The sequence below is a fragment of the Streptomyces sp. NPDC001315 genome, assembly GCF_042896175.1.
Lineage (GTDB): Bacteria > Actinomycetota > Actinomycetes > Streptomycetales > Streptomycetaceae > Streptomyces.
In genome coordinates this window covers 115,344-171,313 of the sequence record NZ_JBIAWZ010000014.1, presented here as the reverse complement: position 1 = coordinate 171,313, position 55,970 = coordinate 115,344, and the positions used below count along the sequence as shown (strand labels likewise).

The window sequence follows — 55,970 nt, the reverse complement described above, 5'->3', positions numbered from 1 at the left end:
GGACTTCTCCCGGCCCAGCGGCTGCATGGTGATTCCGCCGCCGGTCTCGGTGAGGCCGTAGCCGTCGTGCACGTAGATGCCGATGCCCTCGTAGAAGAGGGAGAGTTCACGGTTGAGCGGCGAGCCGCCCGAGGTCGCGCGGACCACCCGGCCGCCCAGTGCGGCGCGCAGCCTGCGATACACCGTCCGCTCGTACAGGGCGTGTTGCAGGCGCAGGTCGAAACCGGGACCCGAACCCCGGCCCAGCCGCTGACGCTCGATGGCCGTCGCGAAGTCCCGTGCCGTCTCCGCGGCCCGCTCGAACAGCGGTCCCCGGCCCGCCTGTTGGGCCGTGCGCAGGAAGTTCTTGTACAGCTTCTCGAAGACCGACGGAACGGCGTAGAAGTACGTGGGCCGAAACGAGAGCAGCGCCGACGACAGGGAGGCCTCGCTCAGGTCCGGTTCATGGCCCATCAGCAGGCCACCGCGCAGACACAGGCCCTGGATCATGAGGCCGTACACATGGGAGAACGGCAGGAAGGCGAGAATGGCCGGCTGCTCCCCGGGGGGTGCCGCCGTGTGGCCCCAGCCCTCGAGCAGCGTGTCGCAGGGGCTTGCCAGAGCGCGGTGGCTCAGCGCGCAGCCCATCGGGCGCCCCGATGTGCCGGAGGTGTAGGCGACGACCGCCGTGGAGTCCGGCAGGACGATGCGGCGCAGCGAGTCCACCGTGGTGAGCGGGATGAACTCGCCCCGTTCCACCAGTTGTTCCAGCGCCCCCGCGTCCAGTTGCCAGACGTGCCGCAGGACCGGCAGTCCCGCACACACCGAGCCCACCGTCATGAGGCTCTGCTCGTCCTCGACCACGACGCCCACGCAGCCCGAGTCGCGCAGCATCCACTCGACCTGGTCGCGTGAGGAGGAGGGATGGATCGGCACCACCTCGGCGCCCACCGCCCACAGCGCGTGGCTGAGAACCGTCCACTCGTAACGGGTCCGCGCCATGATCGCCACCCGGTCGCCCGGCGAGATCCCGGACGCGATCAGCCCCTTGGCCAGATCGACCACCGCGTCCCGGACCTCGACGGCGGTCACCTCCTCCCAGGCGGCGGAGGCGCCCCGGCGGCGTGCGAGCAGCGGCAGGGCCGGGTTGCGAGCCGCCGTCTCGAAGACGCTGTCGGCGAGCCCGCCGGTCAGGGGTGAGGTCGCCGAGGGAGCGAGGGCGAAGTCGCGCATGAGCTGCTCCTGGGTTGTACGGGGAGTGACTCCGCCTATGAGAACTGTTATCGACGGTGGTCGAATCTAGCCCAGGAGAGACCGAATAGTGCCGAGAACGGAGAAGTAATCGAGCCGTGATCATGTCCATGGGGCGGCCGCGACGGCAGCGCCTCATTCCTGGGTGAGCCGTACGCACTCCACGACGACCTCCCGGAGGTTCCCGGTCCGTTCCATCAGCGCGCGCTGCACCCGCGCCCCGTTGCCCCGCCCCAGCAACTCGGCACAGGCCGCCCGCGCCCGGTCGAGGTCCCCGCTGTCGGCGAGAGCCTGCGCCACATGCTCCAGCAGCACCCGTACGACCCCCTCGGCGGGCTTGCGCCGCATGGTCCTGGGGTCGAGCAGCTCGCCCGTCAGACCGGAGCGCGCCGCCTGCCAGGCGGCCAGCCGGAGCAGGCTCACTCCGTGCTCCATGGGCTCCCGCCCCGCCCGCCACTCGCGGGCGGCGGTCTCCACGAGCCCCCGGGCGAGGGTGGCGACCAGGGCGGCGGTGTCCGCGTGCAGGCAGACGTCCGCGACCCGGATCTCCACCGTCGGGTACCGCTGGGACAGGCGGGCGTCGAAGTAGACCATCGCCCGGTCGAGGATGACGCCGGTGGCCACCATGTCGGCGACGCATCTGTGGTACCGCTCGGCGGAGCCGAAGACCTCGGTCGGCCCGGCCGACGGCCAGCGCCCCCACACCCGGCTGCGGTAGCTGCTGTAACTGGTGTCCCCGCCCTGCCAGAAGGGCGAGTTGGCACTCAGCGCCGTCAGCACCGACAGCCAGGGCCGGACGCGGTCGATGACGGCGACGCCCTCGTCGTCGGAGTCCACGGACACGTGGACGTGACAGCCGCAGACGAGCTGCTCCCGGGTGGAGATGCCGTACTGCTCCGCCATCCACTGGTAGCGGCGGCCCATGCCGACGCAAGGGCTGACCGGCAGCGGTGACGTGGCCAGCGCGGCGACCGCGCAGCCGATCTCCCCGGCGTGCCTTGCCGCCTCCGCGCGGCAGCGGACGATCTCCGCGTGGAGGTCCGCCATGTCCGACTGCGGATGGGTGGCGAACTCCAGCATCTGGTCGTGCAGTTCCTTCTCGAAGACGTCCTCGCCCACGCCGTGCCGCAAGGCGTGGGCGAGGACGGCGGCGGACAGCGCCTGCGGTTCGCCGCTCTCCGGGGCGACCAGGAGGAGCTCCTCCTCCACTCCGACGGTGCGCACGGTGGGCGGCCCTCCTGTGGGTCCTGCTGCGGCTACGACGCACCTCGAGTACCCCGGTGATCTTCAGTCCAAAGGCGTCAGCCACACCGTCGCGAGCGGCGGGAGCGTCAGCGTGATCCGGCCGTCCAGCTGTTTGACCGGCTCGGAGAGGGTGACGTCGCCGCCGCCGTAGCGCCCGGCGTCGGTGTTGAGCGTCTCCCGCCAGGCGGCGACGGTCTCCGGGACCCCTAGGACGTAGTCGTGCCGGACGACGGGGGAGAAGTTGGACACGGCCAGCAACGGGCTGCCGTCCGCGGCGAACCGCAGGAACGCGAAGACGTTGTCGTCGGCGGCGTCCCCCACGACCCACTGGAAGCCGGAGGGCTGCGTGTCGCGTTGCCAGAGGGCGGGGGTGCGGTGGTAGACGGTGTTGAGGTCGCGGACGAGGTCGCGTACGCCGCGGTGATCGGCCTCCGCAGCGTAGTCGGGATCGAGGAGCCACCACTCGGGGCCGTGGGCCGCGGACCATTCGGCACCCTGGGCGAACTCCTGGCCCATGAAGAGGAGTTGCTTGCCGGGGTGGGCCCACATGAAGCCGAGGTAGGCGCGGTGGTCGGCGCGCCGCTGCCACCAGTCGCCCGGCATCTTCGACACCAGTGAGCGTTTGCCGTGCACGACCTCGTCGTGGGAGATGGGCAGGACGTAGTTCTCGCTGTAGGCGTACACCATCGAGAAGGTCATCTCGTTGTGGTGGTACTTGCGGTGCACCGGTTCGTGGCCGATGTACTCCAGCGAGTCGTGCATCCAGCCCATGTTCCACTTCAGCCCGAAACCCAGACCGCCGCTGTCGGTGGGCCGGGTCACCCCGTCCCAGGCCGTGGACTCCTCCGCGATCGTCACGACACCCGGCACCCGCCGGTACACCGTCGCGTTCATCTCCTGGAGGAACGCCTTCGCGGCCAGGTCCTCCCGGCCACCGAAGACGTTGGGCTCCCACTGACCGGAGTCCCGGGAGTAGTCGAGGTAGAGCATCGAGGCGACCGCGTCCACCCGCAGCCCGTCGATGTGGAACTCCTCGCACCAGTACACGGCGTTGGCGACCAGGAAGTTGCGCACCTCGACGCGCCCGTAGTCGAACTCGTAGGTCCCCCAGTCCGGATGCTCCGCGCGCCGCCAGTCCCCGGGTTCGTAGAGCGGGTCCCCGTCGAACCGCGCCAGCGCCCAGTCGTCCTTCGGGAAGTGCGCGGGGACCCAGTCCATGATCACGCCGATGCCGGCCCGGTGCAGTGCGTCGATGAGGAACTTGAAGTCGTCGGGCGTGCCCAGGCGGGCCGTGGGCGCGTAGAAGCCGGTGACCTGGTAGCCCCACGAGCCGCCGAAGGGGTGCTCGGCGACCGGCATCAGCTCGACGTGGGTGAAGCCGAGATCCCTGACGTACGCGGGGAGCTCCGCGGCGAGTTGGCGATACGTCAGCCCTGGTCGCCAGGAGGGGAGATGGACCTCGTACACGGAGAACGGCGCCTCGTGCACCGGCGTGTCCCCGCGGTGCGCCAGCCACTGCTCGTCGCCCCACTCGTAGTGCGAGGCCGTCACGATCGACGCAGTGTCGGGCGGCAGCTCCGCGCGGCGCGCCATCGGGTCGGCCTTGAGGAAGCGGTCGCCGTACCGGGAGGTGATCTCGAACTTGTACCGTGCGCCCTCCCCGATGCCCGGCAGGAACAGCTCCCACACCCCGGACGCGCCGAGGGAGCGCATCGGGAACTGGGTGCCGTCCCAGAAGGTGAAGTCCCCGGCGATCCGCACCCCCCGGGCGTTCGGCGCCCACACGGTGAAGCGGGTGCCGGTCACACCCTGGTGTGTCATCGGCTCGGCGCCGAGCGCCTTCCACAGCTGCTCGTGCCGGCCCTCACGGATGAGGTGCAGGTCGAGCTCCCCCAGCGCCGGCAGGAAGCGGTACGGGTCGTGGACCTCGTACTCCGCGTCCTCGTACGCCACCAGCAGCGAGTACTCGGGGATCGCGTCGAACGGCAGTACGGCGGAAAAGAGGCCGTCGCCCTCCGAGACGAGCGGTTTGCGCGCTGTGCCGGCCACGACGCTCACCGAGCGGGCGAACGGACGCAGCGCCCGGAAGACGACACCGCCCGCGACGGGGTGGGCGCCGAGCAGGGCGTGCGGGTCGTGATGCGCGCCCGACAGCAGGCGCCGGCGCTCGTCCGGATCCAGGGCGACGGTCGTCGGCGGGACGGGTCCGGCCGACTCGGGGGGCGAGGTGTCTCGCAGTGCCACGGTGTCAGGCTCCTCTCACGGCGAGACGCTCGATCGCCGCCATTGGTACGGGCATCCAGTCCGGGCGGTGCCGGGCCTCGTACAGGACTTCGTAGACGGCCCTGTCCGTTTCATACGCGCGCAGCAGGGCGTGCTTCTTGCGCGGGTCCCAGCCCGCCCGGTCGGCGTAGCCCGCACAGAAGGCCTCCCGGCAGCGCAGGGCCCACTCCGGACGCCAGGGGCGGCGCTGACGGGCGGCATAGTCGAAGGAGCGCAGCATGCCCGCGATGTCCCGCACCGGGGAGTGCGCGCTGCGCCGCTCGGCCAGTGGACGGGACGGTTCGCCCTCGAAGTCGATGACGAACCACTCGCGCCCGGCGTGCAGCACCTGCCCGAGGTGCAGGTCGCCGTGGATGCGCTGGGCGGGCGGCCCGGGATCGCAGGCGGCGAGCGCGCCGAACGCCGTCCGCAGCCCGGCCACGAACGGCCGCAGAGCCGGGACATGATGCGCGGCGGAGTCCAGGCGCTCGGTCATCGCGGCCGCCGTCCGTTCGTTCTCGGCGTGGGCGCCGGGCGGGAAGGCGGAGGCCAGTGCCAGGTGCACCTCCGCCATCGCCCGTCCCAGCTCGTGCGACTCCGCCGTGAAGTCGTCACCGGTGGCGAGGGCGCGCAGGGCGAGGGTCCAGCCGTCGGACGCGTCGGGCAGGAACGGCTGCAGCACGCCGAGTGTCGCCTCCTGCGGGTGGTTCGTGCGGAACCATGCCACGGGGGCGGGCACGCGGCGGCAGCCCTGCCCGGCCAGCGCGACCGGCACCTCCAGGTCGGGGTTGATCCCGGGCTGGATGCGCCGGAACAGCTTCAGGATGAACGCGTCGCCGTACACCACGGACGAGTTGGACTGCTCGGCGTCCAGCAGCCGCGGCGACAGTCCGGCGGGCACCGGCACGGACGAGTCGGACTCGAACCGCAGCGGGCCCAGCGTGCCGGGGTGCCGCAGCCGCTCCAACAGCAAGTGCGTCGAGCGGGGGTCCTGCAGGGCGTCGTAGACCGCCAGGCCGGCCAGCGGGCCGAAGTCCGCCCGCCCGATGAGCGCCCGGCCGAGGCGGGGCGACAGGTGCTGCTGGATGCCCAGCAGCAGCTGATAGCAGTCGCCGGCCGGGGCGGCGCCGCCCGGGGAGGGGACCCCGCTCTGGCCGGTGTGCACGAGCAGATGCAGACAGCCCGGAAACAGCTCGGTCATGGACAGCAGACGGAGGTCCGTGAGCGGCCGGTCCTTGCCGGCGAACCAACGCTGCCGCGGCAGCCACTCCCGCAGCAGTCCGCCGAGCGACGCCATCGGCTGGGTGCCGCCGGCACTGCTCGGGTGGAGATATGCGGTCTTCGGCATGGTGACGCGTCCTTTCCTCGGCGCACGCTCACAGTCGTCGGCCGGTGCGGGGTGCGACTCGGGCGAGCCGGAACCAGTAGAAGCCGTGTCCTGTGAGAGTGAGCAGGTAGGGCAGTTCGCCGATGGCCGGGAAGCGCACCCCGCCGAAGAGTTCGACCGGATGCCTCCCGTTGAATTCCCGCAGATCGAGTTCCGTCGGCTGTGCGAAGCGGGAGAAGTTGTGTACGCACAGGACGAGGTCGTCCTCGTATTCGCGCAGGAAGGCGAGGACGGCGGGGTTGGAAGACTGGAGTTCCGTGTAGGAGCCGAGTCCGAAGGCGGGGTTCTGCTTGCGGATCTCGATCATGCGGCGGGTCCAGTGCAGCAGGGACGACGGCGAGGACATGGAGGCCTCGACGTTGGTGACCTGGTAGCCGTAGACCGGGTCCATGATGGTCGGCAGGTACAGGCGTCCGGGGTCCGAGGACGAAAAGCCCGCGTTGCGGTCGGGGGTCCACTGCATCGGGGTGCGGACGGCGTCGCGGTCGCCGAGCCAGATGTTGTCGCCCATGCCGATCTCGTCGCCGTAGTAGAGGATCGGCGAGCCGGGCAGGGAGAGCAGCAGGGCGGTGAAGAGTTCGATCTGGTTGCGGTCGTTGTCCAGCAGCGGGGCGAGGCGGCGGCGGATGCCGATGTTGGCGCGCATGCGCGGGTCCTTGGCGTACTCCGCGTACATGTAGTCGCGTTCTTCGTCGGTGACCATTTCGAGGGTGAGCTCGTCGTGGTTGCGCAGGAAGATGCCCCACTGGCAGCCGGACGGAATCGCCGGCGTCTTGGCCAGGATTTCCGAGACGGGGTGGCGCGATTCGCGGCGCACGGCCATGAAGATGCGTGGCATGACCGGGAAGTGGAACGCCATGTGGCACTCGTCGCCGCCGGCGGCGTAGTCGCCGAAGTAGTCGACGACGTCCTCGGGCCACTGGTTGGCCTCGGCGAGGATCACCGTGTCCGGATACATCGCGTCGATCTCGCGTCGGACGCGTCTGAGGAACTCGTGCGTCGCCGGGAGGTTCTCGCAGTTGGTGCCGTCCTTGGCGTACAGGTAGGGCACGGCGTCGAGGCGGAAGCCGTCGATGCCCAGGTCGAGCCAGAAGCGGAGGGCGGCCAGGATCTCCTCCTGTACGGCCGGGTTCTCGTAGTTGAGGTCCGGCTGATGGGAGAAGAAGCGGTGGAAGAAGTACTGGTTGCGGACCGGGTCGAAGGTCCAGTTCGACACCTCGGTGTCGACGAAGATGATGCGGGCGTCCTGGTACTGCTTGTCGTCGTCGGCCCACATGTAGTAGTCGCCGTAGGGGCCGTCGGGGTCCTTCCGCGACTCCTGGAACCACGGATGCTGGTCGCTGGTGTGGTTCATGACGAAGTCGATGATGACGCGCATGCCGTGCTGGTGGGCGGCGTCGACGAACTCCACGAAGTCGGCGAGGTCGCCGAACTCGGGCAGGACGGCGGTGTAGTCGGAGACGTCGTAACCGCCGTCACGCAGGGGGGACTTGAAGAACGGCGGGAGCCATAGGCAGTCGACGCCCAGCCATTGCAGATAGTCGAGTTTGGCGGTCAGGCCTTTCAGGTCGCCGATGCCGTCGCCGTTGCTGTCCTGGAAGGAACGGACGAGGACCTCGTAGAAGACGGCGCGTTTGAACCAATCCGGGTCCCGGTCCTTGGCGGGAGTGTCCTCGAACGTGTCCGGAACGGGCTCGTTGACAGTCATCACGCGGTAGCCCCTCCGGTCTGCGGGGACGATCGCCGGACGTGCAGCACATGGGCCGGTGCACGGCCGGGCTCCAGGCGCACGTAGTTGGTCCTGCCCCACTGGTAGGTCTCGCCCGTGAGCTCGTCGTGCACGGACATGGATGCGTGCCGCCCCAGGCCGAGTTGCGGCATGTCCAACGAGACCGTGGCCTCCTGGGCGTGGTGAGGATCGAGGTTGACGACCACGACCACCGTGTCGGCGCCCTCGCGTTTGCTGTACGCGATGAGCGCGTCGTTGTCGGTGTCGTGGAAGCGGATGTTCCTGAGCCGCTGGAGCGCGGGATGGCGCCGTCGGATGTCGTTGAGTCGGGTGACGAGGGGGGCGATGGTGCGGCCCTCGCGGGCGGCGGCTTCCCAGTCGCGGGAGCGGATCTGGTACTTCTCCGAGTCGAGGTACTCCTCGCTGCCCGGGCGCAGCGGGGTGTTCTCGCACAGCTCGTAGCCGCTGTAGATGCCCCAGGTGGGGGAGAGCGTCGCGGCCAGGACCGCGCGGATCTCGAAGGCGGGGCGGCCGCCGTGCTGGAGGTAGGCGTGCAGGATGTCGGGGGTGTTGGCGAAGAAGTTGGGCCGCATGTAGGCGGCCGACTCCCCGGACAGTTCGGTGAGGTACTCGGTGAGCTCCTGCTTGGTGTTGCGCCAGGTGAAGTAGGTGTAGGACTGCTGGAAGCCGATCTGGGCCAGGGTGCGCATCATCGCGGGGCGGGTGAACGCCTCGGCCAGGAAGATCACGTCGGGGTCGGTGCGGCCGACGTCCGCGATGACCCGCTCCCAGAAGACGACCGGCTTGGTGTGCGGGTTGTCCACGCGGAAGATCCGCACACCGTGGTCCATCCAGTACCGCAGGATGCGTACGGTCTCTGCGACGAGGCCGTCCATGTCCGCGTCGAACGCGATGGGGTAGATGTCCTGGTACTTCTTCGGCGGGTTCTCCGCGTGAGCGATCGTGCCGTCGGGGCGGTGGTGGAACCACTCCGGGTGCTTCTCCACCCACGGGTGGTCCGGCGAGCACTGCAGGGCGAAGTCCAGCGCCACCTCCAGGCCCACCGCCGTGGCCTGGGCGACGAACCAGTCGAAGTCCTCGATCGTGCCGAGGTCGGGGTGGACCGCGTCGTGTCCGCCCTCCGGGGAGCCGATCGCCCAGGGCACCCCGACGTCCCCGGGTCCGGCGGACAGGGTGTTGTTGGCGCCCTTGCGGAAGGTGGTGCCGATGGGGTGGACCGGCGGCAGGTAGAGCACGTCGAAGCCCATGTCCGCGATGGCGGGCAGCCGGCGCGCCGCGGTGCGCAGGGTGCCGTGCGGCCGTGCCGGTGTGCCTTCCGAGCGGGGGAAGAACTCGTACCAGGCGCCGTACAGGGCCCGCTCCCGCTCCACCAGCAGCGGCAACGGCTGCGAGGCGGTGAGCAGTTCCCGCAGCGGATACCGGGCCAGGACCTCGTCCACCTCCGGCGTCAACGCCCCCGCCAGCCGCGCGGCGACCGGCAGGGAGTCGTCGAGCAGCCTCTTCGCGGCCTCCCGGACCAGGGTGCGCCCGGGCCCCTTCGGCACCCGGGCGGCCGCCCGCTCGTACAGCTGGCCGCCCTCCTCCAGCACCAGGCCCGTGTCGATGCCGGCCGGGATCTTGATCTCGGCGTGCCGCCGCCAGGTGGTGACCGGGTCGGACCACGCCTCGACCGTGTAGGTCCAGCGCCCCATCGCGTCCGGCGTCACCTCGGCGCCCCACAGGTCGGTGCCCGGGGCGAGTTCGCGCATCGGCGTCCAGGGGCCCCGGCGGCCGTCCGGTCCCTTCAGTACGACATTGGCGGCGACCGCGTCCTGGCCCTCGCGGAACACGATGGCGGTGACCTGGAACGTCTCTCCCACGACCGCCTTCGCCGGGCGATTGCCGCACTCCACTCGAGGGCGGACCTCCCGCACCGGGACACGGCCGATGGCCCTGGTGGACTTCATGTGTTGACCTCCGCCGTGCTGGTCGACGGGCCCTGATGACCCGGCTGTCGGGATGTCCAAACTGCACCGGGGGAGGGCTACCGCTCCGCCGGGGAATGCCGGTGCGCGTGCGCTCCGTTGCGCGCCGGGCTCTTCGGCCGGCCGCGTCCGTTCCGCTCCCAGAGGTAGGTCCCCGCGCTGTTGCGCAGATAGCGCTCGGCGGCCTCGGCGGCCTCCCGCGCGCAGCGCTTGCCCATCAGCACGCACAGGGTGTATCCGGAATCCTCGAAGGTGGCCCGTACCGCGCGGTCGCCCGGGGAAGCGAGCATGGCGCGCTCCCAGCACCGGTAGCGCCTCAAGTGCCGGGCGACTTCGGCTTTCGCGGGTAGCAGCATGGCGCTGTTCACCTTCCGGGATTTCGAGAGGTGCGTCGCCCGGGAGATCGGGCACGCAGAGGCACGTATCGGGCGCGGCTCTCGAGGCTTTCACTTATGGTGCACGCGCGATGACCCAGCGTCCTGTTGGATCTTGGTTGTGGTGCGCTCGTGTTGCACGAATGGCGTAGCAAGGCCACTGTGGATGTGACTCAGGAGCGATCAGCGTTCACGCTTCGTGGTCAGCCCTCGACCCGCGGGGTCGAGAAGGAGCGAGAACTTCGCCGGTGAGGAGCCAACGACGATGAAGACCGCAGTGCCCTGTTACTACCACCTCGACGTGGAAGTCAGCCCCGAACGGTTGGATCAGGTCAGGCGCATCCTGGCCGCCCACCTCAGGCTCTGGGACCTCGAAACGCTTGTGGAGCCCGTCTGCCGCGGTACCGAACTGCTGCTGAAGGCCATCGACGAACACGCGACGGACAAGAACACGTCGATCGAGATGTGGTGGAACCGCCAGCACCTGATCACCGCCATCGCGGAGCACGACTGCCATCTGCGCCCGGACCAGGATCTGCGCGGCTGCCTCGAGCACATCGCCGCGATGAGCGACGGCTGGGGCTGCTGCGCCACGGACACCGGCGCCAAGGTCATCTGGTTCTCGCAGCGCGCCCGGGCCGGCGAACGCGTTCCGCTGGTGCCCACCGTGCCGGAGCCGAGCCTGCGCGAGGTGCTGCAGGTGCCCCGCGAGATGCAGGTCACGGCCCTGGCCGGACCGGCGAGCGCGGCGGACGGCGTCCTGGAGGACGCCCGGTGACCGCAAGGCCCCGCCGGAAGGCAAAGGCAGGGGTGCCCGCCTGGAGCGGGCACCCCTACCCGTTGGGCGCCTCCCACGACGGCAAGGGCACCAACTTCGCGCTGTTCAGCGAGGTCGCCGAACGCGTCGAACTGGTCCTCGTGGACGACGACGGCAGCCACCGACAGATCCCGCTGACCGAGGTCGACGGCTTCGTCTGGCACGGATACCTGCCCGGCGTCGGCCCGGGGCAGCGCTACGGCTACCGGGTGCACGGGCCGTGGCACCCGGGCGCCGGTCACCGCTGCAATCCCGCGAAGCTGCTGCTGGACCCGTACGCCAGGGCGATGGACGGGCAGATCGACGATCACCCCTCGCTCTACGAACGCGCCCCGGACGGCCCCGACCCGGCCGACAGCGCCGGGCACACCATGCTCGGTGTGGTGACCGATCCGGGCTTCGACTGGGGCGACGACCGCCCACCCCGCCGGTCGTACGCCGACACCGTGATCTACGAGGCCCACGTACGGGGCCTGTCCCGCGCCCACCCCGACGTCCCGCCCGAACTGCGCGGCACCTACGCCGGACTGGCGCACCCCGCGGTCGTCGAGCACCTGGTCTCGCTGGGTGTGACCGCGGTCGAACTGATGCCCGTCCACCAGTACGTGCAGGACGGTGTGCTGCAGGGCCGCGGGCTGTCCAACTACTGGGGCTACAACACGATCGGCTTCTTCGCCCCGCACAACGCCTACGCCGCCCACGGCACCCGGGGACAGCAGGTCGGCGAGTTCAAGTCGATGGTGAAGGCGCTGCACACGGCCGGACTCGAGGTCATCCTCGACGTGGTCTACAACCACACCGCCGAAGGCAACGAGAAGGGCCCCACGCTCTCCTTCCGGGGCATCGACAACGCCTCCTACTACCGGCTGGTCGACGGCGACTGGCGGCACTACTACGACACCACCGGCACCGGCAACAGTCTGCTGATGCGGCACCCCTACGTACTCCAGCTGATCATGGACTCGCTGCGGTACTGGGTGACCGAGATGCACGTCGACGGGTTCCGCTTCGATCTGGCGGCGACGCTGGCGAGGCAGTTCCACGAGGTGGACCGGCTGTCGGCGTTCTTCGACCTGATCCAGCAGGATCCGGTGATCAGCCGGGTCAAGCTGATCGCCGAGCCGTGGGACGTCGGTGAGGGCGGCTACCAGGTGGGCAACTTCCCTCCGCTGTGGTCGGAGTGGAACGGCAAGTACCGAGACGCCGTACGGGACTTCTGGCGCGCGGAGGAGCACACGCTCGGCGAGTTCGCCTCCCGGCTGACCGGCTCCTCGGACCTGTACGCGCACAGCCGGCGCCGCCCGCGCGCCAGCGTCAACTTCGTGACCGCGCACGACGGGTTCACGCTGCGCGACCTCGTCTCGTACAACGACAAGCACAACGAGGCCAACGGCGAGGGCAACCGGGACGGCGAGAGCGACAACCGGTCCTGGAACTGCGGAACCGAGGGCGAGACCGGCGACCCGGCCGTACTGGAACTGAGAGCCCGCCAACAGCGCAACTTCCTCGCCACGCTGCTGCTGTCGCAGGGCATTCCGATGCTCTGCCACGGCGACGAACTGGGCCGCACCCAACGCGGCAACAACAACGCCTACTGTCAGGACAACGAGGTCTCCTGGATCGACTGGCGACTGACCGAGGAGCAGCGTCGGCTGCTGGACTTCACGCGGTACGCCATCGGGCTGCGCTCCGCCCACCCCGTACTGCGCCGTCGACGCTTCTTCCGTGGCGAGACGGTCACGCACGCGGACCAGCCGCTGCCCGACCTCGTGTGGCTGCTGCCGGACGCGCGCGAGATGACCGACCGGGACTGGCAGCGCTCCGACGCGCACTCCGTCGGCGTCTTCCTCAACGGCGACGCCATCGCCGAACCCGACCCGCAGGGCCGGCCCGTCGTCGACGACTCCTTCCTGCTGCTGCTCAACAGCTACTGGGAGCCGGTCGGCTTCCGGCTGCCCGGCCCCGCCTACGGCGAGCGCTGGACGACGCTGATCGACACCTCGGAGCCGCAGGGCGCCCCGGACGAGACGGAGCACAAGGCGGGCACCGGCATGACCGTAGAGGCGCGCAGCCTGGTGCTCCTCACCCGGCCGGCCCGCCGGTCCGGGTGAGGGGGGTTCAGCGCGCGCGGCGCGGGGTCACCGTGAACTGGGCGCCGTCGGGGTCGCGCAGCACCACCTCGTCGGTGCTTCTGCGCAGGACGCTGCCGCCGTGCCGCTCCGCGGCCCGTGCGCAGGCCGTCACGTCCGCGACCGCGAAGTGCACCTGCCAGTGCGGCCGGATGGTGGGGTCGGGAGCCGACTCCAGCGCCCCGGACACGATACGGGCCACGACGTCCCCCCGGCTGCGCAGTACGACCTCGCCCCCTTCGTAGTGGACCTCGCAGCAGCCGACGCGGTCGGACGCCCATTCCAGGACCTCGCCGTAGAAGATCGCCGAGTCGAACGCGTCGCGCGTGTGCAGGCGGATGAAGGCGGGTGCTGCCCGCCGCCACGTCTCCCAGTCGGTGAAGAGCTTCCCTTCCCAGATCCCGAAGGTGGCGCCGTCCCGGTCGGCCAGCAGTGCCGCCCGCCCGGGCGGGAGGGAGATCGGCCCCACCGCCGACGTTCCGCCGCGCTCCCGGACCCGCGCCACTGCCTCGTCCGCGCTGCGCACGGCGAAGTACGGCGTCCACGCCACCGCCATCTGCCACATGGTGGCGACAGCGGCGATCCCGGCGACCGGGGCTCCGTCCGCCAGCGCGATCCGAAAGCGGTCGCCGAGCTTGGCCGTGCGCCACTCCCAGCCCAGCACCGCGGCGTAGAACTTCTCCGTGGTCTCCAGATCGCGGCTTGTCAGGCTCACCCAGCAGGGCGCGCCGAAGACGGAATCCGTCGAGACGACGTCCGTCGTGGAGGTGGTGGGGGTCGTGTCGTGATTCATGGGACTCGCGTTCCGATCTCGTCGGCCGGAGGGGGCCACCGGTCCCCCACCCCAGTGTCCGGCCGGAACCGCCCCGGGCGCCTGCCGAGTACCCCCGGTGGCGGAGGGTCGCACGCGTGCCACGATGGAAGCGTGGCACGACTACCGGACGAGCCGACGGACGAGACGGACCGCATCTTCAAGCTCCAGGAGGAGATCGACCAGCTCAAGGAGGCTGTCGCCTCCCATGCCGTCGTGGACCAGGCGATCGGCATGGTCGTCGCACTGGGACGGGTGACACCGGACCAGGGGTGGTTGGTGCTGAAGGAGGTCTCCCAGCACACGAACATCAAACTGCGCAGTGTCGCGGAGATGATCCTGTTCTGGGGGCGCAGCGGGGAGATGCCCCCGGAAGTCCGTGCGGAGCTGGAGGGCGCCCTGGACCGCCACGGCCCCACACAGATTCCGGGCGCACCACCGGCCGGGTGACGCACCCGTGCGTCACCCGGCCGGTGGTGCGCCCGGACGGTCGGCATGTTCAGTCGGGCTCCTGTTCCGCCTCTGCCTCCCTCTCGGCCTCGGCCAGGATCTCCTCGCGCAGCTGGGCGAAGCAGCCGCTGAGCAGCCGCGAGACGTGCATCTGGGAGATGCCGAGCTGCTCCGCGATGGTGCTCTGGGTCATGCCTCCGAAGAAGCGCAGGTACAGGATCGTGCGTTCGCGCTCCGGCAGCGCCTGCAGGCAGGGGGTCACGGACACCCGGTCCACCACGGTGTCGTAGCCCGGGTCCGGGCCGCCGATCGCGTCCGCGAGGACGTAACCGTCGGTGCCGGGCATCTCCGCCTCCAGCGACAGCGCGGTGAAGCAGTCCAGGGCCTCCATGCCGGTGCGCACCTCGTCCTCGCTGAGCTGGGCGTGCTCGGCGATCTCGGCCACGGTGGGAGGGCGTCCCGGGGTGGTCTGCGCCAGCTCCTTCGCGGCCTTCCGCACGTGGTTGCGCAGATCCTGGACGCGGCGGGGAACGTGCAGCGTCCACATGTGGTCGCGGAAGTGGCGTTTGATCTCGCCGGTGATGGTCGGCACGGCGTACGCCTCGAAGGCCCGGCCCCGGGCCGGGTCGTAGTGGTCGACGGCCTTGACGAGTCCCAGGGCCGCCACCTGGTAGAGGTCCTCGAGGGTCTCGCCCCGGCCACGGAACCGGACAGCGATCCGCTCGGCCATGGGCAGCCAGAGCCGGACCAGCTCGTCCCGCAGTGCTTTGCGCTCGGGGCTCGTCGGCAGTCGCACAAGCCGTTCGAAGGATTCGGTGGTGTCAGGGGCGTCGTCGTGCGGATGCTGTTTCGTTCTGATGGCGGTACGCATCTGCGCGCCTCCCTCAGCGGGTGCTGGGTGGACAGACACCGTGGGAGACGCGCGCTCGGGCCGTGCGGAGGGAAGCCGGGACCGGCGAGCGGATTCCCGCGGACGTGCCTCCTGTCCGAAGCACTGAAATTTCGATTCCCCGGCTCGGCGTCCCCAAAACAATTACTTGAATGATTGCCGGAGCGACACGTTATGAATTCGAGGGAATTCGTGAAGTGAAATTCCTGTGGGGCTCTGCAGGCGGTCCTCAGGACCGGCCTGGGGGTCGCCCTGGGGCGGCCTCCGCTCTTGACCGTCCCTTGGTGTCGGGTACCTCTGACACAGAGGTAATCTCGGGGTGTGGAGCAGGAGACCTTTCCCCAGGAGCTGGCAGACGCGCTGGTCGGGGTGCAGCGGCTGATGCGGCGCCGGCTGCGCGCCGGGCTGACCGTGCCGCGGATGCGCGGCGCCGAGGTGGAACTGCTGCGCCTGGTCGAGACACGGCCCGGCATCGGCGTCTCGGACGCCGCCAAGGAGCTGTACCTGGCGGGCAATTCCGTGTCGACCCTGGTCAACCAGTTGGTCCGGGACGGCTACTTGATCCGCGAGACCGACCCCGCCGACCGGCGGGCCGCCCGACTGCTGCTGACCGAGGCCGCCGAGGCCCGGCTGCGTGCCTGGCAGGAACGGCGCGCCGACCTCGTACGGCGGCATGTGTCCCGGCTCGACGAGACGGACCGGGAGGCGCTGCGCGCGGCCGTCCCGGCCCTGCGCAAGCTGGCCGTCACCCTGCGCAAGGAGGCCGAGGAGTCATGACCCAGGACGCTGCCGCCGAACCGGTCGAGGCCGTCACCTGCACACGGCTCGCCTACGCCTTCGGCGCGACGAACGCCGTCGACGGCCTCGACCTCTCGGTCGGGGAAGGCGAGATCTTCGGACTGCTCGGCCCGAACGGCGCCGGCAAGACCACCGCGATCCGCTGCATCACCACGCTCCTGCCGGTCCCGGCCGGCATGGTCCGCGTCTTCGGCCACGACGCGGCCAGGGAACAGATGGCCGTACGGCGTCTGCTGGGCTACGTACCGCAGCAGCTGTCCGCCGACGCCGGACTCACCGGCCGGGAGAACGTCGCCCTGTTCGCCCGCGTCTTCGACGTGCCGCGCCGCGAACGCGCCGAACGCGTCGGCCAGGCCCTGGCCGCGGTGGACCTCGAGGACGCCGCCGACCGCCTGGCGGGCACCTACTCCGGCGGCATGGTCCGCCGCCTCGAACTCGCCCAGGCGCTGGTCAGCGCGCCCCGCCTGCTGATTCTGGACGAGCCGACGATCGGCCTCGACCCGATCGCCCGTACCGGAGTCTGGGACCACATCAACGCCGTACGCGCGGCCACCGGCATGACGGTCCTGGTGACCACGCACTACATGGACGAGGCCGACCAGTACTGCGATCGGGTCGGTCTGATGCACCACGGCCGCATCCGGGCCCTTGGCACTCCGGCCGAACTCCGCCAGGGACTCGGCGAACGCCGCCGCGCCGAGGGCGCGGCGGCCACGGACACGCTGCCGACGCTGGAAGACGTCTTCCGTGATGTCGCCGGCAGCGGCCTCGACGACCAGTCAGGAGACTTCCGCGATGTCCGAAGCACCCGCCGCACCGCGCACCGCGTCGGCTGACCGAGTCCCGCGGAAGGACATCGGCCTGCTGCTCCGGCCGCCCCGGCCCCGCGCGGGCTGGCGGCTGCTGCCCGCCCGCGTGGGAGCGATGTGCGCGGTCGAACTGCAGAAGCTGCGCCACGACCGCACGGAGCTGTACACCCGCGCGGTCCAGCCCGCGCTCTGGCTGCTGATCTTCGGTCAGACCTTCACCCGTATCAAGGCGATACCCACCGAAGGCATCCCCTACATCGACTACCTCGCGCCCGGCATCATCGCCCAGTCCGCGATGTTCATCGCCATCTTCTACGGCATCCAGATCATCTGGGAGCGCGACGCCGGCATCCTCAACAAGCTGCTCGTCACGCCCACTCCACGCTCGGCCCTCATCACCGGCAAGGCGTTCGCGGCCGGCGTGAAGTCGCTGATCCAGGCGATCGTGGTCGTCGTCATCGCCGCGATCCTCGGCGTCGCACTGACCTGGAACCCGCTGAAGCTGCTCGGCGTCGCCGCGGCCGTGATCCTCGGATCGGCCTTCTTCTCCTGCCTGTCGATGACCATCGCCGGCATCGTGCTCAGCCGCGACCGGCTCATGGGCTTCGGCCAGGCGATCACGATGCCGCTGTTCTTCGGCTCCAACGCCCTCTACCCGGTGTCCGTCATGCCGGGCTGGCTCCAGGCCGTCAGCAAGGTCAACCCCCTGAGCTACCAGGTCGACGCCCTGCGCGGCCTCCTCCTCGGCACGCACGCGCACCTCGCGGCCGACTTCGGTGTGCTCCTTGTGGCCGCCGCGCTCGGCATCGCCGCCGCCTCCTCGCTGCTGGGCCGACTGGCCCGCTGACCTCACCCTCGGGAACGTGATGTGCGGCACGCCGCGCGCATGCAACCGCACGGTCCGGAAGCGGATTCTTCCTGCGCACGGCTTGATCAACGATCAAATGCGGCGAATTCCCTGGCCATAGCGCATTCTGCTCATTTGACAGTGCAGTGAGCGCACGGATAGGAAGCAGCCTCAGAGGTCGAGAGGTAGGACTGTGTACGAGCCGAACGTGGTCGGGGACTGGCAGGAGTACGACGAGCATGCCGGTCTGCGTGTCCGCGTCCACGGACTGGAGCCGGCCGAGCCCCCGCGCGGCCGTGACGACGCCGCCGAGGGGATGACGTACTTCCGCCTCCGTGTGACCGTCGAGAACCGGGGCGAGCGGCATTTCGGCATCCACCTCGAGGACGGCCAGATCGACGTGCGCATCGGTCCCGACGGCGAGAGCGCGTTCATCGACTGGCGCAACACGCAGTTCATCGAGGGCTTCGACGTCTACCCGCTGCGCCGGGCCACCGCCGTGCTGTACGCCGCCGGCCCCGAGCCCTCCCTCGGTCAGGTCGACGTGCAGATCCAGCTGCGGGTCGACGAGGAGTGGGCCGACCGCAGGCTGTGGACCGGCGGACTCGGCCTGCACGAGGGGACCGCCGGCGCCCCCGCCGGTGCGGCACGGGACAGCCTGGCCCGCCAGGTGAGCAACTTCCTGCGGGACCAGGCCGAAGAGGGCACCGCCTGACGCGGTCGCGTCCGACGCGGTCCCGCCTCAGTGCGGGATGCCGTCGATGATCTCGCGGGCGCCCTGCCGGAGCAGCGCGACGGCGACCGACGTGCCCAGGGTGGCCGGGTCGAGCCGCCCCGCCCACTCGTGGGCGTTCAGCCGGGTCTTACCGTCCGGAGTGAACACGCAGGCCCGCAGGGACAGTTCGCCGCTGCGGTCCACGTGCGCGAACCCGGAGATCGGGCTGTTGCAGTGCCCCTGGAGCACATGGAGGAACATGCGTTCCGCGGTGGCCTCCCGATGGGTGGCGGGGTCGCCGAGCCCGCTGACGGCGTCGATGAGCGCGGTGTCGCCCTCACGGCACTGCAGGGCGAGGATGCCCGCACCGATCGGCGGCATCATCGTCTCCGGCGACAGCACCTCGCTGATCACGTCCTGTCGGCCGATGCGCTCCAGACCCGACACCGCCAGCAGCAGCGCGTCCGCCTCACCGGCCGCCAGCTTCTCCAGCCGCCGGTTGGCGTTGCCGCGGAACGGCACGCACTCCAGGTGCGGGTGGGTGGCCGCCAGCTGGGCGACGCGGCGCACCGAGGACGTGCCGACACGGGTACCCGCGGGGAGTTCGTCGAGGGTGAGCCCGCCGGGGTGGACGAGGGCGTCGCGGATGTCGTCCCGCTTCAGGAACGCGGCGAACACCGTGCCCGCGGGGAGCGGCCGGTCCGCCGGGACGTCCTTGACGCAGTGCACCGCGAGATCGGCCTCCTCGGCGAGCAGCGCCGCGTCGACCTCCTTGGTGAACGCGCCCTTGCCCTCGACCTTGGACAAGTCACCCATCCACTTGTCGCCGGTCGTCTTCACGGGTACGACCTCGGTGCGCACACCGGGGTGGAGCACCGCCAACTCGGCGCGTACCCGCTCCACTTGGGCGAGCGCCATGGGCGAGTCGCGGGAGACGATGCGGATCAGTTCGGGGACCGGCATGCGGACACGATAGCCCCTCGGAGGCGTCCCTCAGGCGCATACCCTGCTCAATGGGGCACCGGCAGGCTGTAGCGGATCTTCTCGATCGAGCCCCCCGAGGCGGTCGTAGAAGCGGATCGCTCTCCGGACAGCCGACGGCTGCTCCTCGTGAAGATCCATTCGCACATCATGGGGTGCCGGTGCGCGGGCGTCCATGGCCGGGGCCGGCCTCGGGCAGGGGGGTATCGCGGGGACCGGCTTCGGGCAGAGGTGTGGCGGCGGGTGCGGGCCAGGTCAGTACCGCGAGCGCGGTCACCGTGAGGAGCCCGCCCGCCAGGAACGCCCCGCGCGCCCCGGCCGCGGGCAGCAGGGCACCGCCCAGCAACGCACCCACGGCCACGCCCACGTTGAAGGCCGCCGAGTTCGCCGCGAGGGCCGACTCGGTGCGTCCCGGCGCCACCCGCAGGATCTGGCTCTGCGTCGCCATGAAAACCGGCCCGACGGACGCCCCCAGCAGCATGAGCAGTGCGACGACGGCCACCTCGCTGCGTGCGCCCGCGTACAGGCCGAGCAGGGCCGCCGCCTGGGCTGCCACCGGCACGGTCAGCGTGCCGCGCGGGAAGCGGTCCAGCAGCGGCCCGGTCACGGTGACGCCGGCCAGCCCCGCCGCCCCGAACGCCATCAGCACGGCGCTCACCGAGCCCGCGGCGAACCCGGTCACGTCCTCGAGGAAGACGGCGACGTACGTGAACCCGGCGAAGGCCCCGGTCACCGACAGCGCGGTGGTGGCGAGGACGACGGTGAACCGGCGCCGGTCGGGCGCGGCGCCGTACGCCGAGTGGCTCTCCTGCGGACGGGACGTCGGCAGCAGCACGGCGATCACCACGAGGGAGACCACGGCGAGCGCCCCGAGCACCGCGAACGGCACCCGCCAGCCGCCGTGCGCGCCCAGCCAGGTCCCGGCCGGCACCCCGAGGACCGTGGCCAGCGACCCGCCCACGGACAGCAGGCCGATGATCCGCCCCCGGCGCTCCGGCGGGAACAGCCCGACGGCGACCGGCCCCATCACCGCCCAGAACAGCGCCTGCGCGAGCGCGGTCGCCAGCCGGGAGGCCAGCAGCAGCCCGTACGAGACGCCGCCCAGCGCCGAGACCCAGCTGGCCACGGAGAGGAGCCCCAACAGCCCGGCGAGGAGATACCGGCGGGGCACGGACCGGGTGACGTGCGCGACGGGCAGCGACACCACGGCCACGGTCAACCCGTACCCGGTGACCAGTACGCCCACCGCCGCGAGCGGTACCCGCAGGTCGGCCGCCATCAGGGAGAGCAGGCCGACGGGGAGGTTCTCGGTGGTGTTGAAGGTGAACGCCGCCAGCATCAGGGCCGCGACGACGGCGGCCCTGTGCCACGCGGGCGGACGTAGGCTGCCCATGGATGTGCCTTTCCGGAGCGGAGGTCGGCGACCGGGGGCCAGCGTGTCGGGCAGCGGACGGCGCGCTCTACTCTTTCGGCCGGGGACGAATCGCTCACGGAGGCCGCCTTGCCGCTGACCCTGCACCTGGGCACCGACGACCTGACGCGCTGCCGGTTCGCGATCTCCCCGCTGTGCCAGACCCACGAGGCGCTGCGGCTGCTGCGTCGGCCCGCCCGGCACGGCTACCACCGGGCCTGGCTGCGCCGGATGCGGCGGACCGTGGCAGGGCTCGACCTGGCGCCGCTGTGGCTGTTCATCCCGCGCGCCGGCGGCTACACCCCCGACTTCCTCGGCGCGCCTCCCGAGGAGCCGTATCCCTCCTTCGAGGACGAAGTGGCCCGGATGCGGGCCACGGACCCCGCCCTCGCCCACGCGGAGATGGCCCGCTCGCTCGCCTGCGTCCCGGGGCTCGCCGACTCCCCGCAGGGGCGCGCCGCCCTCGACGACCCCGCCGGGACCGTACGGCGGCTCGCCGATCTCACCGAACGGGCCTGGCACGCCCTCCTCGCTCCGGACTGGCCGCGCCATCGGGCCGTCCTGGAGGCCGACATCGCCCACCGCTCCCGGCAGACCGCGGACGGCGGACTGGACGCGCTGCTCACGGGACTGCACCCCGGTATCGACTGGGCCGGTGACACCCTCACCCTGCGGATGTACGGCGATCTCGCGGAGGCGCAGGGAGCCGACGGCCGGGGCGTACTGCTCATGCCGAGCGTGTTCGTCTGGCCGGACGTGGTCAGCGGTTTCGCCCGCCCCTGGCAGCCGACCGTGATCTATCCCGCCCGCGGTATGGGCCGGTTGCGTGCCGCGCCGGTCCCGCCTCCGTCGGACGCGCTCGCCCGCCTGCTGGGCGTCGGGCGGGCCGCCGTTCTGGCCGGGCTGACCGCCCCCTCCTCGACCACGGAGCTGGCCCGCCGGCACGCGCTGGCGCCGTCGTCGGTGTCCGCCCACCTCTCGGTCCTGCGCGAGGCGGGGCTCGTCGAGTCACGGCGCCAGGGTTACTACGTGCTCTACCGGCGGACCGGGCTGGGAGACGCGCTGGTGGACCGCGGCTGAGGTGCTCGGTCAGCTTCTGCGGTCCGTGTTCCCGCCGCACCCGGTGCCGCGACGAAACCCCGCCGTGAGACTCCGGCCCGCCCCGCCCTGTGCCGACCGCCGCCACGTCATGGCCTCCCGTCCTCCCGTGCGCCGTGCTCCTGCGCTCCCGGGGACGCGGTGGCTCCGGGAGCCTGGAGTGCGAGCGGGGCGGCGATCGGTGGCGTGCGGTCAGGCGTGGGGGTCGGGCGTGGCGTCAGGCGTTGGGGTCGAACGCGATTCCGGACGGCTTCGCCGAGGAGAGATGCGCGGCGAAGTTGCTGTCCTTCAGGCCGAAGTTGGCGCTGCCGAAGTCGTAGGCGCTCAGCTTGTCGCGCAGGCCCGCAGGGTAGCCGTTCCAGCCGACGAGCGGCGGGTACTGCCAGGTGCCCTTGTGGTTCTCCGGCGGCTCGTCGTTGGTGTTGGCCAGCCGGAAGCAGTGCGTGCTGATGCCGTCCTTGTGATAGACGATCTTCGCGTGAGTGCCGTCGAAGCGGACGGTGGACGCGGCGTGCACGGTGAAGGAGCCATGGTTGGAGGTCGAGACGTACTGGACCTGGTTGTTCTGCACCCACACGACGACGTGCTCCCAGTCGTGCCGGTGGCCGCCGAGGCTGCTCCCGGCCACCGCCTGGTCCTTCTCGAAGTACAGGCCGTACATGTAGGCGCACCAGCCGTTGTTGCACTTGTAGCGCGAGTAGCTGTTGGTGTTGTCGAGGTCCGAGGCGTCCCGGCACTGGCCGTTGAGGGCGCCGGTCGGGTTGAGGCCGCCGTTGACCGTTCCGTCGGGGCCGATGGCCGGCGTCGGGTAGCAGCCGTCCGTGTCGTAGTCGAAGGCGGGCTGGTACGTCAGCTCCGCGGCCTCGGCGTTGGCGGGCAGCGCCTGGGGCGGTGCGGCGAAGGCGGCGGTGGGGAAGGCGACGACGAGGGCGGCGGCCCCGGCGAGGCCGGTGAACCATCTCCTGCGGTGTGCCTTGAACTTCAGTGACGACACTGCGTCCTCCTCTTGGTCCGGGCGCAGCCCAACGGCTGTGGGGGGATGGGGAGTTCAGCTTCCCCGGTTTCCACTTCCGGGCCAAGGGGTCGCGTGCGTACCGGCGGTGAAGCGCAGCCCAACATTCGGACCATGACGGTGTGTCAGGGGAGGTCGTCCGGCAGGTCGGCCGCCGACTCCTCGGGCGCGAGGTCCGGGCGCAGCCGCAGCCAGGACGGCTGGCGCAGCATCCCGGAACGGGTGCGGGTGCTGTAGCGGACCTCGCCGACCAGCCGGGGGAGCACCCAGTGCGCGCCCGCGACCGGAGGCACGGTGTCGAAGGGGCATCGGTCCGTCGCCGCGGCCCGCAGCAGTGCGGTGAGCTCGGTCCGCTCGGCCTCGCTCCAGCCGGTGCCCACGCTGCCGACATAGCGCAGGCGTCCCGCGGTGCGCTGTCCGACCAGGACGGCGCCGGGCAGGCCGGACAGCCGCCCCTTGCCGGGGACCCAGCCGCCGACGATCACGTCCTCGCTGCGCATGTTGCGGATCTTGATCCAGGCCCGGGAGCGCACCCCGGGCTCGTAGACGGAGTCCAGCCGCTTGCAGACGAGGCCCTCGAGGCCGTGCTCGCGGGTGGCCCGCAGCGCCTGCTCGCCGTGGCCGACGAGGGCGGCCGGTGTCGACCAGTACGGTCCGTGCAGGCCGAGTCCCTCCAGCTGCGTGCGCCGGCGGTGGTAGGGCTGCGTCAGCAGGGAGCGCGTGCCGAGGTGCATGACGTCGAACAGGACGAGATGGGCGGGGACTTCGGCGGCTCGGCGGGCGGCCCTGCGGGGCGCGTGGGCCAAGCCCATGCGCGACTGGAGCAACTGGAAGTCGGCGCGCCCGTGTTCGTCCAGCGCCAGGACCTCTCCGTCCAGTACCGCGGGCGTGCCGCCGAGCGCACCGCCCAGCGCCCGCAGTTCGGGGTAGGCGGCGGTGATGTCCTCCCCGGACCGGGCCCGCAGCAGCACGCTGTCCTCCCCGGCGAGATAGGCGACCACCCGCTGGCCGTCCTGCTTGGTCTCGTACGCCCAGCGCGCGTCCTGTGCGGCGGGCGGCAGGGTGCCGGGGGTGGCGAGCATGGGGGCGATCAGTGGCAGGGTCACGGGTGAGGTGTCGACGGGCCCGCGTCCCGTCACGCGTGCCGCCCGCCGGTTTCGCCTGAACGGCGCCGTCCGGTGGCCGGTCTCAGCGGTCGCGGGGTGGTGGCGGGGGCGCCTGGACGAGGCCCGACTGGTAGGCGATCACGACGAGTTGGGCCCGGTCGCGGGCGCCGAGCTTCGTCATGGCGCGGTGAACGTGGGTGCGCACCGTCAGCGGGCTGAGGAACAGCCGCTCGGCGATCTCATCGTTGGACCGGCCCTCCGCCGCCTGCGCCATCACCTCGCGTTCGCGGGCCGTGAGGGCGGCGAGGTCCTCGGGCGCGGCCAGTGGGGCACCCTGCGCGGGGGTGGCCAGGAAGCGGGAGACCAGGACGCGGGTGGCGAGCGGGGAGAGCAGGGACTCACCGGCGGCCACCGTCCGGATGCCCGCGAGCAGCGCGTCGGCGGTGACGTCCTTGCCGAGGAAGCCGCTCGCGCCCGCCCGAAGGGCCTGCGCGACGTACTCGTCGACCTCGAACGTGGTGAGGATCAGCACGCGGGTGCCGCTCAGGTCGGGGTCGGCGCAGATCGTGGTCGTGGCGGCGAGTCCGTCGGTGCCCGGCATGCGGATGTCCATCAGGACGACGTCGGGATGGTGGACGCGGGCCAGGGTGACGGCCTCGGCGCCGTCGGTGGCCTCGCCGACCACCTCCAGGTCGTCGCAGGAGTCGATCAGGATGCGGAAGGTGGCCCGCAGCAGGGCCTGGTCGTCGGCGAGCAGCACGCGGATGGTCATGGGGTCGGTTCAGTCCGTTTCTTGCGTGGGTCGGGCGTCGCGGTCCGGGGGCGGGTGGTCGGACCACCCGTGTCGCGGGACACGCGCGGCCCTCCCGGGGGAGGGGAGTGCCGACCACCTTGATCATGGACCCCGCCTGTCCCGGAAGCCGGTCACCACGGCTTACGCCGGGCCGGTCCCCATGGACGCTACCTCCTCAGTTTTCCGTGAGCCGGCTGCTCATGTCGTCGTGCCGCTGCCGACAGCCGGGCGTACTGAGAACGCAGTGGACGGGCGGTGGTGTGTCCTGCCCCGGTGGGACTGGAACGGGCCTGCGGTGTGCTGGGGCCGGGCTCGCGTCACCATGCGCACGGCAACTCCACGTCGATCTCCGTCGGTCCGCCCACCGGACTCGACACACGCACCGTCCCGTCGAGCGCCGCGGCCTGCCGGGGGTGACCAGGGGCCCCGCCCGCACCGTCGGCACCGGTTCGGCCCTGCTGCCGGAGAGAACGGGCGCGGCAAATTACTTGAGTTACGCAACAATATGGTAAAGTGGCTCGTATGACCACGTCACCGCTCCCCGCCCTTCCCTCCGCCTCCCCGGAAGTCGTCGAGATCGAGCGGGCGCTCACGCGCATCACGTATCTCAGTACCCGGGCCCGGCAGCACGACCGGCTCATGGGGCAGGCCGGGGTGCCGCTGGACCGGGCCGCCGTGGCGCTGCTGCGGCAGGTCGCCGACTCCGACCCGCTCCGCCCGGGGGAACTGGCCCAGCGGCTCGGGGTGGAGGCCTCGCACGTCACCCGCACGGTGCAGCAGCTGCAGAAGGTCGGCTACGTCACTCGCGTGCCGGACCCCGACGACGGCCGGGCGCAGCGCATCCAGCTCACCGACGCCGGCCGCCTGGCCGTCGGCCGGGTCCGGGACGCCGGCGCCCGTGGGATGCAGCTGGCGCTCGCCGACTGGTCGCCGGAGGAGCTGCGCCAGCTCGCCACGCTCTTCCACCGCATGGTCGACGACTTCCTCTCGTACGCCGTCGACGACGACACCGAGCACCAGGCCACCACCTCGGCCGGCAGCGCCTGACACCGGACGGCGCTCTCGCCGGTCACTGTGTCCAGGCCGCGCCGTCCAGATGCGCGTTGATACGGGCGACGGTCTCGGCGTTGTCCTCGAACAGGTGGGCCCGTAGGCCCGCCGCGCGCGCGGCCTCGACGTTCGGCGGGAAGTCGTCGACGAAGAGACAGTCGCCGGCCCGCACCTCCAGACGTGCGCACGCGATCGCGAAGGCCCGTGGATCGGGCTTGCACACGCCGATCTCGTGGGAGTAGATGATCTCGTCGACGAGTGTGTCGAACCCGTACCGATCCGCTTCGAGCCGGCGAGCGCCCACGAAGCTGTTGCTGAGGATTCCCAGCCGGCACCGGGGCCGCAACTCCGCCACGAAGTCGATGAGCTCCGTGTTCGGCGTCCCCAGGTACGCTCCCCACAACTCCGCCATGAAGGAGTGCACCTCGTCCGGGCCGAGGCCCAGCCGGGCGGCGACCTGCGCGTGCACCTCGGCCTCGTCGACCGCTCCGACGGCTCCCGCCGCCCAGACATCGGCGAGCCGCCCGTCCGCGGTACCGGGCGCCAGCCCCAGCCGCTCGTCCCAGTGGCGCAGCCACCCCGTCTGCGGGGTGATCTCCAGGACTCCTCCGATGTCGAGAATCACGCAGCGTGTGTCCATACGGGCTCCCTCGTTCGCTCGGCCCTGTCCGCACCCACCGTCGGGCCTCCCCCATGGGCAAGGTCAACTGGCCCGGCAGGCAAGGCGCTCCGGTGGAGCACCCGGCGCACCCCACCGTCTCTACCGTCGAGTAATATCGCGCGGCAGGTCGTCAGAGGAGGAACCGTGTCACGGTCCGAACGCTCGCCCCTGCTGCTCGCCGGTCTGCTGGCCGCCGCGGGCACCGCCCACTTCGCCAGACCACGTCAGTTCGATGCCACCGTGCCGCGTGCGCTGCCCGGCTCGCCCCGGACCTGGACATACGCGAGTGGAGTCGCCGAACTGGCCCTCGCGGCAGGCCTGGCGGTGCCGCGGACCCGGCGGGCGGCAGCCCTGGCCGCCGCGGCGTTCTTCGTCGGCGTGTTCCCCGCCAACGTGAAGATGGCCGTGGACTGGCGCCACCGTCCCGCCCCGCAGAAGGCCGCCGCCATCGGCCGGCTGCCCCTTCAGGTGCCCCTCGTGCTGTGGGCCCGCAGCGTCGCCCAGAGTGCGGAGGGCCGGTCGTGAGCGCGCAGATCGAGGTAGGAACCCGGGTCGAGGACTTCACGCTCCCGGACGAGACCGGCACCGTACGCAGTCTGTCCGAGCTGCTTGCCGACGGCCCCGTCGTTCTTTTCTTCTACCCGGCCGCCCTGACCGCCGGCTGCACCGCGGAGGCCTGCCACTTCCGTGACCTGGCGGCCGAGTTCGCCGAAGCGGGCGGGCGTCCGGTGGGGATCAGCGGCGACTCCGTCGACCGGCAGCAGGAGTTCGCCGGCCGCCACACGCTCGGCATGCCCCTGCTGTCCGACGCCGACGGGACGGTCCGGGAGCGGTTCGGGGTGAAGCGGGGGTTCTCACTGGCTCCCACCAAACGGGTCACCTTCGTCATCGCACAGGACCGCACCGTCCTGGAGGTCGTGCGCAGCGAGCTGCGGATGAACACACACGCCGACCGGGCCCTTGCCGCGTTGCGCGCGCATCGGGGGTAGACCGTCCCGGGCGCCGCACGGCGCTCGGCGGCCAGGACGGGTCCACGCGCTTGATGCGGTGCGACAATCGGATCATCCTGGACGATATGGAGCATGTCACCGCTGTGGTGGTGGTCGATGCCCGGGGTGTCGTGACCGGCTGGAGCGAAGGTGCCCGCTTGCTGACGGGCTACGCCGCCGACGAGGTCGTGGGCCGTCAGGCACGCGACCTGCTCGCCGAGGACGTCCGGGCCGACTCCTCGGCCACGCTGACCGGTGCCGCCGTACTGCGCCACCGCGACGGCTCCAGCGTCCCCCTCCACCTCAAGGCCTGCCCCGTGCTGGGCCCGGACGGCACCCCCGGCGGACATGTGGTGACCGCCGAGCGGCCCGGCGGGCCGGAGCCCGGTCTGGCGGGACAGGCGTTCCAGCAGGCGTCCATGTCGATGTCGGTCTTCGACACCCGGCAGTGCTACCTCCGCCTCAACGACGTGGCCTGCCAGGTGATGGGAGTACCCGAGGAGGTCCTGCTCGGCCGGTACTTCCCGGACACCGTGGAGGACGCCGAGCACAGCCGGGGCTTCCTGGCCAATCTGCGCCAGGTCGCCGAGACGGGCAGGCCGGTCAGCTACGAGAGCTGCACGGCCGCGTCCGCCCCGAACCGGGAGCACGCCTGGAGCATCGAGATGTGGCCCGTACGGGACTCCGCCGGAGAACTGACCGGGGTCGCCCTAGCGGCACTCGACAGCACCGAGCAGTACTGGGCCCGGCGGCGGCTGGCGCAGCTGAACGAGGCGGCGGCCGCCCTCGGCACCACCCTGGACGCCGTGCGCACCACCGAGGAACTGGTGGAACTCCTGGTGCCGAAGCACGCCGACTTCGCCAGCGTGGACCTGCTCGACTGGGTCCTCGGGGCGGGTGAACCGCCCAGGGTGCCGGACGGCGAGACCGTGCTGCGCCGGGTCGCTCACCGCTCCGTCACCGAGGGCACACCGGAGGCGGCCGTACACGTCGGCGAGACGGACCTCTACCCGCCGTTCTGCCCGCCCGCGCGGGCGCTGCGGGAGGGGCGGGCGGTCCTCAGCCAGGCGGGCGAGCCGGACTTCGTCCGGTGGGTCGCCGAGTGCAACGCCCGCGCCCCCGAGGGCCGCCCCTTCCGCAGGGGTGTCCACTCGATGCTCGCGGTGCCGTTGCGGGCCCGCGGCACCACCCTGGGGGTCGCGGTGGCCGTCCGCATCGCACACCCCGACGACTACGCGGCCGACGACGCGGTGTTCGCCGAGCAGCTGGCCGGCCGCGCCGCCGTCTGCATCGACAACGCCCGTCGCTTCGCCCGCGAGCGCACGACCGCACTCGCCCTGCAGCACAGCCTGCTGCCCCGCAGACTGCCCGGGCAGTCCGCGGTCGACGTGGCCCACCGCTACCTGCCCAGCGGGTCGCTCGCCGGCGTCGGTGGCGACTGGTTCGACGTGATCCCGCTGTCCGGCAGCCGGGTGGCCCTGGTCGTCGGCGACGTCGTGGGACACGGCATCCCGTCCTCGGCGACCATGGGGCGTCTGTGCATGGCCGTGCGCACCCTCGCCGACGTGGACCTGGCGCCGGACGAACTCCTCACCCATCTCGACGACCTGGTCACCCACCTCGCGATGGACGACGCCGGCGACGAGGTCGCGGAGCTCGGCGCGACCTGTCTGTACGCCGTCTACGATCCCATCGCGCGCCGCCTGGCGCTGGCCTCCGCAGGCCATCCAGCCCCGGCGGTCGTCCTGCCCGACGGCACCGCACAGCTCATCGAGACGTCCCCCGGACCCCCGCTCGGGGTGGGCGGTCTGCCCTTCGAGGCGACCGAAGCGGAGCTGCCCGAGGGGGCGGTCGTCGCCCTCTACACGGACGGTCTGATCGAGCACCGAGACCGCGACATCGACCGCGCCACCGCCGAACTGTGCCGCGCGCTGACCGCGCGTACCGACACCCTCGACGCACTGTGCGACACCGTGATCAAGGCCGTGCTGCCGGAGGAGCCGAGCGACGACGTGGCCCTGTTGCTGGCCCGCACCCGCGCGCTGGGCGCGGACCGGGTCGCCACCTGGGACGTCCTCCCGGACCCCGCACACGTCGCCGTCACCCGGCAGGCCGCCACCGAGCAACTGGCCGCGTGGGGCCTGGAGGAGACGGCCTTCGTCACCGAACTCGTCGTCAGCGAACTGGTCACCAACGCCATCCGGTACGGCGAACCGCCCATCCAGCTCCGGCTGATCCGTGACCGCGCCCTCATCTGCGAGGTCTCCGACGGGAGTTCCACCTCCCCGCACCTGCGCCGTGCCCACGCCTTCGACGAGGGCGGGCGCGGTCTGCTGCTCGTCGCGCAGCTCACCCAGCGCTGGGGCAGTCGGCAGACCTCCAGGGGCAAGACGATCTGGGCCGAACAGTCGCTGCCGCCTGAGTGATCACTGGAACGGGCAACCCGGGTTCGGCGCGTCCTCGGAGAAAGGCGAGCCGTGCGGCAGCACGTAGAGCACGTCGAGGACGAGCGGGGTGTCGCCCAGGTTGCGGCCGAGATGGACGTCGTCCGGCCCGCCCGGCTCATGAAGAGAGCTGCCCGCGTGGTACACGCCGTCCGAAGCGCAACCGGAGCCGAAGTGGCTCAGCGTGCCCTGCCGCACGTAGGCGTACACAGGGCCGTCGTGGTAGTGCCAGCCCGTGCTCTGCCCGGGCGGCACCGTTATCTCCCGCAGGACGTAGTCGGTGTCGCCCACCGTGGTCTGGCTGATCACCCGGCCGCTCACCCCGGGGCCGGAGGGAGTGGCGTGGGCGGTGCCGCAGGCGAGGACGGTGGCGGCGGCCACCGCCCCGGTCATGGCGGTGCGGAGCAGGGTGCGCATACGGAAGGCCTCCTGGTGTGCGCGGGCGGGCGACGGCATGTCGCTGCGAACTTAGAGGCATAGCAGGGGTGTTCGGGCCGTATTCCGGAGATCCACCGCGTCAGGCGGCCGCCGCACGCTCGCGCACGACGTCATGCGGCTTCTTGTCGGCGCGTGGTCCCGGGAACCGCGGATGGCGCTGCATGTCCTCGCGCGTCACTCGGTGAAGGCGATCCGCGCCGCCGGCTTCGGCTCCGTCCCGCGCGCTCCGGCCCGAACCGGTCCGTCGAAGGGCCACCGGGGTACCCGCAGTGGGTCGAGGCGCCCGCGCGGTTCGAGGAGCGTACAGCGGGCGAAGCCGGTGCCGTCCTCGCCCGCGTACTTCGGCCTGCCGTCCTGGTGGCAGCCGACGAACAGCTCCCGGAACCCGACCCGGCTGCCACGCGGTTCGGTGAAGCCGCCGCCGGCGAACTCCCGCTCCGGCCGGCGCGGCTGGTACGGACCGTCGGCCCGCTCGGCGATCGGCACCTCCCGGCCGCGGGCGCCTCGCGCACTGCCGGCAGCCATACGCCGTCCGGCTTCCGCTCGAAGGTGCACCCGCCCGGGAAGGTCCCGCCGGTCGTTCAGCGTGGCGAGCACAGGCCGCGCCGCGAGCTCCACTTCCGAGCGCGCGGGCGCAGCAGCGGCCGCTGGTCGGCGGGCAGCGTGTCCGGGAGCCCGGCCGTCGCCGCTCACTCCTCCCCGGTGTCGGCGGCGACCTGGGCGAGCGTACGGCCGGTGCGGACGGAACGGGCCCTGCGCGGGTCGGGGGTGCCGGTCCCGTGGGCCCGCCCGCCACCGGCCTTCACCAGCAGCCAGGCGTCGTCCTCGTCGTTCTTTCCCCGGATGCGGGTCAGGGCGTACTCGCCGCGCAGCTTCGCCCCGTGCAACCGGAACCGCGCGTGCCCGCGCTCCAGTGACTCGGCGAAGTCGACCGGCCGACCGTCCCGGTCGTGGCTCAGCGGCTCGTACGTGCCGTGATCCCAGACGATCACTGTGCCCCCGCCGTACTCACCCTTCGGGATCACGCCCTCGAAGTCCTCGTACTCCAGCGGATGGTCCTCGGTGGGAATCGCGAGCCGCTTGTCCCGCGGATCCGCCGAGGGTCCCTTCGGCACCGACCAGGACTTCAGTACGTCCCCGACCTGCAACCGGAAGTCGAAGTGCATCCTGCGGGCGTCGTGGATCTGCACGACGAACCGGGGTTTTCCGCCGCCAGTGGCCCGGCGGCCCTCGGGTTCTCCGGTCCGGTGGAAGTCCCGCTTGCCGCGGTAGTCCCGCAGCCGGTCGTCCGCACCCACCTACGACTCCTTTCCGCCCACGTGGATCACAGACCCATCAGGTTCGGGTCCCCCCCCCCGTCGGCACGCCCGACGCGGGGCGCCCGGTCAGAACTCCTCGTGGACCTCCGGATCCCCGCCCAGGCGCCGGTGCGGGCGGTCGGCGAGGGCCGCCATCTGGGCCGCGCCGAGGGCGAAGCCGAAGATGTCGAGGTTCTCGCGCTGGCGTTCGAGGTCGGCCGACTTAGGGATGGGGATCGCGCCGAGCTGGGTGTGCCAGCGCAGGACGACCTGGGCCGGGGTCACACCGAGCGCCTCGGCGACGGTGACGACGACGGGGTCGTCCAGCAGCTGGGAGCCGCGGCCCAGGGGGCTCCAGCTCTCGGTGCGGATGCCCTTGCTCTCGTGGAAGGCGCGCAGCTCGTCCTGCGGGAACAACGGGTGCAGCTCGATCTGGTTGACGGCGGGGAGGACCCCGGTCTCCTTCTCCAGGCGCTCGATGTGCTCGGCCGTGAAGTTGGAGACGCCGATCGACCGGACCAGGCCCTCCTCGCGAAGCTTGATCATGGCTCGCCACGAGTCGACGTACGTGCCGACGCGGGGAAGCGGCCAGTGGATGAGGTACAGATCCACGTACTCCAGGCCGAGGCGGCCGCGGGACTCCTCGAAGGAGGCGAGCGTCTTCTCGTAGCCGTGATGCCGGCCGGGGAGTTTCGTCGTGACGACGATCTCCTCCCGGGGGACCCCACTCGCGGCCACACCGCGGCCGACCCCGGTCTCGTTGCGGTAGTTCGTGGCCGTGTCGACGAGTCGGTAGCCCAGCTCCAGGGCCGTGCCCACGGCCCGTTGCGCGTGCTGGTCGTCCATCGGCCAGGTGCCCAGACCCAGGGCGGGGACGGTCGTACCGTCGTTGAGCGTGTGCGTCGGAATGCTGATCACCGTCGGCCCTTTCCTCGACCATGTTCTGCATCCAGCGTCACGGATGGGGTGAGGAAAGATCAACCGGTCAGGTGGGGGATGAGGGCAGCGGACGGCATGGGCAGCGCCGAAGGCAGTCGGACGGGCGCGGTTCCACACAGGAGTACGGGCACTCCGGGCGGATTTCCGCACGCGAAGCAGACCAGGCACTGTCGCCACGCCCGGCATTCGCTGTCACGCTCTGATACGTAGGTGATGTTGCCGACCTGCGGAGTGCGCATGACGACGGACAGCCGTACGACGGACGAGGCGATGCGGGCCGCCGGCGTGGAGGTGAAACCGGTCGCCGGGTACATCGGAGCCGAGATCGAGGGCGTCGACCTGGCCGGTGGCCTCGACGACGCCCAGGTGGCCGCGATCCGGGCGGCGGTGCTGCGCTGGAAGGTGGTGTTCTTCCGGGGGCAGCGGCTCGATCACGCCGGGCACGTGGCGTTCGCCCGCCGGTTCGGGGAGCCGGTCGTGCTGGGCAAGCGGGGGAGCGCGTCACCTCCCGGCTTCCCCGAGATCGAGACGACCGCCGACCGGCTGGAACTGGGCGGGCGGTTCGGGATGGAGCACGACGAGTGGCTCCAGCGGCGCCGGCACACCCTGCTGCGCGGCTGGCACTGCGACCACGGCGCTCGCATCGATCCGCCGGCCGCGACGATCCTGTGCGCCGAGACCGTACCGCCCTACGGCGGCGACACCACCTGGTCGAACCTGGCGGCCGCGTACGCCGGACTGTCCGCACCGGTACGCGCGTTCGTGGACGGACTGCGGGCCGAACACCGGCTCGGCGTCGGCTACCAGCCGCGCCCGGGAGACGACGCCTACGTCCGTCATCTGCTGGACCACCAGGTCGCCTCCGTGCACCCGCTGGTCCGCGTCCACCCGGAGACGGGGGAGCGGGTGCTGTACGTCAACGGCTACTACCTCGAGCAGATCACCGATGTGTCCCGGGCGGAGAGCCGGGCGCTCCTGGACATGCTGCTGGGGCAGGCCGTCCGGCCCGAGTACACCGTCCGCTTCCGTTGGGAGCCGGGCAGCGTCGCCTTCTGGGACAACCGGGCCACCATCCATCTGGCGCCCAGCGACAACGCCCACCTCGGCTTCCCTCGGACCATGCACCGGGTGATGCTCGCCGGTGACGTACCGGTCGGCGTGGACGGCAGGCCCTCGCAGCCGGTGGCCGGGACCGAGGTGGGGCGCTGGTGACTCAGGCGGCGGGTCGGCCCAGCGCAGGGCCCAGCTTCGTCGCGATGTCGGTGAGGATCTGCACGTAGTCCTCGTGCTCGAAGGTGAACGGCAGCGCGAACGCCACCTCGTCGACCTCGCGGAACGCGGCGTGCGTGTGCAGGCGTTCGGCGATCTCGTCGGACGTGCCGACCAGGTCCGGCGCGAACATCAGGCGCGCCGGGCCCTGGGGTGCGGCGGTGCGCGGGGTGCGCTCGGCCGCGAACTTCTCGTACTTCGCGCGCTGTTCGGGCGTGGCGGAGTCGGTCGGGATGACCACCAGCCCCTGGGAGACGCGGGCGTCCTCGCCATCGGGGTGGGCGGCGCGGAAGGCGCGGATGTGGGACAGCTGGATCTCGGCGAAGTCCCTCGACTCGTCCGGGCCCTCGGCCTTGACCACGCTGCTGGTGAGGAGGTTCATGCCGTGCTCGCCGGCCCACCGCGCCGAGCGCCCGCTGCCGCCGCCGTACCACAGGCGGCGGCCCAGCCCCGGGGAGTGTGGTTGGACCCGGTCGGAGAACACCTCAAAGCCCTCCACCCCGCTGAAGCCGGTGACCGGCTTGCCGCGCACGCAGTCCAGCAGCCGCTCCACCCGCTCGTAGCCGAAGTCCTCGGCGTCCGCGGTGTCCGGGTACAGAGCGTTCTTGACCTGGTCGTAGTGCATGGGTGGACCGACGCTGACCCCCGGGTTGAGACGGCCCCCGGACAGGATGTCGACGGTCGCCAGGTCCTCCGCCAGGCGCAGCGGGTTCTCCCAGCCCAGCGGGATCACCGCGGTGCCGAGTTCGATGCGGCTGGTGCGCTGCGAGGCCGCCGCCAGGACGGCGACGGGGGAGGAGATGCCGTACTGGAGATGGCGGTGACGTACCCACGCGCTGTCGAAGCCGAGCCGCTCGCCCAGCTCGATGATCTCCAGCGTGGACTCGTGGCCGCGACGCGGATCGGCCTCGTCGAACAGTCCGATGGTCAGGAAGCCCAGCTTGCGCAGGGGGCGTGAGGTGGGCGGCACGGGCTCCTCCGTCGTCGACGGCCCTGACGGCCGTACACCGGTTCTCTGTCTTGATTGTCGCAGGCGGTCGGCCCGGCGGCCGGTCAGACCAGGGGGATGGTGACCTCGTCCTCCACCGGCGGGTCGGCCTCCTGCGCGCGGTTGCCCGTCGCCGCGAAGCAGCGCAGCCGGAGCGCGTCCGGAGTGACGTCCAGCCGCAGGAAGCACTTGAAGAACGGCGGGCTGTATGTCGCCGAGCCCGGCGAGAACAGCTGGGTGTAGATCTTCCGCACGGGCAGGCGGAACCGGGAGGTCCGGTCGGGGCGGCCGCCCGCGCCCAGGAGACTGGCGACGAGGCGGGTGCGCCAGGTGACGCGGGCGGACGGGCCCGGGGCGCGGGCCGGAGTGATGCCCAGCCGCTCGGCGATCACGGCGGTCGCCTCGGCCTCGGTGAGGGTGAAGAAGCGGCGCAGACGCAGGCGGCGGCCGTAGAGCCGGCTGTAGAACGCGAGGGAGTCGCCGCGCAGCGGGTAGCAACGGAAGTCCTGCTCGCCGACGTTCGCGACGGAGATGCGCGGGATGGTGTGCGTGGCGTGCATGAACGCGCCGCCGCCGCCCGAGACCACGTACTGGACGGTCCGGCCGTCCACGTCCACCGGGTAGCGCTGGTAGTTGTGGATGTCGCCGCCTATCGCCGCCACGTAGTGGTGGTCGGGATCGCGGACGATGTCGTCGACCGTGCCGCCGCCGTCGATGGGGCAGGGGTGGTGCTCGCCGTCCACATACAGGGGCGAGCCGGTGATGAGGATCTTCGGGCGGGGACCCTGGGAGACTTCGCGCAGCCACGCGCCCTGCTCGGCGTCGATCGTGCCCAGCAGACCCGTGTCGATACCTATGATCCGCACCGGTCCGGCGTCGATCGCCCAGTACGGGCCGGGCTGCACGGCCTGTTGGTCGACCGAGGATCGCAACTTCCGTGCTTCGTCCAGACGTTGACCGTCACCGGTACGCGGCCGGTGCCACAGCAGCTGCCGCAGCCAGGCCCGGGTCAGGGGGCGCGGCGCGGGCTCGGCGGGCAGGGGCGGGGCGTCGTCGCAGAAGACTCGCATGAACGCGCCGAGGTCCTCGTACCAGTCGTGGTTGCCCGGTATCGCGTATATGGGCGCCCGGTAGTCCTGGTACGGCCGGAAGAACTTGCTGTCGTAGTCGTCGGCGCTGCCGACGGGGTAGATGACGTCGCTGGCGATGACGGCGAACCGAGTGTCCTGACTTGCCTTCAGGAAGCCTGGCACGACGGCGTATTGGGGTTCGTCGCCCTCGCCGGTGTCGCCGATGACCATGAAGGAGAACCGCTCCGGATCGTCGCGCCGGATCACTTTGTCGGCGGGTGCCCCGGCCGCCGCCCGCTGGGCCGCCCAGCGGCTGCGCGTGCGGCCCGTCGGATCGCCGAACCAGGAGGCCAGTACGCCGTTGCGGGCGGCCCACAGCGTCCCCGGGTTCAGCCACGACAACTTCTCGACCCTGGCCGGCATGAGCTGCGTGTACTCACCGCGTTCGGCGGTGCCCCAGCCGGCGCCTTCGGCTGTGTCGCGTGAGGAGTCAGACATCGGTGCACCGTAGCAACGATCCAGCTGCGGGCGGTCGGCGGCCCGCCCAGGAACGGCCGTTACCGTCGCCGCCACCCGGACCTCCTGGAACGGTTCGGGCCCAACGGCCCACCGGGAGGAGGCCGCCGGGCCCTTCGCTCCTCGCCCTGCAGATCCGCTGCCGCGGACGCCGCCCGGCGAAGAGAACTGAACGTGGCGTACAACTGGCGCCCTTGACACTGTCGGGGGCCCGCGACTTCGCCGCCCGATACGCCGACGTCATCTTCTCCGCGCACGGCAACGACTTCGACGACGCGCTGGACTTCGCCGACGACATCAGGCGCCGGCTGCGTGCTGTCGGCCGGCCCGACGACGACCTGCGCATCCTGTGCGGAACGGGGACAAGGAAGATGTCCGGGCCGACGAGCAGCGGGAAGCAGCCGCGAGGTGGGCGCGTCACCGGACCAGGAACCCGTCGTTCCGTGCACATGGACGCTGACGGCGGCCATCGCCGTGCGGTGCATTCCGGAAACCGCCACGCCCATGACCAGACCGGCTCCAAGGCTTGCCAGGAAGCCGCGGAGGTTGCCGCGATCGCCTCACGTGCACAGAGGGATAACCCTCGAATGCCCCTCGAATGCCCCTGACCTAGCTGACATGGCTCGGTCAACACTGTCATTCTCGCCCTACCGCTGCACAGAACCGGCACCGCCCCTGCACGCAGCAACGGTCCCGCACAACTCGGCTCGTCCCGGACAGCACACCCGTCTGCCCGGTCTGTCACCGGCCGCGCCCCGTGGCCGCAGCAGTAGGAGAACGAGTGAGACGCATCCCCCGCAAGCGGACCGCGGTAGGAGCAGCCCTGCTCTCCACCGCCGCGTTCCTCGCCGTCGGCATCCAGTCCGTACCGGCGTCGGCGAAGCCCGCTTCCCCCCACCCCAGCCCTCTGCGCGCCGGGGCCCTCCCGGCCGATCTCACCCCGGCCCAGCACACGGCGCTGATCAAGAGCGCCGCGCAGAAGACGACCGAGACCGCGCAGAGTCTCGGCCTGGGTGCCAAGGAGAAGCTCGTCGTCAAGGACGTCGTCAAGGACAACGACGGCACCGTCCACACGCGTTACGAGCGCACCTACGACGGTCTCCCGGTCCTCGGCGGCGACCTCGTGGTGCACACGCCGCCGGCCTCGCAGGCCTCCGGCACGGTGAGCACCACCTTCAACAACAAGCGCACGGTGAAGGTGTCCTCCACCACTGCGACCTTCACCAAGGCGGCCGCCGAGACCAAGGCCCTGAAGGCGGCCAGGTCCCTCGACGCCCAGCAGCCCGCCACCGACAGCGCCCGCAAGGTGATCTGGGCCGGCAGCGGCACCCCGAAGCTCGCCTGGGAGACCGTGATCAGCGGTCTGCAGGACGACGGCACGCCCAGCCGGCTGCACGTCATCACCGACGCCACCACCGGTGCGGAGCTCGGCAGCTTCCAGGACATCAAGACCGGTACCGGCAACACCCAGTACAGCGGCTCCGTGACGCTCAACACCACGCTGTCCGGTTCGACGTACCAGCTGTACGACACGACTCGCGGCGGTCACAAGACGTACAGCCTCAACAACGGGACCTCCGGCACCGGCACCCTGATGACGGACGCCGACGACGTCTGGGGCACCGGATCCGGATCCAACACCCAGACCGCCGGCGCGGACGCCGCCTACGGCGCCCAGATGACCTGGGACTTCTACAAGAACACCTTCGGGCGCAGCGGCATCAAGAACGACGGCGTCGCCGCCTACTCGCGCGTCCACTACAGCTCGGCGTACGTCAACGCCTTCTGGGACGACAGCTGCTTCTGCATGACCTACGGCGACGGCTCCGGCGGCACCCACGCGCTGACCTCGCTCGACGTGGCCGGCCACGAGATGAGCCACGGCGTCACCTCCAACACCGCGGGCCTGAACTACTCGGGCGAGTCCGGCGGGCTGAACGAGGCCACCTCCGACATCTTCGGCACCGGCGTGGAGTTCTACGCGAACAACAGCAACGACGTCGGCGACTACCTCATCGGCGAGGAAATCGACATCAACGGCGACGGCACCCCGCTGCGCTACATGGACAAGCCCAGCAAGGACGGCGGTTCCGCCGACAGCTGGTACTCCGGCGTCGGCAACCTGGACGTCCACTACTCCTCGGGCCCCGCGAACCACATGTTCTACCTGCTCTCCGAGGGCAGCGGCACCAAGACCATCAACGGTGTCACCTACAACAGCCCGACCTCCGACGGCGTCGCCGTCGCGGGCATCGGCCGGGCCGCCGCCCTGCAGATCTGGTACAAGGCACTGACGACGTACATGACGTCCAGCACCAACTACGCGGGCGCGCGCACCGCCGCGCTGAACGCCGCGACGGCGCTGTACGGCGCGAGCTCCACCCAGTACGCGGGGGTGGCGAACGCCTTCGCCGGCATCAACGTCGGCAGCCACGTCACCCCGCCGACGAGCGGCGTGACCGTCACCAACCCGGGCAGTCAGTCCTCCACCGTCGGCACCGCGGTGAGCCTGCAGATCTCGGCGAGCAGCACCAACAGCGGCTCCCTGACGTATGCCGCGAGCGGCCTGCCCACCGGCCTGTCGATCAACAGCTCCACCGGGGCGATCACCGGGACCCCGACGACGGCGGGCAGTTACAGCACCACCGTCACCGTGACGGACAGCACCGGCGCGACCGGCACGGCATCCTTCACCTGGACCGTCAGCTCCTCCGGAGGCGGCGGCACCTGCACCTCGACGCAGCTGCTCGGCAACCCCGGCTTCGAGTCCGGCAACACCACCTGGACCGCGACCAGCGGAGTCATCACCAACTCCAGCAGCCAGGCGGCCCACGGCGGCTCGTACAAGGCCTGGCTGGACGGCTACGGCTCCACGCACACCGACACGCTCTCGCAGTCGGTGACCATCCCCAGCGGCTGCAAGGCCTCCTTCACCTTCTACCTGCACGTCGACTCCGCGGAGACCACCACCAGCACGCAGTACGACAAGCTGACGGTCACCGCCGGATCGACCACGCTGGCGACGTACTCCAACCTCAACAAGGCCACGGGGTACACCCAGAAGACCTTCGACCTGTCCTCGTTCGCCGGTACCACCGTCAGCATCAAATTCAGCGGTGCCGAGGACTCTTCCCTGCAGACCAGCTTCGTCGTGGATGACACCGCCGTGACGACCAGCTGACCCCGCCATCCAACGACATCCCGCACGCGGGCTCCCTCCGCGTGCGGGATGTCCCGTTCAGCCGCGAAAGTTCAGCTGAACGGATCCAGCGTCAGATACGCCTGCCGGGGGTCGCCGTCGTGGACGAGCGACTCCTGGTTGCCGACGTCGTCGAAGGCGAACGCGTACGCCTTCCCGTCGGCCATCTGGGCGTGGATCTTGCGGGCGTAGTGGTTGGTCACGGTGTCCTGGTAGTAGTTCGCGGTCGTGGTGTCCGGCTGGTCGGGATCGACCAGCAGCGTGGAGCGGTTGAAGCCCGCGCACAGCGTGCGGGAGATGGGGCCGCGCACCGCGTCGTTGGGGGCGTCCAGCAGCTTGTGGCAGCCGAAGATGCTGTCCGCGTCCGGCTTCTGGAAGCTGGTGACGACCGTGCCGGAGGCATTGGTGAAGTTCATGACGTTGCCCGAGACCCGGCCGTAGTACTTGGTGTCCGGCTGGTCGGTGAACGGCGTCACCGTGAGTGTCGTCGTCGCGTACTTCTGCCAGACACGGGTGACGTAGTCGTCCATCACGGACGCCGGGAGTGCTCCGGTCTCCAGTCCGTATCCGGGTGAGAGCGCACGCAGGACGGTCCCGTCGGAACGCGTCTGGATCAGGTCGGCCCAGCCGCCGGGCTGTCCGCGCAGCGCGGTGAAGAACGCGTTGTAGCCGCCGGACTTGAGGTGCCCGGTGCTGCTCACGCCGCCGTCGGCCCGCTGGACGCCGACGGCGTAGGGCGCGGAGAACATGTCGACCTGGGTGCTGTTGAGCCACAGGCCTGAGTCGTTGAGCGTGTACTCCGACCAGTTGAACAGGATGCTGCGGTTGGGGTCGCTCGGGTTCTGCACGGCCGGCTGCACCAGGCCGCCGGTCGTGAGCCGGAACACGAGCTTCTGTCCGTAGGAGAAGTAGATCCGGCCCGAGAACCTGGGAATCCGGATGGTCTTCGACTGCCCGGCCGCCGGTCCTGTGATGGACGCGTCGGGCGCGGGGGTCGGCGGGTTGCCGCCGGCCGGCCATGGATGGAACGTGCCGTTCTCGTCCGCCCAGCCCTGCTGGCCCGTCGTCAGCGAAGTGCCGAGGTCATAGACGTAGACCGGCTCGCCACGGCCGGAGTTGTTGGTCACCTTGAGAGGGATCGTGGCGGGCACCGCTGCCTCGGCCGGTGCTCCGAGCGTGAGCAGCGAGCCGACGAGAGTGGCCGCTCCGGCCGCCGCGCCTGCCCTGAACCTGAGTCTTCCGAGCACTCTCCACCTCCGTGCGGGTACAGCTGTGGGGTTGGTCCGTACCTTTTTGAGAGCGCTCTCAAAGTTGCATCCGGGCGCGTGCATGTCAATGAGGAGGGCGAGGGTGCCCGCGGCGGCCAAGGCGGCCGCGGGCGTCGCCGGATCAGAAGGTGCGCTGCAGCAGGTCCAGCAGCGCCGCCCAGTGCCGCTCGTCGCCCTCCTTCTGGTACGAGGCGGTGTCGGCCTGGGTGAAACCGTGGTGTGCGCCGGGGTAGACCTCGCAGTGGTGCCGGACACCGGCCGTGGTCAGTGCCTCCTCGAGGCGCGCCATCTGCTCCGGGGGCAGGGACGGGTCGTTGTCGGCGTGGCCGAAGTACAGCTCGGCGGTGATGTGTTCGGCCGCCAGGTGAGGACTGTCGGGCGCGTCGGTCGCGAGCTGCCCGCCGTGGAAGCCGGCCGCGGCCGCCACCCGCTCCGGGTACGCGCCCGCGGTGCGCAGCGTCAGCCGGGCGCCCATGCAGTAGCCGGTGACCGCGACCGGCCCGTCGGCCACCAGCGGGCTGTCGGCCAGCCACCGCAGATAGGCGCCGGCGTCCCGCATGGCGAGCTCCGGCGTCAGCGCCTGCAACACCGGGGCGATCTGCTGCCAGATCTCCGGGCGCGTGCCGAGGTCGATGAACTCGGGCAGATCGAAGACGGGCGTCCGCCCGTGCCGGTAGAACACGTTGGGCACCAGCACCGTGTAACCGGCCGCGGCGAGCCGGTCCGCCATCGACCTCAGGTGCGGGCGCAGCCCGAAGGCGTCCTGGTACAGCAGGACGCCCGGACGGGGCAGTCCGTCACCGGGACGGGCCAGGTAGGCGTCGGCGGTGCCGTCCTCCGTGGCGATGTCCACGGCTGTTCCCTGTACGGAGGTCATGGGGAGTGCTTCTCTCTGTGCGGTCGACGGCGAGCAACTCGCCGGCCCGGCGGACCGGGTCGGGATCAGGCTTTCACGCGCCGTCCGGTCCGCAGTGAACGGCCCTCCGCCGCACGGACCGCGGCAGCCGGGCTCGACGGTCGCTCGACCGGGCGCGGCGGGCGGCCGGTCTCACTCGAACCGCGTGATGTCTCCCGCTCCGCGCCGTACGATCTCCGCCTCGCCACTGGAGAAGTCGACGACCGTCGTCGGTTCGGTACCGCAGTCCCCGGAGTCCACCACGCCGTCCAGTACGTGGTCCAGCCGGTCCTTGATCTCCCAGCCCTGCGTCATCGGCTCGTCCTCGCCCGGCAGGAGCAGTGTGCTGGACAGCAGCGGCTCACCGAGCTCGGTGAGCAGGGCCTGGGTGACGACGTGGTCGGGGATGCGCACGCCCACGGTCTTCTTCTTCGGATGCTGCAACATGCGTGGCACCTCCTTCGTCGCCGGGAGGATGAAGGTGTAACTGCCCGGGGTCGACGCCTTGACCGCCCGGAACACGTCGTTGTCCACTCGCACGAACTGACCGAGCTGCGCGAAGTCCTGGCACACGAGCGTGAAGTGGTGCCGGTCGTCCAGGTGGCGGATGGACCGGATCCGGTCGATGCCGTCACGGCTGCCCAGCCGGCAGCCGAGCGCGTAGCAGGAGTCGGTCGGGTACGCGATCAGCGCGCCCGAGCGGACGCTCTCGGCGACCTGGGCGATGGTGCGCGGCTGCGGGTTGTCGGGGTGCACGTCGTAGTACTTCGCCATCCGACGAGCTTATGCCGATGCGAGCGGGACCCCGCGCAGGCCGATCCGGCCACGCATCGGAAGGCCTCGCCCGTGGTACCCGCTGCCACGGGCGGCGCCGCGCCAGGGCCGGCCAGGCGGTGAGGTAACGTCACCGACCAGGAAAGCCGAGGTCAGTGGCAGAAGGAGGGGAGACCGACATGACGGGCGGCGGCACCTCGACCTGGGCCGAGGAGCTTCTCGGTCATCTGCGCCCCACCGGACGCGACGTCCGCAAGGTCGTCGCCTGGCTCGCCGATGCTGTGGACGCGACCGTGTTGCTGCGGGACGACACCGGCACCCTCCTTGTCGGACCTCCCACCCCCCTCGACGAGTCCCTGGCCGCCGACATCGTCGCCGGACGCATCGCCTCTGCCGCCTGGGAGGGGCAGGGCCGCCATCTGCGGCTCGTCAGGGTCGAGCTACAGCACCACGCGTCGGCGGGCCTGCTGGCGGTGGCGCGCACCGCCCCCTTCGACCGGCGCGCCTCGGACATCGTCACCCACACCGCCGGGGTACTCGAAGTCCTGCTCAGGGCCCACCGGACGACCACGACCGGACGCCGACTGAGGCGTGCCGCCGCCGATCTGCGGCTGGCCATCCTGCAACTGCTGATGGTGGAGGACACCGTCTCCGCGCGCCGGGTCGCCGCGGGACTCTGGCCCGGCCTGCTCGACACCGACAGCGCCAGCGTCTACGTCGTCGAAGGCTGCGCCGAGGAGCGCGACGAACTCGCCGAGCAGTGCCTGGCCGCGACCGGGGAGCAGGCTCTGGTCGTCCGTTGCCCCGCCGTGGACGCCCACCTCATCGTCGTCACGCCCCGCGAAGCCACGGGCAGGGAACTGCGCGAGCTGATCGCCGGCCGTCCCGACACCTACCTCGGCGGCAGCACCCGGCAGAGCCTCGCCCGGACCGCCACCGCCTATGGGCAGGCGGTCAGCGCCCTCGCCGTCGCCCGCTTCCGCCCGGACAAGGCTGCGGTGTACGCCGAACGTACCCACCCCGAACGTCTGATGGACCCGGCCGCCCTGCGCACCTGGACGTCGGCGCTGCTGCGCCCGCTCGACGCCCTGCCACACCACACCCGTGCCGAGCTGCTCGCCACCACCCGGCTGGGCCTGGAGTTCACCGCCGTCAACGCGGCCAAGGTCCTCGGCGTCAGCCGCAACACCGTCCGCGCTCGCATGGAACGCGTGGAAGCCCTGCTGGGCGCGGACTTCTCGGCGCTCACCGTCCGAGCCGCCGTCCACCTGGCGCTGAACACCCAGGTCTGCCTCCCGGTGGACGGCGCCACTCCGCGGGCGGCCCAGGCCGGCCTCGGCGACCTGCTCGCGGGCCCCGCGCTGCGCACCTGGGCGCACGACCTCCTGGGCCGCCTGGACACGGATGCCCGCGACCTGCGCCGCACCCTGCGCGCCTGGCTCGCCGTCGGGGGCAACGCCGAACGGGCCGCGCAGTCCATCGGCGTCCACCCGCAGACCGTGCGGGACCACGTCCGCAGCGCCGAACCGGTCCTCGAACGCCGGCTCCTGGCCGCGGGCAGCGACCTCTACGAAGTCGTCCTGGCCCACATGGCGGCCGGAGACCTCGACCGGCCGGTCCTTCGCCGGGAGGAAGCGGACTATCCGGACTCACCTGTGCACGGGTGAGCCCTCCGGGCCGTGCACCGGGCACACGGGTGATTCACAACCCGTCCGTCGTACACATAAGTTCGACGGGCCGCCGGGGCACGACCGGAACGGGGGACCGGTCGCGCCCCGGCGAGCGCTCAGCCGTGCAGCCGGAGCGGAATCCCCTGCCGGCCGAAGGCGATGAAGGACGGCACCTGCCGCAGCTCGTCGTCGCCGACGGCGAGCGCCATGTCGGGAAACGGTCGAACAGCGCGGGCGGCGCGGTCAGGGCGCTGCCCAGCTCCTGTCCGATTCCGTGCAGCGCGTCTGAATTTCGCTGCGCAGGCCGGGTGTCGAGGGTTACCCGTGGGGGAGGATCACCGCACGTCCGTTGATGCTGCCTTCGTGGAGCCGCTCGTAGGCGAGTGGGGCCTCGTCCAGGGAGAACGTCTCGGTGTGCACCGACACGGCACCCGAGCGGGCCAGCGCCAGCACCTCGATCAGCTCGCTGCGGCTGCCCCAGTAGGGTGCGCTGACCGACACCTCGAAGGGCAGGCTGCCGAAGCCGACGGGCAGCGCCCCACCGCCGATGCCGACGAGAGTGACATCGCCCTCGACGGCCGCGACGGCACCGGCCGTTGTCACGGTGGGCTGTGCGCCGACGAAGTCGAACACGGCCTCCGCTCCGACGCCTCCGGTGAGTTCGCGCACCAGGGCCGCGGCGCGCGCGTCGGACAGCACCGCCTCGTGCGCGCCGACCTCACGGGCGAGCCGCAGCTTGTCCTCGCTCACGTCGAGGGCGATCACGCGGGCCGGCGTCATGGCGCGCAGCAGCTGGATCGCGACATGGCCGAGACCGCCCGCGCCGATGACCACCGCGGTGGACCCCGGCACCAGCTTGGGCAGCGACCGCTTGATCGCGTGGTACGGCGTCAGGCCCGCGTCCGTCAGCGGAACCGCCGCGACCGGGTCGAGCCCGTCCAGCGGCACCAGGTGCCGGGGATCGTCGACGAGCAGGTACTCGGCCATCGAGCCCGGGGCACCGAGCCCCGGCGGACGGATGCCGAGCTCCTCGGCGCGCAGGCAGTAGTTCTCCTTGCCCTCCGCGCACTTGGCGCACGTCCCACAGCCCCAGGGGCCGTAGACCGCGACGGCGTCGCCCTTCCGCACCCCGGTCACACCCGCGCCCAGCGCGGCGACCGTGCCCACACCCTCGTGGCCGAGGGTGAGCGGAAGGTCGTACGGGAAGTTCTCGGCGGGCCAGCTCATCACCGCGATGTCGGAGTGGCACACGCCGGCGGCGGTGACCTTCAACAGGACCTGCCCGGGGCCGGGTTCTGGATCGGGAACGGTCACCACCTCGGGCGGGGCGCCGATCGTGCGGTACTGCAGTGCCTTCATGACGGAATTCCTCTCTCAGACGGCCGTGTAGGCGCCGTCGACCAGGTGGTAGCTGCCGGCCACGAACGAGGCCCGCTCGGACAGCAGAAAGACGATCAGCTCGGCGACCTCTTCGGACCGGCCGAGGCGGCCGGCCGGGTGCAGGCCCACCAGACCGTCGTAGGCGGCCTGGTCCATGCTCTTGAGCAGCGGCGTCTCGATGAAGCCGGGACCGACCGCGTTGACGCGGATGCCCTTCGCGGCGTACTCGGCGGCGGCGGTCTTCGTCAGCCCGACCACACCGTGCTTGGCGGCGACGTACGCGCCCGAGCCGGCGAAGGCGACCGAGCCGAGGATGGAGGCGACGTTCACGATCGCGCCGCCCTTGCCGCCCGCCTCGATGACGGGAAGTCGTAGCGCATCGAGTAGAAGAAGCCGTCGCACAAGGACGGCTTAACTCGATCGTGTGATGCTCGGCCTGCGGAATTGCGGTGGCATGGACTGGCCGGGGTAGCGTGGTAAGCGCGAACTGGGACGCGCCGGGTGTGGCGCCAGCGTGCGGGGCCCCTGCTCCACCAGAGAGATGGTTCAGGGCCTCCCCGTCGCCTCTGGCCGCATCCACAGGCCAGGTCGTGAGGGACTCCGCCCTTCCGGGATCGGACCACGGACAGGATCCGTGTCGCCGCCCGGATGCGAAAGCGGACGACCAGTGCGCCCAAGACCGTTCGGGGCGTGCCAGTGAGCGGACTCACCCCCGCGCACTGCCCAGGGACGGTGGTGCTCATGCTGTGCTCACCGGTAGTGCGGTCGCGGACGCGGCCTCCGAGATCAGGGCGTCGTAGGCCCGCTCCACCAGGGCGGCGAGATCGCCGGCTCCCAGGTCGTGGTCGGCCGCACCGCGCGCCCACAGGCGCAGCGCGGCGGTGAGGACGCCGGCAGCGGCGTCGACCACGACGGCCGGGCGCACGTCTCGGACGTCGTCGGTGCCGAGCCGCTCGGCGATGACACGGATCGACTCCTCCTGGGCGTCGACCCGGATGCGTTCGTAGGCGGCGAACAGGGCGGGCTCGCGGTCGAGCAACGCCAGCAGGCGCCGCATCTCCGGGCGCAGGTGCCAGGCCGGGTTCGCCTCGTCGGCGAGCCACTGCCGTACGGCCCTGCGGTAGGCGAGCAATGGTGGTTCGGCGGCGGGGCGGGCGCGCAGCAGGGCGTTGATGGCATCGCCGTCGCCGCGCACGAAGTCGAGGGCCGCGTCCTCCTTGCCGGTGAAGTGCCGGCTGAAGGTGCGGCGCGTGACGTCGGCCCGCTCCGCGATCGCCTCCACTGTCGTGGCGGTCAGGCCACGCTCCAGGATCAGTTCGAGGGCGGCGGCGGCCAGCGCGTTGCGGGTCTGCCGCGCCTTGCGCTGCCGTCGGTCCTCGGGGGCGCCGCCGGGCGGGGCGGCGGGGGGCTCCGTTGCCTTCATGGGGCGAGGCTACACCCTGTGATGTCCCATTGGGACATGTGACTCGTTGGGACTCCTGTCCCAATGGGACATCAAAGAGGTCTCCGGCGCGGTGTCGCTCCCATGGGAATGTCGGACGAGTCGACGAGAAGATGAGTCGATGCGGCCGAACGGGGGGGCGCACTCACCCGACCCGGTGGGCGCCGGAGCGCGCGCGTACCGCCGAAGCGGGCCCGCCGTTGCTCCGGCATGGACCGAACTTCCCTCGCGCTGCGTGGTACGCCCGGGAGCGATACGACTCCCGGCCCCTGTGCCGAACCGACCCACGGCCCCTGGTGCCGCGCCCCGATCTACGCCGGGCTCGTCGCGGAATGGCGGGCCCGGGGGCGGACCCTGCCCGCCCACCCGGACGTGCATTGGGTGTCCTTCGCCCGCCCACCGGCCCCGCAACGGGCGGCCGGCGACGAACGGCCCTGACCGCTCAGTCGCCGCAGGCCGGCGCCAGTACGGTCAGCCTGCCGTGCGCCTGACGCAGCGCCGTTTCCAGCATGATGGGCTTGTGCAGCGAGCCGGTGCCGTCGGGCGGGATGAGCCACTCGAGGAACCGGCCGGGCCGGTACGGCGGGGGTACGGCGATCCAGGAACCCTTGCCCGCGTGCCGCAGACCGGCGCCGATCCACCGGCTGCCCGGCTCGGGCGGCAGGAAGAAGCCCACTCTGTGGGCCGCGGTGTCGACGAGTGTCGGCCCTGGAACGGGCAGGTCCGGCTGCCACAGCAGGTCCAGCGTGAGCAGACCGAGCCGGTCGGGCACGCTGAGCACGTCCCAGAACCGGCCGGCCTCCAGCAGTGCGATGCCCTCACCCTGGTCCCAGGCCCGCTTGCAGGCCCGGGGGTTGGAAGCCGCCGCCGCGAGCCACTCCACGCCGTATCCCCACATCGCATCGCTCATGTCCCGCTCCGGATGGTCGTTCGGGCCCGACAGGGCGCAGGAAAAGCTGACGCCGGGTGCGGACCGTCCGCGGCCCGCCGACCCGGCATTTGAATGCTGGTAGATATTTCTACGTGGCGGAAGGGGTGGCGAGGCGTGGCGTTTGAGCTGATCTATTCGAGTTTCGGCCCGGTGTTCCCGCACGGGACGAGTGCTCGTCCCGGTCGTGTGATCTCGCGAGTGACGGGTACCCGATCGGCTCCAGTGGACGAGGAGGCCCGCATGACCAGCAACACGGAGACCGGCGGTGTCACCGGTACGCCGGACAAGGACTACAACCTGATCTGGTACGTCGAGGCGTGTCTGAACAACGCGCTGCGCCTGGAGACCTACATCCAGGACGCCGAGCGTGAGAAGGACACCGAGATCGTGGACCTGTTCCGCAAGGCCCAGGCGGACAGCCGCAAGGGCGCCGAACTGGGCAAGCAACTCCTTCGTGCGCGGTTGAACGGCTCCTGACGTGGCCCCTGCGGAGGCCCGGACCCAGCGGAGTGGGGTCCGGGCCTCCGGCGTGCGGTGCCGCCTTCGCGGCGGCCGTCAGCGGTCGTTCTCGAGGTGGAGTTTGAGCAGGTCCACGCCGTAGTCACCGCCGTTCCGCGTGCGGCGGCAGCGGCAGTCGTCATCGGGGGAGGCGGCAGGGACGGCTCGTGGTGGTGATCACTGTGCGGCCGCTGTGCGGCCACTGTCGGCGCGTCGTTCTCGCACATAGACTGGCAAATCACCGACGTGCGGGCGTGGTTGACGGGGGGAGCCGACATGTCCGGGGACTGGTACGGCACGCATCAGAACGACTTCGTGGTTCCACCGATGCCGTCGGCACCGCCGCCCGCTCCGGCGGACGGCGCGCGGGCCGTCGCGGTGGCCGTGCTCAACCTCAGCGGTCTCGGCCTGGGGTACGCGCTCGTGCGCAAGTGGCTCCCCATGGCGGCGTGCTGGGTCGCGACCGCGGTGCTGCTGCTCGTGGCGCTGCCCGCCGACCCGGACGGCGTCCCGGGGGCCGCGCTCTTCCTCTACGTCCTGTTCCTCCTCGCGGCGGCGGCGCACGGCGCGATCGTGGGCCTGCGCACCCGGCTGGCGTGGCCGCCACGCGCGCCCCTCGCGCTCGCGCTGGGACTGGTTCTCCTCGCCGTACCGGCCGGGGGTGTCGTGCTGTACGACAGCGCCCGTGACGAAGCCGTCGAGCAGATGCTCCTCGACCGCCTCGACGAGGCCGACCAACTGGTGGCGGCCGGCGGCAAGCAGCCGTTCCGCACCGCGCAGAGCGACTACAGCAAGGCGTTGACCGTCTACCGCGATCTGCGCACCGACCACGCCGGTTCGCGGGCGGCCCGCCAGGTGCCCGACCGGATGAAGACCTTCTACACGACGGTCGGCGCCCCGTACGGAAAGGGCGACCACTGCGATGCGATACCGCCGCTGACGTACCTGCGTACGGTGCCGAAGACCATGCCGGGGACCGACCTTGGTGACCTGGCCTCCTGGCCCGACGACCGCCTGGCCACCTCGCTGTACGAGTGCGCGGCGGACGAACTGGCGGGCGGCGAGGCCACCTGGACGAACCGGTTCGGTGAGCTGCTCACCACCTTCCCCGAGTCGGACCAGGCCGCGAAGGTCGAACCGGCCGTCGCCTCCGCCGTCGGCGCCGCGGAGAAGGACGTGCGCGGAGACGAACCGTGCGCGGCGGTCGAGCGGTTGGGGACCCTCAGCAGCCAGATCGAGGGTCTGCCGGGGGAGCGGGCGGGCATCGTCCAGGCCCTGGCCAAGGACGCCCGACGCGCCCAGGGGAGCGCCGACTCGGGCACGTACACGTGCGGAGTCGACCAGTACAAGGACGGTGACTTCGAGGCGGCACAGACCACCATGACCGAGTTCGTCGCCGCCCACAAGAACAACAAGAACAGCGCGCTGGCCAAGAAGATCGCCATCGCGGCGGAGATCGCCCAGACGGTGCCGGCCGCCGGAAAGCACCTGCCCACCACCCGTTCGGGCGGCAGCATCTCGGTCACCGTCAAGAACGACAGCCCCGACGAGATCACCGTCCTCTACACGGGCCCGGTCACCGGCAGCTTCACCCTCAAGGCCTGCGGCAGCTGCAGGACGTACTCCCTCAACACCACCCTCACGCCGGGCTTCGACCCCTGCAGCGACAGCGGCAGGAACTACCCGCAGCGCACCATCAGCCTCCCGACCGGCACCACGTACTTCGTGCACAAGCCGAAGAACGGCAACGTCTCGTCGCCCGGTTCCGACACGGCCAAGCTCGAGTCCGGCTACATCTACACCGAGTGCGCGTACACGACCGAGGGCCTCGGGACCGGTTCCTCCTGAGCGGGCTTCGAGGGGGCACGGTCTCCAGCCGACTCCGAGCGGGCTCCGAGCGGCACGTCGGCGGCGGTTGGCGTGCGGGCTCAGAGGCGCACATCAGCGGCCGGCGTCGACCGGTACCCGTCGTCCCGAATGGCTTGCGGGAGCGCTCCCACGATGGGCAGGATGCCAGTCATGGATCACGAGCCGAGGGTGCGTCCCTTCCGCCGGTCGGACCGGGACGGCGTCGCGGACGTGTGCGTGAGAACGGCGCACAACGGCGGCGACGCGCGGGACGTCTATCCGGACCAGCAGCTGATGCCGACCTTGTTCGCCGATCCCTACTGCCATCTCGAACCCGAGCTCGCCTTCGTCCTCGACGACGGCCGTGGCGGTGTCGGCGGCTACGTCCTCGGGACCGCCGACACCGAGCGGTTCGCCCTGGACTTCCGCAGCCGCTGGATCCCCCGTGTCACCGGCCGCTACCCGCCGCTGCCGGGCCCGCCCACCACACCGTCGGAGGAGATGATCGGTCTGCTGCATCGTCCCGAGCGGATGGTCCTCCCCGAACTCACGGCCTACCCGGCGCACTTGCACATCGACCTGCTCCCCGAGTGGCAGCGACGTGGCTACGGCAGGCAACTGATGTACACCTTCCTCACCGCCCTGCACGAGCGCGGCGTACCGGCGGTGCACCTGGGCATGGTGACCGTCAACACAGCCGCGCGCGCCTTCTACGACCGGCTCGGTTTCCAACCGATCGCCGTGCCGGACCCGGGCCCCCTGACCTACCTCGGCCGGGGCACCGCCCTCGCCCGCTGACGGCGCGTCCGCAACCGGACGGGGCCCGCCTGTGATCAGTGGTAGAAGTTGCGCTGCCACCGGTGCTCGGCCAGGAGTCCGAGGAGCTCACCCGACAGCAGGTGCCCGTCGCTGAGCGCGGTGTTGCGCTCGACGTTGCGTACGGAGCGCATGCCCGGGATGACGGTGGACACGGCGGGCTCACTCAGCACGAACCGCAACGCGGTCTCCGCCATGTCCTCCGGGGCGATGCCCAGGTCCGCGGTGATCGCGGCGACCCGCCGCTCCACCTGTGCGGGACGGTCGTCGCGGAAGTAGCGGTTGCGGAAGTCGCCCTCGGGAAACGACGTCCCGGCCGTGATCCGCCCGGTGAGCCCGCCCTCGTCGAGGGCGACACGGACGATGACGCCGACGCCGTGTTCCCGGCAGGCGGGGAACAGGTTCTCGGCGGGTGCCTGGTCGAAGATGTTGTAGATCACCTGGACGGTGTCCACGACGCCGCTGCGCACCAGCTGCACGGCGCTGTCCGGCTCGTGGTCGTTGACGGAGACGCCGAACAGACGGATCTTGCCTTCCCGCTTGAGCGCGTCGATCGTCTCCAGCCAGTCCCCCCGGCCGACCCACTCGTCGTTCCAGACGTGGAACTGCAGCACGTCGAAGTGATCGAGGCCGGCGGCGCGCAGGCTGGTCTCGAGACTGCTGCGGATGTGCGCGCCCGGGAAGGCGTCGGCCGGATCCACTCCGTCCGGGGCGGGCCACTGCCCGTTCTTCGGCGGCACCTTGGTCGCGACGTACACCGGGTCCCCGGCCCGGCCCCGCACCACCCGGCCGACGATGCGCTCGCTCTCTCCGTAACCGCGGGCCGTGTCGATGAGGTTCACGCCGAGGTCCAGGGCACGGTTGAGCGCGCGCTCGGACTCGTCCTCGGTGGCACCCACCCACGCCGACTCGCCGATGCCCCAGGCGCCGTAGCCGATCTCCGAGACGGACAACCCGCTGCGTCCGAGTTCCCGACAGCGCACGATTCGACCTCCAGGGCACAGTGATCCGGCGCCGGCGCGCGTTGTCGTCCGGCGCGACGACCCTAGGCGAGGACCCGGCCCGGAATCACCAGGATTTTCGATGCGCTGTGGCCTACCCCACGCCGTGAAAGAGGTTTGGGCCACACCGAACGGCACGGTCCGGGGGCTACGGTTCTCACGTCCTCCCGTGGCTCCATGCCCCTGTTCCCCGAAAGTGTCTCGGACGGTCCGGCAGTGCACGAAGATCTCTCCCCGCTCATAGCGGCGACCGCTCAGTGGCTGACCCGCGCCTATCCCGCCTGCGGCGGCGCGCTCGCCTCCGCGCTGTGCGAGGTGCAGGCCCGGCAGGCCGTGACCGTCGCGGCCTGGCTGCGTTACCCGACGTCGATGGACGCCTCGCTGGTCGGGATCGCGGGGCCAGGGGGCGCAGCCCGGCTCGACTGGATCACGGGCGCGGACGGCGCCCAGGGCGATGACCCGGACGCGGATGCCTGGCGCAGCTGGGTCGACGAGGTCGTGGCGAGCTGGGCGGCCTGTCTGCTCGTCGACTCGGAGCTGGCCGGCCTCGCGGTGGCCGCGGTCGCCGGGGGCGATCACGCGGGCGGTACGCCGGTGGAGTTCCGCCGTCTCGTCGCACCCGACGAGGGCGACCGGCGTGCGGCGGCGCTGCTGCGTCACCCCGACCTCCTCGCCCCCGTGACCGCGCTGCACCACACCCAGCTTCTGGACCGCCTCACGCCGGGACAGGCCCTCATCGCCTGACGGCGCCGGCTTCCCCCGGGGGAACGGCCGGAAGATCTCGCTTCGGTCCGATCCGCGGGGACCTCACCTCGAGACCCGGCGGGCCACGTCGCCCGAGTGGGAATCCGGGCTCAGGCTGTCGTACCGGACGATCGACGACACGGGAGAGCGTCTGTCGGTCAGTCCATCTTGCCGCGCCCGGTCAGCGCGTCGCGCAGCCGGTCGACCAGCCCGGCGCCCGGGGCCAGCAGCTTGTTCGCGGGAGGGGTGTCCGGGGCGGACGGGTGGGGGCGCGTGGGCGCCACCTTCTTGGCCATGCGCACCTTGTCGCCCAGGTGGTCGAGTGCGTCCGGGGTACATGCCGCGCGCAGCCGGGGAAAGAGGTTCTGTTCCTCGTCGGCGATGTGCGAGCGGATCTCGCGCATCAGCTCGCCGATGAGCCGGTCGAACTCGGGATCGTCCGCCTCGCAGCCCTCCAGGTCCTTCATGATCCGCTCGGCCTTCGAGTGGTCCTCGAGCTCCTTGTCGGCCAGGGCGTCACCGTTCGCCACGTGCTCGCGCACGGCCGGGTACAGGTACGCCTCCTCGGCGACCGAGTGCCGGACCAGCTCCATGGTGGCCTGGTCGGCGTAGACCTTGCGGTCCTTGGTGCCGGGTGGCAGCGACTCCATACGGCCGAAGATCTCCTCGACCTCCCGGTGATCGGTGACCAGTTCGTCGATGACGTTTCCACCGTGACCCATGTCCTTGCACCTCCAGGCAGACGGCGGCGGCCCGGGGCGGGTCCACCTCGGCCCCGAGTGCCCCCACCGGCAGTCGGTTAACGTGCTTCCACCCGGGTGCCGTGCTCACGGCGAAGCCGGCTCGGCGTGATCGAGGAGCCGCCGCGCCGGCCGTTTGGAGGAACACGTCTGCGCGCTGCCGTACGGGCGTCGTCGCCTCAGGAGACCTCCGCAGCCAAGGGCCAGGCCCCCCGCTCTGCGAGGTCGAGCACGAGCGCCGCGATGTTCCAGGCGTCGTCCGCGCCGCTGTGGTGGTCCATGCCGTCACGTCAGGGATGGACACGTGTGCGGATCACCTGGTTTTCCGGCGGGGCGTCAGTATCGCTGTGCCTTCGCCAGCCGGGCGGTGACCTCCATGCCGGCGGACTGTCTGCTGAAGGCGATGGGTTCCTTGCTCGCGCCGGGCGCGAGGTTCTCCGCACCGACGTACCTGGTCTCCACCACCTTGCCGTCGGCGTCCTCGAAGTCGACCTGCACCGCGTACGAGGCCTTCTTGTCGGTCTTGTTGGTGATGCGGACCAGAACCGCCAGGACACCCCCCGTCTGCGCCTTCGGCACGCCGCTCAGGCCGACCTCGGACACGGCGTTGCCGCGTCCCTTGACGCCCTCGAGGGCCTTCTTCGCGGTGGCGCTCGCCCGAGCGGTGTTCGCGTCGACCGATGCCTCGAACTCCGAGGCGCGTGCGGCGGCGGACGACAGCGCCGCGGATGCGGATGACCGGGCGGAGGCGACGGCGGACGCCGCGGAGGACGCCAGCGCGGACGGCGTCATCCCGGAGAAGGAGCCGGTCACCGGAGCGGATGTGCCGGTCGCCGTGGTGCCCGTGCCGTTCCCATTGCCGCCGCCGCACCCGGCGAGCGCACCGAGCGCGACGAAGCAGGCGAGTGCGACAACTGACGCGGCGAGGGGACGCGCCGCGAGGGAACGCGACCTGGGGGCGGCTGCGGTGGGGAATCGGGTCATCGCGGTGTCCTCGGCGGTGGTGGCGAAGGGGTCCAGCCCATCGTCGACGCGCCGTGCCGGGCCCGCGACTCGGCCGCGCCCGTTCGGATCACCTCAGGTGGCGGCCTGCGCGGCCCGCAGCGCCCGGGCGGTCGCGGCAGGGTCGTAGTCCTCGGGGACGCCGTCGATGAGGAGGACGTCGCCGTCGATGTGCCGGGTGCGCAGCGGCAGCAGCTCCTGGTAGGCGGGGGAGTGGTACCAGGCCTGCGCGTCGGCGTAGGAGGGGAAGGCGATGATGACGAGGGCCTCCGGCCAGGACCCCTCGGGGACCTCGCGCTGCTGTGCTCCGTGGACGAGGAACCGTCCGCCGAAGGGGTCCAGGGTGTCCTGGACGCGCTCGATGTACGTGAACGTGTCCTCGGGCAGCCGGGTGGGGGGACGGAGGTTGCCGATGGCGTAGGCGGACATGTGATCTCCCTGTTCGTCGTGACGCTCCGGGCGGACACTGCTGCGGTGGTCGTGCCGGCGGCCTCGTCCCGGGCCGCTCCCGCACCGACAAGACTGCCGGGCCGCACGGTCGGGGTCGATGACCCGGGAGGTAATCCCCGCGCCGCTTCGAGTACGGCCGCCCCGTCGCGCACGGGAAGGACTTGATCCGCTGCCCGCCGCTCACCCGGCACATGGAACTCGTCGCCCGGCTGAAGACCGAGCACGGCCCGGGCCACGGTCACGCGAACGCGCTCCTCGCGCAGACCCTCGCGGAGGACGACGGCAACGCTCAGCGACCGTGGCCGGGGCCACTCGCACGGACCAGCCGCGCCCCGGTGACATCCCGCTGCGGGCGTACTTGAGATGCGGTTCCGAGCGACAGCGGGTCAGATGGGTTTCGTGCAAAGACCCATATTCGCGGCCGTCGGCCGCCTCCCCCTGCTCGTGACCGGCATCCTGGTCGGCGCGTTCTCACTCCTCCAACTCCCCTCCGCTTCCGCCTCGTCGACCGACGGCCCGCCCGAACGCGGCCTCGCCTACATGGGCATGGGCGTCGTGGCCCACGACGGGCAGGACGGCTTACCGCCCAACGCCAGAGCCACGCAGACCGAGGGCGTGGACGTGGCCAGCTACCAGGGCAACGTCGCCTGGTCGACCCTGTGGAACAGCGGGGTCAAGTGGGCCTACACCAAGGCCACGGAAGGCACGTACTACACCAACCCGTACTTCGCCCAGCAGTACAACGGCTCCTACGACGTCGGCATGATCCGCGG

51 protein-coding genes and 5 pseudogenes (2 of these 56 cut by a window edge) are annotated in these 55,970 nt (G+C 71.2%); 21 read left to right on the top strand and 35 right to left on the bottom strand.

What is annotated here, in order from left to right; translation table 11 throughout:
- From ACFY16_RS30810 to ACFY16_RS30780, 7 genes are all read right to left on the bottom strand, one after another.
- Positions 1-1,212, bottom strand: partial view of an AMP-dependent synthetase/ligase gene (locus ACFY16_RS30810; protein ID WP_390650460.1) — the 5' portion only. It extends 690 nt beyond the left edge of the window; the window shows 1,212 of its 1,902 coding nt (coding positions 1-1,212); its start codon is at positions 1,210-1,212; the stop codon falls past the left edge of the window.
- A gap of 153 nt (positions 1,213-1,365) precedes the next feature.
- Entirely contained in the window at positions 1,366-2,454 is a 1,089-nt protein-coding gene (locus ACFY16_RS30805) for a glutamate--cysteine ligase (RefSeq protein ID WP_390650459.1), read from the bottom strand.
- A gap of 63 nt (positions 2,455-2,517) precedes the next feature.
- On the bottom strand, positions 2,518-4,719 hold the full coding sequence (gene glgB / locus ACFY16_RS30800) for a 1,4-alpha-glucan branching enzyme (protein WP_390650458.1): 2,202 nt from the start codon (positions 4,717-4,719) through the stop codon (positions 2,518-2,520).
- 4 nt (positions 4,720-4,723) lie between these two features.
- Positions 4,724-6,085, bottom strand: a complete 1,362-nt coding sequence (locus ACFY16_RS30795; RefSeq protein ID WP_390650457.1) for a maltokinase — start codon at positions 6,083-6,085, stop codon at positions 4,724-4,726.
- A gap of 28 nt (positions 6,086-6,113) precedes the next feature.
- Entirely contained in the window at positions 6,114-7,832 is a 1,719-nt protein-coding gene (gene treS / locus ACFY16_RS30790) for a maltose alpha-D-glucosyltransferase (RefSeq protein WP_390650456.1), read from the bottom strand.
- The gene (locus tag ACFY16_RS30785; RefSeq protein WP_390650455.1) at positions 7,832-9,820 is read right to left on the bottom strand and encodes a maltotransferase domain-containing protein; all 1,989 of its coding nucleotides are present in this window, start codon (positions 9,818-9,820) and stop codon (positions 7,832-7,834) included. The genes treS and ACFY16_RS30785 overlap by 1 nt, the downstream gene beginning before the upstream one ends.
- A 77-nt stretch (positions 9,821-9,897) precedes the next feature.
- A complete protein-coding gene (locus ACFY16_RS30780) occupies positions 9,898-10,194 on the bottom strand; it encodes a DUF5133 domain-containing protein (RefSeq protein ID WP_390650454.1) in 297 nt (98 codons plus the stop codon).
- A gap of 283 nt (positions 10,195-10,477) precedes the next feature.
- On the opposite strand from ACFY16_RS30780, the gene ACFY16_RS30775 reads away from it, so the two are divergent.
- On the top strand, positions 10,478-10,990 hold the full coding sequence (locus ACFY16_RS30775; protein WP_390650453.1) for a pep a2: 513 nt from the start codon (positions 10,478-10,480) through the stop codon (positions 10,988-10,990).
- Positions 10,991-11,022: 32 nt separating this feature from the next.
- Positions 11,023-13,140 (top strand): glycogen debranching protein GlgX, encoded by a 2,118-nt coding sequence (gene glgX / locus ACFY16_RS30770; protein WP_390650506.1) that lies wholly within the window; start codon positions 11,023-11,025, stop codon positions 13,138-13,140.
- Between the two features lie 7 nt (positions 13,141-13,147).
- Here glgX and ACFY16_RS30765 read toward each other — a convergent pair whose 3' ends face one another.
- Positions 13,148-13,951 carry a VOC family protein gene (locus ACFY16_RS30765; protein ID WP_390650452.1) on the bottom strand — a complete coding sequence of 268 codons (804 nt, stop codon included), beginning with the start codon at positions 13,949-13,951 and terminating at the stop codon, positions 13,148-13,150.
- Positions 13,952-14,083: 132 nt separating this feature from the next.
- On the opposite strand from ACFY16_RS30765, the gene ACFY16_RS30760 reads away from it, so the two are divergent.
- The gene (locus ACFY16_RS30760; RefSeq protein WP_390650451.1) at positions 14,084-14,419 is read left to right on the top strand and encodes an ANTAR domain-containing protein; all 336 of its coding nucleotides are present in this window, start codon (positions 14,084-14,086) and stop codon (positions 14,417-14,419) included.
- A gap of 49 nt (positions 14,420-14,468) precedes the next feature.
- On the opposite strand, the gene ACFY16_RS30755 is transcribed toward ACFY16_RS30760, so the two are convergent.
- On the bottom strand, positions 14,469-15,290 hold the full coding sequence (locus ACFY16_RS30755) for an RNA polymerase sigma factor SigF (protein WP_390650450.1): 822 nt from the start codon (positions 15,288-15,290) through the stop codon (positions 14,469-14,471).
- 339 nt (positions 15,291-15,629) lie between these two features.
- Here ACFY16_RS30755 and ACFY16_RS30750 point away from each other — a divergent pair, with 339 nt between their 5' ends.
- The 4 genes from ACFY16_RS30750 to ACFY16_RS30735 all read left to right on the top strand — a co-directional run bounded on the left by ACFY16_RS30750 (position 15,630) and on the right by ACFY16_RS30735 (position 18,477).
- Entirely contained in the window at positions 15,630-16,085 is a 456-nt protein-coding gene (locus ACFY16_RS30750) for a MarR family winged helix-turn-helix transcriptional regulator (protein WP_390650449.1), read from the top strand.
- Positions 16,082-16,942 carry an ABC transporter ATP-binding protein gene (locus tag ACFY16_RS30745; protein ID WP_390650448.1) on the top strand — a complete coding sequence of 287 codons (861 nt, stop codon included), beginning with the start codon at positions 16,082-16,084 and terminating at the stop codon, positions 16,940-16,942. The genes ACFY16_RS30750 and ACFY16_RS30745 overlap by 4 nt, the downstream gene beginning before the upstream one ends.
- Complete coding sequence (locus ACFY16_RS30740; RefSeq protein ID WP_390650447.1) at positions 16,902-17,762, top strand: ABC transporter permease; 861 nt, start codon at positions 16,902-16,904, stop codon at positions 17,760-17,762. Before ACFY16_RS30745 ends, ACFY16_RS30740 begins: the two co-directional genes overlap by 41 nt.
- 193 nt (positions 17,763-17,955) lie before the next feature.
- On the top strand, positions 17,956-18,477 hold the full coding sequence (locus ACFY16_RS30735; RefSeq protein ID WP_390650446.1) for a hypothetical protein: 522 nt from the start codon (positions 17,956-17,958) through the stop codon (positions 18,475-18,477).
- A gap of 27 nt (positions 18,478-18,504) precedes the next feature.
- Here ACFY16_RS30735 and hemC read toward each other — a convergent pair whose 3' ends face one another.
- Positions 18,505-19,440, bottom strand: coding sequence for a hydroxymethylbilane synthase (gene hemC, locus ACFY16_RS30730; RefSeq protein WP_390650445.1), 936 nt, complete (start codon positions 19,438-19,440; stop codon positions 18,505-18,507).
- Between the two features lie 166 nt (positions 19,441-19,606).
- Entirely contained in the window at positions 19,607-20,851 is a 1,245-nt protein-coding gene (locus ACFY16_RS30725) for an MFS transporter (protein WP_390650444.1), read from the bottom strand.
- Positions 20,852-20,959: 108 nt separating this feature from the next.
- On the opposite strand from ACFY16_RS30725, the gene ACFY16_RS30720 reads away from it, so the two are divergent.
- On the top strand, positions 20,960-21,949 hold the full coding sequence (locus tag ACFY16_RS30720; RefSeq protein WP_390650443.1) for a DUF5937 family protein: 990 nt from the start codon (positions 20,960-20,962) through the stop codon (positions 21,947-21,949).
- 235 nt (positions 21,950-22,184) lie between these two features.
- Here ACFY16_RS30720 and ACFY16_RS30715 read toward each other — a convergent pair whose 3' ends face one another.
- The 3 genes from ACFY16_RS30715 to ACFY16_RS30705 all read right to left on the bottom strand — a co-directional run bounded on the left by ACFY16_RS30715 (position 22,185) and on the right by ACFY16_RS30705 (position 24,857).
- A complete protein-coding gene (locus ACFY16_RS30715) occupies positions 22,185-22,961 on the bottom strand; it encodes an NPP1 family protein (protein WP_390650442.1) in 777 nt (258 codons plus the stop codon).
- A gap of 143 nt (positions 22,962-23,104) precedes the next feature.
- Positions 23,105-24,085, bottom strand: a complete 981-nt coding sequence (locus tag ACFY16_RS30710) for an ATP-dependent DNA ligase (RefSeq protein WP_390650441.1) — start codon at positions 24,083-24,085, stop codon at positions 23,105-23,107.
- 82 nt (positions 24,086-24,167) lie between these two features.
- Positions 24,168-24,857 (bottom strand): response regulator, encoded by a 690-nt coding sequence (locus ACFY16_RS30705; protein ID WP_390650440.1) that lies wholly within the window; start codon positions 24,855-24,857, stop codon positions 24,168-24,170.
- Positions 24,858-25,400: 543 nt separating this feature from the next.
- Here ACFY16_RS30705 and ACFY16_RS30700 point away from each other — a divergent pair.
- On the top strand, positions 25,401-25,925 hold the full coding sequence (locus tag ACFY16_RS30700) for a MarR family winged helix-turn-helix transcriptional regulator (protein ID WP_390650439.1): 525 nt from the start codon (positions 25,401-25,403) through the stop codon (positions 25,923-25,925).
- Positions 25,926-25,947: 22 nt separating this feature from the next.
- Here the strand turns inward: ACFY16_RS30700 and ACFY16_RS30695 are convergent, their stop codons facing one another.
- Positions 25,948-26,568 carry an HAD family hydrolase gene (locus ACFY16_RS30695; RefSeq protein ID WP_390650438.1) on the bottom strand — a complete coding sequence of 207 codons (621 nt, stop codon included), beginning with the start codon at positions 26,566-26,568 and terminating at the stop codon, positions 25,948-25,950.
- 165 nt (positions 26,569-26,733) lie between these two features.
- Between ACFY16_RS30695 and ACFY16_RS30690 the strand changes: the two genes are divergently transcribed.
- The 3 genes from ACFY16_RS30690 to ACFY16_RS30680 all read left to right on the top strand — a co-directional run bounded on the left by ACFY16_RS30690 (position 26,734) and on the right by ACFY16_RS30680 (position 30,004).
- Positions 26,734-27,114 (top strand): DoxX family protein, encoded by a 381-nt coding sequence (locus tag ACFY16_RS30690; protein ID WP_390650437.1) that lies wholly within the window; start codon positions 26,734-26,736, stop codon positions 27,112-27,114.
- Positions 27,111-27,578 (top strand): peroxiredoxin, encoded by a 468-nt coding sequence (locus ACFY16_RS30685; protein ID WP_390650436.1) that lies wholly within the window; start codon positions 27,111-27,113, stop codon positions 27,576-27,578. Before ACFY16_RS30690 ends, ACFY16_RS30685 begins: the two co-directional genes overlap by 4 nt.
- 86 nt (positions 27,579-27,664) lie before the next feature.
- On the top strand, positions 27,665-30,004 hold the full coding sequence (locus tag ACFY16_RS30680; protein WP_390650435.1) for a SpoIIE family protein phosphatase: 2,340 nt from the start codon (positions 27,665-27,667) through the stop codon (positions 30,002-30,004).
- On the opposite strand, the gene ACFY16_RS30675 is transcribed toward ACFY16_RS30680, so the two are convergent.
- The 4 genes from ACFY16_RS30675 to ACFY16_RS30660 all read right to left on the bottom strand — a co-directional run bounded on the left by ACFY16_RS30675 (position 30,005) and on the right by ACFY16_RS30660 (position 32,676).
- The gene (locus ACFY16_RS30675) at positions 30,005-30,439 is read right to left on the bottom strand and encodes a cupin domain-containing protein (protein ID WP_390650434.1); all 435 of its coding nucleotides are present in this window, start codon (positions 30,437-30,439) and stop codon (positions 30,005-30,007) included.
- A gap of 195 nt (positions 30,440-30,634) precedes the next feature.
- Positions 30,635-30,985 (bottom strand): hypothetical protein, encoded by a 351-nt coding sequence (locus ACFY16_RS30670; RefSeq protein ID WP_390650433.1) that lies wholly within the window; start codon positions 30,983-30,985, stop codon positions 30,635-30,637.
- A gap of 164 nt (positions 30,986-31,149) precedes the next feature.
- Positions 31,150-31,758 carry a DNA polymerase ligase N-terminal domain-containing protein gene (locus ACFY16_RS30665; protein ID WP_390650432.1) on the bottom strand — a complete coding sequence of 203 codons (609 nt, stop codon included), beginning with the start codon at positions 31,756-31,758 and terminating at the stop codon, positions 31,150-31,152.
- 87 nt (positions 31,759-31,845) lie between these two features.
- Positions 31,846-32,676 (bottom strand): aldo/keto reductase, encoded by an 831-nt coding sequence (locus tag ACFY16_RS30660; protein ID WP_390650431.1) that lies wholly within the window; start codon positions 32,674-32,676, stop codon positions 31,846-31,848.
- Positions 32,677-32,934: 258 nt separating this feature from the next.
- Here ACFY16_RS30660 and ACFY16_RS30655 point away from each other — a divergent pair, with 258 nt between their 5' ends.
- Entirely contained in the window at positions 32,935-33,909 is a 975-nt protein-coding gene (locus tag ACFY16_RS30655) for a TauD/TfdA dioxygenase family protein (protein WP_390650430.1), read from the top strand.
- A 1-nt stretch (position 33,910) separates the two neighbouring features.
- On the opposite strand, the gene ACFY16_RS30650 is transcribed toward ACFY16_RS30655, so the two are convergent.
- The 3 genes and pseudogenes from ACFY16_RS30650 to ACFY16_RS30640 form a co-directional block, all read right to left on the bottom strand.
- Positions 33,911-34,936, bottom strand: coding sequence for an LLM class flavin-dependent oxidoreductase (locus tag ACFY16_RS30650; protein WP_390650429.1), 1,026 nt, complete (start codon positions 34,934-34,936; stop codon positions 33,911-33,913).
- Positions 34,937-35,019: 83 nt separating this feature from the next.
- Positions 35,020-36,522: a metallophosphoesterase family protein gene (locus ACFY16_RS30645; RefSeq protein ID WP_390650428.1), complete on the bottom strand. Its 1,503-nt coding sequence runs from the start codon at positions 36,520-36,522 to the stop codon at positions 35,020-35,022.
- 379 nt (positions 36,523-36,901) lie between these two features.
- Positions 36,902-37,085, bottom strand: a pseudogene (locus tag ACFY16_RS30640) (hypothetical protein); the annotation flags it as partial.
- 236 nt (positions 37,086-37,321) lie between these two features.
- Here ACFY16_RS30640 and ACFY16_RS30635 point away from each other — a divergent pair.
- Positions 37,322-39,721 carry a M4 family metallopeptidase gene (locus ACFY16_RS30635; protein ID WP_390650427.1) on the top strand — a complete coding sequence of 800 codons (2,400 nt, stop codon included), beginning with the start codon at positions 37,322-37,324 and terminating at the stop codon, positions 39,719-39,721.
- Between the two features lie 71 nt (positions 39,722-39,792).
- Here ACFY16_RS30635 and ACFY16_RS30630 read toward each other — a convergent pair whose 3' ends face one another.
- The 3 genes from ACFY16_RS30630 to ACFY16_RS30620 all read right to left on the bottom strand — a co-directional run bounded on the left by ACFY16_RS30630 (position 39,793) and on the right by ACFY16_RS30620 (position 42,676).
- The gene (locus tag ACFY16_RS30630) at positions 39,793-40,986 is read right to left on the bottom strand and encodes a glycoside hydrolase family 64 protein (RefSeq protein ID WP_390650426.1); all 1,194 of its coding nucleotides are present in this window, start codon (positions 40,984-40,986) and stop codon (positions 39,793-39,795) included.
- A 142-nt stretch (positions 40,987-41,128) separates the two neighbouring features.
- Complete coding sequence (locus ACFY16_RS30625; protein WP_390650424.1) at positions 41,129-41,884, bottom strand: dienelactone hydrolase family protein; 756 nt, start codon at positions 41,882-41,884, stop codon at positions 41,129-41,131.
- 171 nt (positions 41,885-42,055) lie between these two features.
- A complete protein-coding gene (locus ACFY16_RS30620; RefSeq protein ID WP_390650423.1) occupies positions 42,056-42,676 on the bottom strand; it encodes an L-threonylcarbamoyladenylate synthase in 621 nt (206 codons plus the stop codon).
- A gap of 179 nt (positions 42,677-42,855) precedes the next feature.
- Here ACFY16_RS30620 and ACFY16_RS30615 point away from each other — a divergent pair, with 179 nt between their 5' ends.
- On the top strand, positions 42,856-44,343 hold the full coding sequence (locus tag ACFY16_RS30615) for a helix-turn-helix domain-containing protein (protein WP_390650505.1): 1,488 nt from the start codon (positions 42,856-42,858) through the stop codon (positions 44,341-44,343).
- Positions 44,344-44,462: 119 nt separating this feature from the next.
- On the opposite strand, the pseudogene ACFY16_RS30610 reads toward ACFY16_RS30615, so the two are convergent.
- The 5 genes and pseudogenes from ACFY16_RS30610 to ACFY16_RS30590 all read right to left on the bottom strand — a co-directional run.
- Positions 44,463-44,596 (bottom strand): annotated as a pseudogene (locus tag ACFY16_RS30610) (cytochrome P450); the annotation flags it as partial.
- Between the two features lie 68 nt (positions 44,597-44,664).
- The gene (locus ACFY16_RS30605; protein WP_390650422.1) at positions 44,665-45,705 is read right to left on the bottom strand and encodes an NAD(P)-dependent alcohol dehydrogenase; all 1,041 of its coding nucleotides are present in this window, start codon (positions 45,703-45,705) and stop codon (positions 44,665-44,667) included.
- 15 nt (positions 45,706-45,720) lie between these two features.
- Positions 45,721-46,124, bottom strand: a pseudogene (locus ACFY16_RS30600) (SDR family NAD(P)-dependent oxidoreductase); the annotation flags it as partial.
- Positions 46,125-46,465: 341 nt separating this feature from the next.
- Entirely contained in the window at positions 46,466-47,149 is a 684-nt protein-coding gene (locus tag ACFY16_RS30595; RefSeq protein ID WP_390650421.1) for a TetR/AcrR family transcriptional regulator, read from the bottom strand.
- Between the two features lie 460 nt (positions 47,150-47,609).
- A complete protein-coding gene (locus ACFY16_RS30590; RefSeq protein ID WP_390650420.1) occupies positions 47,610-48,077 on the bottom strand; it encodes a hypothetical protein in 468 nt (155 codons plus the stop codon).
- Between the two features lie 261 nt (positions 48,078-48,338).
- Here ACFY16_RS30590 and ACFY16_RS30585 point away from each other — a divergent pair, with 261 nt between their 5' ends.
- The 3 genes from ACFY16_RS30585 to ACFY16_RS30575 all read left to right on the top strand — a co-directional run bounded on the left by ACFY16_RS30585 (position 48,339) and on the right by ACFY16_RS30575 (position 51,242).
- Positions 48,339-48,575, top strand: a complete 237-nt coding sequence (locus ACFY16_RS30585) for a hypothetical protein (RefSeq protein WP_390650419.1) — start codon at positions 48,339-48,341, stop codon at positions 48,573-48,575.
- Between the two features lie 297 nt (positions 48,576-48,872).
- Complete coding sequence (locus tag ACFY16_RS30580) at positions 48,873-50,444, top strand: hypothetical protein (RefSeq protein ID WP_390650418.1); 1,572 nt, start codon at positions 48,873-48,875, stop codon at positions 50,442-50,444.
- A 171-nt stretch (positions 50,445-50,615) separates the two neighbouring features.
- Entirely contained in the window at positions 50,616-51,242 is a 627-nt protein-coding gene (locus tag ACFY16_RS30575) for a GNAT family N-acetyltransferase (protein ID WP_390650417.1), read from the top strand.
- A 35-nt stretch (positions 51,243-51,277) separates the two neighbouring features.
- On the opposite strand, the gene ACFY16_RS30570 is transcribed toward ACFY16_RS30575, so the two are convergent.
- A complete protein-coding gene (locus ACFY16_RS30570; protein ID WP_390650416.1) occupies positions 51,278-52,243 on the bottom strand; it encodes an aldo/keto reductase in 966 nt (321 codons plus the stop codon).
- 234 nt (positions 52,244-52,477) lie between these two features.
- Between ACFY16_RS30570 and ACFY16_RS30565 the strand changes: the two genes are divergently transcribed.
- The gene (locus ACFY16_RS30565; protein ID WP_390650415.1) at positions 52,478-53,005 is read left to right on the top strand and encodes a hypothetical protein; all 528 of its coding nucleotides are present in this window, start codon (positions 52,478-52,480) and stop codon (positions 53,003-53,005) included.
- A 158-nt stretch (positions 53,006-53,163) separates the two neighbouring features.
- Here the strand turns inward: ACFY16_RS30565 and ACFY16_RS30560 are convergent, their stop codons facing one another.
- The 4 genes and pseudogenes from ACFY16_RS30560 to ACFY16_RS30545 all read right to left on the bottom strand — a co-directional run bounded on the left by ACFY16_RS30560 (position 53,164) and on the right by ACFY16_RS30545 (position 55,176).
- Entirely contained in the window at positions 53,164-53,727 is a 564-nt protein-coding gene (locus ACFY16_RS30560) for a hemerythrin domain-containing protein (protein WP_390650414.1), read from the bottom strand.
- A 197-nt stretch (positions 53,728-53,924) separates the two neighbouring features.
- Positions 53,925-54,020, bottom strand: a pseudogene (locus ACFY16_RS30555) (DNA polymerase III); the annotation flags it as partial.
- 61 nt (positions 54,021-54,081) lie between these two features.
- Positions 54,082-54,729 carry a hypothetical protein gene (locus ACFY16_RS30550; RefSeq protein ID WP_390650412.1) on the bottom strand — a complete coding sequence of 216 codons (648 nt, stop codon included), beginning with the start codon at positions 54,727-54,729 and terminating at the stop codon, positions 54,082-54,084.
- A 93-nt stretch (positions 54,730-54,822) separates the two neighbouring features.
- Positions 54,823-55,176 (bottom strand): DUF1330 domain-containing protein, encoded by a 354-nt coding sequence (locus tag ACFY16_RS30545; RefSeq protein ID WP_390650411.1) that lies wholly within the window; start codon positions 55,174-55,176, stop codon positions 54,823-54,825.
- Positions 55,177-55,325: 149 nt separating this feature from the next.
- Here ACFY16_RS30545 and ACFY16_RS30540 point away from each other — a divergent pair.
- Positions 55,326-55,481, top strand: a pseudogene (locus tag ACFY16_RS30540) (DUF4287 domain-containing protein); the annotation flags it as partial.
- A gap of 115 nt (positions 55,482-55,596) precedes the next feature.
- Positions 55,597-55,970, top strand: the start of a protein-coding gene (locus ACFY16_RS30535; protein ID WP_390650410.1) for a lysozyme. 454 nt of this gene lie beyond the right edge of the window; only the first 374 of its 828 coding nucleotides appear in the window; it begins with the start codon at positions 55,597-55,599; the stop codon falls past the right edge of the window.

Excerpts from the sequence above, each read along its gene's own strand:
- ACFY16_RS30795 (WP_390650457.1), bottom strand. The coding sequence starts at position 6,085 with ATGCCGAAGACCGCATATCTCCACCCGAGCAGTGCCGGCGGCACCCAG.
- treS (WP_390650456.1), bottom strand. The coding sequence starts at position 7,832 with ATGACTGTCAACGAGCCCGTTCCGGACACGTTCGAGGACACTCCCGCC.
- ACFY16_RS30785 (WP_390650455.1), bottom strand. The coding sequence starts at position 9,820 with ATGAAGTCCACCAGGGCCATCGGCCGTGTCCCGGTGCGGGAGGTCCGC.
- ACFY16_RS30780 (WP_390650454.1), bottom strand. The coding sequence starts at position 10,194 with ATGCTGCTACCCGCGAAAGCCGAAGTCGCCCGGCACTTGAGGCGCTAC.
- ACFY16_RS30775 (WP_390650453.1), top strand. The coding sequence starts at position 10,478 with ATGAAGACCGCAGTGCCCTGTTACTACCACCTCGACGTGGAAGTCAGC.
- ACFY16_RS30765 (WP_390650452.1), bottom strand. The coding sequence starts at position 13,951 with ATGAATCACGACACGACCCCCACCACCTCCACGACGGACGTCGTCTCG.
- ACFY16_RS30755 (WP_390650450.1), bottom strand. The coding sequence starts at position 15,290 with ATGCGTACCGCCATCAGAACGAAACAGCATCCGCACGACGACGCCCCT.
- ACFY16_RS30745 (WP_390650448.1), top strand. The coding sequence starts at position 16,082 with ATGACCCAGGACGCTGCCGCCGAACCGGTCGAGGCCGTCACCTGCACA.
- ACFY16_RS30740 (WP_390650447.1), top strand. The coding sequence starts at position 16,902 with ATGTCCGAAGCACCCGCCGCACCGCGCACCGCGTCGGCTGACCGAGTC.
- hemC (WP_390650445.1), bottom strand. The coding sequence starts at position 19,440 with ATGCCGGTCCCCGAACTGATCCGCATCGTCTCCCGCGACTCGCCCATG.
- ACFY16_RS30725 (WP_390650444.1), bottom strand. The coding sequence starts at position 20,851 with ATGGGCAGCCTACGTCCGCCCGCGTGGCACAGGGCCGCCGTCGTCGCG.
- ACFY16_RS30705 (WP_390650440.1), bottom strand. The coding sequence starts at position 24,857 with ATGACCATCCGCGTGCTGCTCGCCGACGACCAGGCCCTGCTGCGGGCC.
- ACFY16_RS30700 (WP_390650439.1), top strand. The coding sequence starts at position 25,401 with ATGACCACGTCACCGCTCCCCGCCCTTCCCTCCGCCTCCCCGGAAGTC.
- ACFY16_RS30695 (WP_390650438.1), bottom strand. The coding sequence starts at position 26,568 with ATGGACACACGCTGCGTGATTCTCGACATCGGAGGAGTCCTGGAGATC.
- ACFY16_RS30680 (WP_390650435.1), top strand. The coding sequence starts at position 27,665 with ATGGAGCATGTCACCGCTGTGGTGGTGGTCGATGCCCGGGGTGTCGTG.
- ACFY16_RS30675 (WP_390650434.1), bottom strand. The coding sequence starts at position 30,439 with ATGCGCACCCTGCTCCGCACCGCCATGACCGGGGCGGTGGCCGCCGCC.
- ACFY16_RS30670 (WP_390650433.1), bottom strand. The coding sequence starts at position 30,985 with ATGGCTGCCGGCAGTGCGCGAGGCGCCCGCGGCCGGGAGGTGCCGATC.
- ACFY16_RS30655 (WP_390650430.1), top strand. The coding sequence starts at position 32,935 with ATGACGACGGACAGCCGTACGACGGACGAGGCGATGCGGGCCGCCGGC.
- ACFY16_RS30645 (WP_390650428.1), bottom strand. The coding sequence starts at position 36,522 with ATGTCTGACTCCTCACGCGACACAGCCGAAGGCGCCGGCTGGGGCACC.
- ACFY16_RS30625 (WP_390650424.1), bottom strand. The coding sequence starts at position 41,884 with ATGACCTCCGTACAGGGAACAGCCGTGGACATCGCCACGGAGGACGGC.
- ACFY16_RS30620 (WP_390650423.1), bottom strand. The coding sequence starts at position 42,676 with ATGGCGAAGTACTACGACGTGCACCCCGACAACCCGCAGCCGCGCACC.
- ACFY16_RS30615 (WP_390650505.1), top strand. The coding sequence starts at position 42,856 with ATGACGGGCGGCGGCACCTCGACCTGGGCCGAGGAGCTTCTCGGTCAT.
- ACFY16_RS30605 (WP_390650422.1), bottom strand. The coding sequence starts at position 45,705 with ATGAAGGCACTGCAGTACCGCACGATCGGCGCCCCGCCCGAGGTGGTG.
- ACFY16_RS30595 (WP_390650421.1), bottom strand. The coding sequence starts at position 47,149 with ATGAAGGCAACGGAGCCCCCCGCCGCCCCGCCCGGCGGCGCCCCCGAG.
- ACFY16_RS30590 (WP_390650420.1), bottom strand. The coding sequence starts at position 48,077 with ATGAGCGATGCGATGTGGGGATACGGCGTGGAGTGGCTCGCGGCGGCG.
- ACFY16_RS30585 (WP_390650419.1), top strand. The coding sequence starts at position 48,339 with ATGACCAGCAACACGGAGACCGGCGGTGTCACCGGTACGCCGGACAAG.
- ACFY16_RS30580 (WP_390650418.1), top strand. The coding sequence starts at position 48,873 with ATGTCCGGGGACTGGTACGGCACGCATCAGAACGACTTCGTGGTTCCA.
- ACFY16_RS30575 (WP_390650417.1), top strand. The coding sequence starts at position 50,616 with ATGGATCACGAGCCGAGGGTGCGTCCCTTCCGCCGGTCGGACCGGGAC.
- ACFY16_RS30560 (WP_390650414.1), bottom strand. The coding sequence starts at position 53,727 with ATGGGTCACGGTGGAAACGTCATCGACGAACTGGTCACCGATCACCGG.
- ACFY16_RS30550 (WP_390650412.1), bottom strand. The coding sequence starts at position 54,729 with ATGACCCGATTCCCCACCGCAGCCGCCCCCAGGTCGCGTTCCCTCGCG.
- ACFY16_RS30545 (WP_390650411.1), bottom strand. The coding sequence starts at position 55,176 with ATGTCCGCCTACGCCATCGGCAACCTCCGTCCCCCCACCCGGCTGCCC.